The 56,446-nt window shown below is 65.1% G+C and carries 55 protein-coding genes and 4 tRNA genes (2 of these 59 cut by a window edge); 34 read left to right on the top strand and 25 right to left on the bottom strand.

Annotation, left to right across the window (positions count from 1 at the left end):
* On the bottom strand, window positions 1-199 hold the beginning of the coding sequence (locus tag OG921_RS00740) for a dTDP-4-dehydrorhamnose 3,5-epimerase family protein (protein WP_266110434.1). It extends 353 nt beyond the left edge of the window; 199 of the gene's 552 nt are visible here — the first part of the coding sequence; the start codon lies at window positions 197-199; its stop codon lies beyond the left edge, outside the window.
* 43 nt (window positions 200-242) lie between these two features.
* On the opposite strand from OG921_RS00740, the gene OG921_RS00735 reads away from it, so the two are divergent.
* From OG921_RS00735 to OG921_RS00705, 7 genes are all read left to right on the top strand, one after another.
* A complete protein-coding gene (locus tag OG921_RS00735; protein WP_266110433.1) occupies window positions 243-1,322 on the top strand; it encodes a class I SAM-dependent methyltransferase in 1,080 nt (359 codons plus the stop codon).
* 93 nt (window positions 1,323-1,415) lie between these two features.
* On the top strand, window positions 1,416-2,792 hold the full coding sequence (locus tag OG921_RS00730; RefSeq protein ID WP_266110432.1) for a glutamate-1-semialdehyde 2,1-aminomutase: 1,377 nt from the start codon (window positions 1,416-1,418) through the stop codon (window positions 2,790-2,792).
* A 15-nt stretch (window positions 2,793-2,807) separates the two neighbouring features.
* On the top strand, window positions 2,808-4,256 hold the full coding sequence (locus OG921_RS00725) for a GNAT family protein (RefSeq protein WP_323182631.1): 1,449 nt from the start codon (window positions 2,808-2,810) through the stop codon (window positions 4,254-4,256).
* A gap of 562 nt (window positions 4,257-4,818) precedes the next feature.
* Complete coding sequence (locus tag OG921_RS00720; protein WP_266110430.1) at window positions 4,819-6,042, top strand: FAD-dependent oxidoreductase; 1,224 nt, start codon at window positions 4,819-4,821, stop codon at window positions 6,040-6,042.
* A 95-nt stretch (window positions 6,043-6,137) separates the two neighbouring features.
* Entirely contained in the window at window positions 6,138-8,090 is a 1,953-nt protein-coding gene (locus OG921_RS00715; RefSeq protein ID WP_266110429.1) for a thioesterase domain-containing protein, read from the top strand.
* Window positions 8,091-8,192: 102 nt separating this feature from the next.
* Window positions 8,193-9,098 (top strand): WecB/TagA/CpsF family glycosyltransferase, encoded by a 906-nt coding sequence (locus OG921_RS00710; RefSeq protein ID WP_323182629.1) that lies wholly within the window; start codon window positions 8,193-8,195, stop codon window positions 9,096-9,098.
* Window positions 9,099-9,233: 135 nt separating this feature from the next.
* A complete protein-coding gene (locus OG921_RS00705; protein WP_266110428.1) occupies window positions 9,234-10,757 on the top strand; it encodes a lipopolysaccharide biosynthesis protein in 1,524 nt (507 codons plus the stop codon).
* Between the two features lie 48 nt (window positions 10,758-10,805).
* Here OG921_RS00705 and OG921_RS00700 read toward each other — a convergent pair whose 3' ends face one another.
* Both OG921_RS00700 and OG921_RS00695 read right to left on the bottom strand, forming a co-directional pair.
* Window positions 10,806-12,125 carry a UDP-glucose/GDP-mannose dehydrogenase family protein gene (locus tag OG921_RS00700; protein ID WP_266110427.1) on the bottom strand — a complete coding sequence of 440 codons (1,320 nt, stop codon included), beginning with the start codon at window positions 12,123-12,125 and terminating at the stop codon, window positions 10,806-10,808.
* A gap of 8 nt (window positions 12,126-12,133) precedes the next feature.
* Window positions 12,134-13,312 (bottom strand): hypothetical protein, encoded by a 1,179-nt coding sequence (locus OG921_RS00695; RefSeq protein WP_266110426.1) that lies wholly within the window; start codon window positions 13,310-13,312, stop codon window positions 12,134-12,136.
* 290 nt (window positions 13,313-13,602) lie between these two features.
* On the opposite strand from OG921_RS00695, the gene OG921_RS00690 reads away from it, so the two are divergent.
* From OG921_RS00690 to OG921_RS00675, 4 genes are all read left to right on the top strand, one after another.
* Window positions 13,603-14,589 (top strand): hypothetical protein, encoded by a 987-nt coding sequence (locus tag OG921_RS00690; protein ID WP_266110425.1) that lies wholly within the window; start codon window positions 13,603-13,605, stop codon window positions 14,587-14,589.
* Window positions 14,590-14,626: 37 nt separating this feature from the next.
* On the top strand, window positions 14,627-15,568 hold the full coding sequence (locus tag OG921_RS00685) for a glycosyltransferase family 2 protein (protein ID WP_266110424.1): 942 nt from the start codon (window positions 14,627-14,629) through the stop codon (window positions 15,566-15,568).
* A gap of 162 nt (window positions 15,569-15,730) precedes the next feature.
* The gene (locus OG921_RS00680; protein ID WP_266110423.1) at window positions 15,731-16,624 is read left to right on the top strand and encodes a glycosyltransferase family 2 protein; all 894 of its coding nucleotides are present in this window, start codon (window positions 15,731-15,733) and stop codon (window positions 16,622-16,624) included.
* A 56-nt stretch (window positions 16,625-16,680) separates the two neighbouring features.
* Entirely contained in the window at window positions 16,681-17,229 is a 549-nt protein-coding gene (locus OG921_RS00675) for a YdcF family protein (RefSeq protein ID WP_266110422.1), read from the top strand.
* A gap of 6 nt (window positions 17,230-17,235) precedes the next feature.
* Here the strand turns inward: OG921_RS00675 and OG921_RS00670 are convergent, their stop codons facing one another.
* Window positions 17,236-18,420 (bottom strand): hypothetical protein, encoded by a 1,185-nt coding sequence (locus OG921_RS00670; protein WP_266110421.1) that lies wholly within the window; start codon window positions 18,418-18,420, stop codon window positions 17,236-17,238.
* Window positions 18,421-18,796: 376 nt separating this feature from the next.
* On the opposite strand from OG921_RS00670, the gene OG921_RS00665 reads away from it, so the two are divergent.
* Window positions 18,797-19,471, top strand: a complete 675-nt coding sequence (locus tag OG921_RS00665) for an FkbM family methyltransferase (protein ID WP_266110420.1) — start codon at window positions 18,797-18,799, stop codon at window positions 19,469-19,471.
* Between the two features lie 19 nt (window positions 19,472-19,490).
* On the opposite strand, the gene OG921_RS00660 is transcribed toward OG921_RS00665, so the two are convergent.
* From OG921_RS00660 to OG921_RS00625, 8 genes are read right to left on the bottom strand one after another with little or no spacing between them, the layout of a single operon-like run.
* A complete protein-coding gene (locus OG921_RS00660; protein ID WP_266110419.1) occupies window positions 19,491-20,870 on the bottom strand; it encodes an O-antigen ligase in 1,380 nt (459 codons plus the stop codon).
* Window positions 20,867-21,601 (bottom strand): hypothetical protein, encoded by a 735-nt coding sequence (locus OG921_RS00655; RefSeq protein ID WP_266110418.1) that lies wholly within the window; start codon window positions 21,599-21,601, stop codon window positions 20,867-20,869. Before OG921_RS00655 ends, OG921_RS00660 begins: the two co-directional genes overlap by 4 nt.
* A 46-nt stretch (window positions 21,602-21,647) precedes the next feature.
* Window positions 21,648-22,970 (bottom strand): hypothetical protein, encoded by a 1,323-nt coding sequence (locus OG921_RS00650; protein WP_266110417.1) that lies wholly within the window; start codon window positions 22,968-22,970, stop codon window positions 21,648-21,650.
* Window positions 22,970-24,121, bottom strand: a complete 1,152-nt coding sequence (locus tag OG921_RS00645; RefSeq protein WP_266110416.1) for a YveK family protein — start codon at window positions 24,119-24,121, stop codon at window positions 22,970-22,972. Before OG921_RS00645 ends, OG921_RS00650 begins: the two co-directional genes overlap by 1 nt.
* Entirely contained in the window at window positions 24,115-24,885 is a 771-nt protein-coding gene (locus tag OG921_RS00640; RefSeq protein WP_266110415.1) for an SGNH/GDSL hydrolase family protein, read from the bottom strand. The genes OG921_RS00645 and OG921_RS00640 overlap by 7 nt, the downstream gene beginning before the upstream one ends.
* Window positions 24,882-25,541: a GDSL-type esterase/lipase family protein gene (locus tag OG921_RS00635; RefSeq protein WP_266110414.1), complete on the bottom strand. Its 660-nt coding sequence runs from the start codon at window positions 25,539-25,541 to the stop codon at window positions 24,882-24,884. The genes OG921_RS00640 and OG921_RS00635 overlap by 4 nt, the downstream gene beginning before the upstream one ends.
* On the bottom strand, window positions 25,538-26,650 hold the full coding sequence (locus OG921_RS00630; protein ID WP_266110413.1) for a glycosyltransferase: 1,113 nt from the start codon (window positions 26,648-26,650) through the stop codon (window positions 25,538-25,540). Before OG921_RS00630 ends, OG921_RS00635 begins: the two co-directional genes overlap by 4 nt.
* 3 nt (window positions 26,651-26,653) lie before the next feature.
* Window positions 26,654-27,202 carry a DapH/DapD/GlmU-related protein gene (locus OG921_RS00625; protein ID WP_266110412.1) on the bottom strand — a complete coding sequence of 183 codons (549 nt, stop codon included), beginning with the start codon at window positions 27,200-27,202 and terminating at the stop codon, window positions 26,654-26,656.
* 119 nt (window positions 27,203-27,321) lie between these two features.
* Here OG921_RS00625 and OG921_RS00620 point away from each other — a divergent pair, with 119 nt between their 5' ends.
* The 4 genes from OG921_RS00620 to OG921_RS00605 are packed head-to-tail and all read left to right on the top strand — an operon-like array spanning window position 27,322 to window position 31,686.
* Entirely contained in the window at window positions 27,322-28,641 is a 1,320-nt protein-coding gene (locus OG921_RS00620; RefSeq protein WP_266110411.1) for a hypothetical protein, read from the top strand.
* A gap of 8 nt (window positions 28,642-28,649) precedes the next feature.
* Window positions 28,650-29,564, top strand: coding sequence for a glycosyltransferase (locus OG921_RS00615; protein WP_266110410.1), 915 nt, complete (start codon window positions 28,650-28,652; stop codon window positions 29,562-29,564).
* Window positions 29,561-30,349 carry a glycosyltransferase gene (locus tag OG921_RS00610; RefSeq protein ID WP_266110409.1) on the top strand — a complete coding sequence of 263 codons (789 nt, stop codon included), beginning with the start codon at window positions 29,561-29,563 and terminating at the stop codon, window positions 30,347-30,349. The genes OG921_RS00615 and OG921_RS00610 overlap by 4 nt, the downstream gene beginning before the upstream one ends.
* Complete coding sequence (locus OG921_RS00605; RefSeq protein WP_266110408.1) at window positions 30,346-31,686, top strand: lipopolysaccharide biosynthesis protein; 1,341 nt, start codon at window positions 30,346-30,348, stop codon at window positions 31,684-31,686. The genes OG921_RS00610 and OG921_RS00605 overlap by 4 nt, the downstream gene beginning before the upstream one ends.
* Here OG921_RS00605 and OG921_RS00600 read toward each other — a convergent pair.
* Both OG921_RS00600 and OG921_RS00595 read right to left on the bottom strand, forming a co-directional pair.
* A complete protein-coding gene (locus OG921_RS00600; protein WP_266110407.1) occupies window positions 31,662-32,285 on the bottom strand; it encodes a serine acetyltransferase in 624 nt (207 codons plus the stop codon). The two genes, OG921_RS00605 and OG921_RS00600, sit on opposite strands and share 25 nt — an antisense overlap.
* A complete protein-coding gene (locus OG921_RS00595; protein ID WP_266110406.1) occupies window positions 32,275-33,141 on the bottom strand; it encodes a hypothetical protein in 867 nt (288 codons plus the stop codon). The genes OG921_RS00600 and OG921_RS00595 overlap by 11 nt, the downstream gene beginning before the upstream one ends.
* Window positions 33,142-33,200: 59 nt before the next feature.
* Here OG921_RS00595 and OG921_RS00590 point away from each other — a divergent pair, with 59 nt between their 5' ends.
* Entirely contained in the window at window positions 33,201-34,166 is a 966-nt protein-coding gene (locus OG921_RS00590) for a GDP-L-fucose synthase (RefSeq protein WP_266111000.1), read from the top strand.
* Here the strand turns inward: OG921_RS00590 and OG921_RS00585 are convergent.
* From OG921_RS00585 to OG921_RS00550, 8 genes are all read right to left on the bottom strand, one after another.
* Window positions 34,154-34,819: a hypothetical protein gene (locus tag OG921_RS00585; RefSeq protein WP_266110405.1), complete on the bottom strand. Its 666-nt coding sequence runs from the start codon at window positions 34,817-34,819 to the stop codon at window positions 34,154-34,156. The genes OG921_RS00590 and OG921_RS00585 overlap by 13 nt on opposite strands.
* A 17-nt stretch (window positions 34,820-34,836) precedes the next feature.
* Window positions 34,837-35,898 (bottom strand): GDP-mannose 4,6-dehydratase, encoded by a 1,062-nt coding sequence (gene gmd, locus OG921_RS00580; protein WP_266110404.1) that lies wholly within the window; start codon window positions 35,896-35,898, stop codon window positions 34,837-34,839.
* Window positions 35,895-37,268, bottom strand: a complete 1,374-nt coding sequence (locus tag OG921_RS00575) for a glycosyltransferase family 4 protein (protein WP_266110403.1) — start codon at window positions 37,266-37,268, stop codon at window positions 35,895-35,897. Before OG921_RS00575 ends, gmd begins: the two co-directional genes overlap by 4 nt.
* Before the next feature lie 169 nt (window positions 37,269-37,437).
* The gene (locus OG921_RS00570) at window positions 37,438-38,307 is read right to left on the bottom strand and encodes a glycosyltransferase (protein WP_266110402.1); all 870 of its coding nucleotides are present in this window, start codon (window positions 38,305-38,307) and stop codon (window positions 37,438-37,440) included.
* Between the two features lie 23 nt (window positions 38,308-38,330).
* Window positions 38,331-39,113, bottom strand: a complete 783-nt coding sequence (locus OG921_RS00565) for a PHP domain-containing protein (protein ID WP_266110401.1) — start codon at window positions 39,111-39,113, stop codon at window positions 38,331-38,333.
* Window positions 39,110-40,339 carry a hypothetical protein gene (locus tag OG921_RS00560; RefSeq protein ID WP_266110400.1) on the bottom strand — a complete coding sequence of 410 codons (1,230 nt, stop codon included), beginning with the start codon at window positions 40,337-40,339 and terminating at the stop codon, window positions 39,110-39,112. Before OG921_RS00560 ends, OG921_RS00565 begins: the two co-directional genes overlap by 4 nt.
* Entirely contained in the window at window positions 40,285-40,965 is a 681-nt protein-coding gene (locus tag OG921_RS00555; protein ID WP_266110399.1) for a polysaccharide deacetylase family protein, read from the bottom strand. Before OG921_RS00555 ends, OG921_RS00560 begins: the two co-directional genes overlap by 55 nt.
* The gene (locus tag OG921_RS00550; protein ID WP_266110398.1) at window positions 40,965-41,903 is read right to left on the bottom strand and encodes a glycosyltransferase family 2 protein; all 939 of its coding nucleotides are present in this window, start codon (window positions 41,901-41,903) and stop codon (window positions 40,965-40,967) included. The genes OG921_RS00555 and OG921_RS00550 overlap by 1 nt, the downstream gene beginning before the upstream one ends.
* Before the next feature lie 194 nt (window positions 41,904-42,097).
* On the opposite strand from OG921_RS00550, the gene OG921_RS00545 reads away from it, so the two are divergent.
* Window positions 42,098-42,913 (top strand): glycosyltransferase family 2 protein, encoded by an 816-nt coding sequence (locus OG921_RS00545; protein WP_266110397.1) that lies wholly within the window; start codon window positions 42,098-42,100, stop codon window positions 42,911-42,913.
* 4 nt (window positions 42,914-42,917) lie between these two features.
* Here OG921_RS00545 and OG921_RS00540 read toward each other — a convergent pair whose 3' ends face one another.
* Window positions 42,918-44,180 carry a geranylgeranyl reductase family protein gene (locus OG921_RS00540; protein WP_266110396.1) on the bottom strand — a complete coding sequence of 421 codons (1,263 nt, stop codon included), beginning with the start codon at window positions 44,178-44,180 and terminating at the stop codon, window positions 42,918-42,920.
* Window positions 44,181-44,364: 184 nt separating this feature from the next.
* Between OG921_RS00540 and OG921_RS00535 the strand changes: the two genes are divergently transcribed.
* Together OG921_RS00535 and htpX are read left to right on the top strand one after the other, a co-directional pair.
* Window positions 44,365-45,402: a polyprenyl synthetase family protein gene (locus tag OG921_RS00535; RefSeq protein ID WP_266110999.1), complete on the top strand. Its 1,038-nt coding sequence runs from the start codon at window positions 44,365-44,367 to the stop codon at window positions 45,400-45,402.
* Window positions 45,403-45,490: 88 nt separating this feature from the next.
* Complete coding sequence (gene htpX / locus OG921_RS00530) at window positions 45,491-46,369, top strand: zinc metalloprotease HtpX (protein WP_266110395.1); 879 nt, start codon at window positions 45,491-45,493, stop codon at window positions 46,367-46,369.
* On the opposite strand, the gene OG921_RS00525 is transcribed toward htpX, so the two are convergent.
* Window positions 46,360-46,851, bottom strand: a complete 492-nt coding sequence (locus OG921_RS00525; protein WP_266110394.1) for a YajQ family cyclic di-GMP-binding protein — start codon at window positions 46,849-46,851, stop codon at window positions 46,360-46,362. The genes htpX and OG921_RS00525 overlap by 10 nt on opposite strands.
* Window positions 46,852-47,030: 179 nt before the next feature.
* Here OG921_RS00525 and OG921_RS00520 point away from each other — a divergent pair.
* The 10 genes from OG921_RS00520 (at window position 47,031) to rplA (ending at window position 51,930) form a co-directional block, all read left to right on the top strand.
* Window positions 47,031-47,113, top strand: a tRNA-Tyr gene (locus OG921_RS00520).
* A 188-nt stretch (window positions 47,114-47,301) separates the two neighbouring features.
* Window positions 47,302-47,374 (top strand) — tRNA-Thr (locus tag OG921_RS00515).
* 44 nt (window positions 47,375-47,418) lie between these two features.
* A tRNA-Met gene (locus tag OG921_RS00510) sits at window positions 47,419-47,491 on the top strand.
* Window positions 47,492-47,567: 76 nt separating this feature from the next.
* Entirely contained in the window at window positions 47,568-47,735 is a 168-nt protein-coding gene (rpmG, locus tag OG921_RS00505; protein WP_068278012.1) for a 50S ribosomal protein L33, read from the top strand.
* A 76-nt stretch (window positions 47,736-47,811) separates the two neighbouring features.
* Window positions 47,812-48,879 carry a fused (3R)-hydroxyacyl-ACP dehydratase subunits HadA/HadB gene (locus OG921_RS00500; protein WP_323182627.1) on the top strand — a complete coding sequence of 356 codons (1,068 nt, stop codon included), beginning with the start codon at window positions 47,812-47,814 and terminating at the stop codon, window positions 48,877-48,879.
* Between the two features lie 192 nt (window positions 48,880-49,071).
* Window positions 49,072-49,144 (top strand) — tRNA-Trp (locus OG921_RS00495).
* A gap of 30 nt (window positions 49,145-49,174) precedes the next feature.
* Window positions 49,175-49,594 carry a preprotein translocase subunit SecE gene (gene secE / locus OG921_RS00490; protein ID WP_266110393.1) on the top strand — a complete coding sequence of 140 codons (420 nt, stop codon included), beginning with the start codon at window positions 49,175-49,177 and terminating at the stop codon, window positions 49,592-49,594.
* Window positions 49,595-49,688: 94 nt separating this feature from the next.
* Window positions 49,689-50,558: a transcription termination/antitermination protein NusG gene (gene nusG, locus OG921_RS00485; protein WP_266110392.1), complete on the top strand. Its 870-nt coding sequence runs from the start codon at window positions 49,689-49,691 to the stop codon at window positions 50,556-50,558.
* Between the two features lie 102 nt (window positions 50,559-50,660).
* Window positions 50,661-51,095 (top strand): 50S ribosomal protein L11, encoded by a 435-nt coding sequence (gene rplK / locus OG921_RS00480; protein WP_266110391.1) that lies wholly within the window; start codon window positions 50,661-50,663, stop codon window positions 51,093-51,095.
* Between the two features lie 118 nt (window positions 51,096-51,213).
* The gene (gene rplA, locus OG921_RS00475) at window positions 51,214-51,930 is read left to right on the top strand and encodes a 50S ribosomal protein L1 (protein ID WP_266110390.1); all 717 of its coding nucleotides are present in this window, start codon (window positions 51,214-51,216) and stop codon (window positions 51,928-51,930) included.
* A gap of 85 nt (window positions 51,931-52,015) precedes the next feature.
* Here rplA and OG921_RS00470 read toward each other — a convergent pair whose 3' ends face one another.
* On the bottom strand, window positions 52,016-52,927 hold the full coding sequence (locus tag OG921_RS00470; RefSeq protein WP_266110389.1) for an alpha/beta fold hydrolase: 912 nt from the start codon (window positions 52,925-52,927) through the stop codon (window positions 52,016-52,018).
* Window positions 52,928-53,253: 326 nt separating this feature from the next.
* Between OG921_RS00470 and rplJ the strand changes: the two genes are divergently transcribed.
* The 4 genes from rplJ to OG921_RS00450 all read left to right on the top strand — a co-directional run.
* Complete coding sequence (gene rplJ / locus OG921_RS00465) at window positions 53,254-53,817, top strand: 50S ribosomal protein L10 (protein ID WP_266110388.1); 564 nt, start codon at window positions 53,254-53,256, stop codon at window positions 53,815-53,817.
* A gap of 75 nt (window positions 53,818-53,892) precedes the next feature.
* The gene (gene rplL / locus OG921_RS00460; RefSeq protein ID WP_266110387.1) at window positions 53,893-54,279 is read left to right on the top strand and encodes a 50S ribosomal protein L7/L12; all 387 of its coding nucleotides are present in this window, start codon (window positions 53,893-53,895) and stop codon (window positions 54,277-54,279) included.
* 323 nt (window positions 54,280-54,602) lie between these two features.
* The gene (locus OG921_RS00455; RefSeq protein ID WP_266110386.1) at window positions 54,603-55,679 is read left to right on the top strand and encodes an ABC transporter ATP-binding protein; all 1,077 of its coding nucleotides are present in this window, start codon (window positions 54,603-54,605) and stop codon (window positions 55,677-55,679) included.
* 4 nt (window positions 55,680-55,683) lie between these two features.
* On the top strand, window positions 55,684-56,446 hold the 5' portion of the coding sequence (locus OG921_RS00450; RefSeq protein WP_266110385.1) for an ABC transporter permease. It continues 35 nt past the right edge of the window; 763 of the gene's 798 nt are visible here — the first part of the coding sequence; it begins with the start codon at window positions 55,684-55,686; its stop codon lies beyond the right edge, outside the window.

Raw genomic sequence — 56,446 nt, 5'->3', positions numbered from 1 at the left:
GGCCATGCATCCCGCGGATCGTCCCCCGCACCGATCGCGATTGGGAATCCTGAATGAAGGATGCCGCTTCGACGCCGCCGCCCACGGTGGCGTCGAATACTTCGGCGTCCAGCGTTCGCGTGAACAAGCCGCGATCGTCGCGGAACGGCGTCGGGACGAAGACGATCACATCGGCGAGTTCGGTCGATTCGATCTGCACGCGACCATCGTGCCGCACACCGGAACCAGATGCGAGGAACGTCATGCGCGCGTGTAGAGGATGCGGCGGCACGGATCTCCACACCGTGCTCGACGTTGGGGCCGTGCCGGCCGCGGATTACTTCCCGCCCGCGGACGAGCCGGTGCGGGCCGGCGAATCGGCGCATCCGCTCGTCATGGTGTTGTGTGAGACGTGTGCGCTGGCCCAACTCGCCGACGACGATACTGTCACCCAGGAACCGCGCGGCGTTGAACCGCAGGCACTGCGCGACCAGGCCGAGGACGCCGTTTCGAGGGTCTCGGGCGCCGGTTGGTTGCGAGGCGGAAGTGTCCGGGAGTTCGGTAGTCCACATGGCGGAAGCTGGCTGCCGTTGCTACAGGAGCGCGGATTTTCGCTCGCGACTCCCCAAACACCCGCAAGCCTCGTTCTCGACACACTCGGCATCATGCACGAACCCGACCAACGCGCAGCGTTTCGGGAGCGCGCCGAGTCCACCGCGCCGGACGGGGTGCTGTTGCTCCAGTACCACTCACTGGTGAGTATCGTGACTGAGGGTCAGTGGAATGCGCTGCGGCACGGGCATTTTGCGTACTACTCACTGCATGCACTGCTTCGATTGCTCGCCGACGCGGGGATGAGCCCTGCTTCCGCGTGGGAGTTCGATCTGTACGGTGGCACGGTGTTGATCGCGGCGGTGCACGGACAGGTCGCGCCCGACGCCGCGGTTGCCAAGATTCTCGCGGAGGAGAATGAACTCGGAATCTGCGATCATCATGCGGTATCCACACTCCAAGGCGCGCTCGATGAACAGGTGGGCGCGCTTCGTGAATGGTTGTGTGCGGAATCAGCCACCGGGCGAAGGGTTTTCGCCTACAGTGCGGCATCGCGCGCAGTGGCGCTGTTCAGCCTGGCGAATGTAGACCGGCGGCTGGTTCAGGCAGTGGCCGACGCATCACCGACGAAGCAGGGGCGCCGAATGCCAGGTACCGATGTGCCGATCATCAGCCCCGCCGACCTGACGTCGTCCGAGCCGGACAAGGTCTTACTTACCCTTCCCGACTTGCTCCCAGAAATTTCGCAAAGCCTTCCGTCGCTCGCTGGGCGCTGGGTGGTCCGGCCATGATCATCGAGGCAGCTCGCACACCATCGACCACTGCGACGTTCCACGCGGCGCGCTTCGCAGCACGGGTCCGTCTCGAGCGTAAGGATTGTGCGCATGACCGCAGCTGATCGGAACGTCTCCGACTGTTCTCGCTCCTTCGCCCGGTCCAACCGCATGCAGGCCCGGTTGCACGAACTCGTACCCGGCGGTGCGCACACCTATGCCCGTGGTTCCGACCAATACCCCGAGCACATGACGCCGATCCTGACCCGCGGTGAGGGTGCGCGGGTTTGGGATGTCGACGGCAATGAGTACGTCGAGTACGGCATGGGGCTTCGGTCGGTTGTACTGGGCCACGGTTATCGTCCGGTCGTCGACGCCGCGCACGCCGCGATGTGTGACGGGATGAACTTCACCAGGCCAACCGAGCTGGAAGTTCTTGCGGCAGAGGATTTCTTGAGAATAGTCCCCGGCGCGGAAATGGTGAAGTTCGCCAAGAATGGTTCCGATGTCACGACGGCTGCGATCAAATTGGCACGGGCGGCGACCGGCCGCACGAGCATTGCCGTCTGCCGGCTCCCGTTCTTCTCCGTCGACGACTGGTTCATCGGTTTGACCGAGATGGCCGCAGGAATTCCTGTTGCCGCAACCGCAGATGTCGTTCGATTCGACTACAACGATCTCGCGACGTTGGAGGCTCGATTCCAGGCGAATCCCGACGGCATTGCGGCCGTAATCCTCGAGGCGGCGACGGCGACGATGGAGCCCGCCGAGGGATTCCTGGCCGGCGTGCGCGCCCTCTGTGACACATACGGTGCTGTGCTGGTGTTCGACGAGATGATTACCGGGTTTCGGTGGGCGATGCCCGGTGCCCAGACGCTCTATGGGGTGACGCCGGACCTGTCGTGCTGGGGAAAGGCGATGGGTAACGGGTTCCCCATCGCCGCGCTTGCCGGAAAGCGCGAGTTGATGGAACTTGGCGGCTTGAACACCGACCGGAACCGAGTCTTTCTCCTTTCGACCACCCATGGCCCCGAGACTTCCGCGCTGGCAGCGTTCCGCGCGGTGGTTCGAGCCTACGAAACGGTAGATCCGATCGGCCGGATGGAACGCGCCGGACAGCGCCTGGCTGAGGGTGTCAACGCTGCTGCCGCTGAACTCGACGTGGCCGAATATGTTCGGGTGATCGGCCGACCGTCCTGTCTGGTTTTCACCACCTGTGATCAGGACAAGGCGCCTTCTCAGGGATTCCGAACGCTGTTTCTACAGGAACTGCTGAACCGCGGCGTTTTGGGACAGTCGTTCGTTGTCTCCGCAGCGCACACCGACGCGGACATCGATCTGACGATTGATGCGGTGCGGCAGGCGCTCGACCTCTACCGTAAGGCGATTGTTGCAGGAACAGTCGAGGGACTGCTGATTGGTAGACCGGTTGCTCCGGCGATCCGTCGCGGCGCCGCGCCGCGTCGTATCGCTCCAACCGCTATCTGAGTGAGGCACGAAACGATGATCAATGCGATGCGAGTGGCAGAAGCTCCGCGACTGCGTCGCAGCCGCGTGTCGACAATCGTCCGGAAGCAGTCGGAACTCGACGGTCCGGGGAAGATCAGCATGAACAAACAACGTCCGGGAACGGCTATCTCGCGTGTCCGGATCGGGCCCGTCTGGTTCGGCGGAAGGTCGGTGGTCCTGCGACCGCCGCGGTTTGCCGACTTCGCCGATTGGAGCCGCATCCGACTGCGGGACCGCCGGCTCATCGAACCGTTCTGGTTCGCCTCACCGATGAGTTGGGAGGAGCGCCACACCGAATCCCGTTGGATCGATGAGTGCATCAGGTATTGGTCGTGGGCACATTCGGGGAACGGTCTGCCCTTGGCCGTTGAGGTGGACGGTCGGTTCGTCGGTCAGATCAATCTTGTGCTCGTGCCGTACGAAGCGTGCACCGGCGAACTGAGCTTGTGGATCGACTCCGAATTCGCACGTCTCGGCGTAGGTAGCGTCGCAACCGAGATGCTGTTGGAGTACGCGTTCGAGTACCTCGGAGTGTTTCGTGTCACCGCTCCCATCGCGGTCGACAACGCACCGATATTGCAGGGCATGCCGACCTTCGGATTCCTGCGCGAGGCGGTCATGGTCGACTACATGGAGGCAGGCGGGCGGACGAAGGACCACGAATTGTGGTCGATGACAGCCGACCGCTGGAAACAACGCGACAACGCGTCCTCGCTGACCCGCGCGTCGGCGTCCGCCGAAATGCGACCACCGCGGGCCGCCGAATCGCGAGACGTCAGGCCATTCAACACACTGCGACTGGCGCGGATTTTGGCAGGCGGGATCGCACGTTTCGAGTACGTCCGTCTTCGCGCGCTTTTCGCTGGTTTCGCGGCGGTTCGGCGGGTTAACTTGGAATGCTCGGGTTTTGGGCTTCGGGTACGCACCGCGAATCGGTCGGATCGCGCAAGCTTGGCGCGCATCGTCGATCAGTACCGGCCCGACTTGAAATTCTATCTGGGCCCTGCATCACGCCTCGGCACCTCGGCCCCGGAGAGCTACCGGCAGCAAACTCTCTATCGAACGTCGTGCTTGGCACGGCAACACAGCACACGCGCGCTGGCAATAGAGGCCAATGGCCACGTCGTTGGATTTTGCGGCCTGTCCGGCCTGGGCGACGGAAACCGTTCGGCGCGACTCTTCGTGTGCGTCGCTCCCGGGCACGCCAATCGAGGCATAGCCAAGTGCGCGGTTCGCGCCGTGCTGCGCCATGCCTTCGAAGATCTGCAGCTGCGTCGAGTCTCGATCGCACTTGATCCGAGCAACAGCAACGCCGAACGCCTCGCCGAAAATGTTGGGCTGCGACGTGAAGGGACGATGCACTGCTATTCGGCCGCGGACGCGACATTTCGCACGATGGATCTATGGGCGTGCACGCGGGCGACGAACCAACCTACTGAGTAGGTCCAAGTCGGCGCCGGGAAAATCGGATCGCCCGTCATCGAGCGGCATGAGATGCTGATGGTCGCCGTTCGGCCACATCGCTGTCCGCTATACCGAGCGCTGGCGGATTGTCGCCTGGCACGCGATGGAGCAGCATCTCGGTGGCTGGCGTGAATTAGCCCGAATGGTCTTCATGATCGCACTCGCGCGTCACGTCGGACCTGAAGATTTCGGCAATTCGTCGATTTAGCCGATTCTCCGGCCAGGGCGGCAGGGGCGGAGGTTGCGAATACCGCATGGCGCAGAGAGATTCTGTGCCGGAAATGCCGTATATGTCCGCTATCGAGCCGCATCTGGTGCCATTTGGACACCGTTCGGTCGCATCGTCATCCGCATTGCCGGAGGACGTTGAAACGGCGGGGAGTCCACGTTCGAAAACAAGGAGTTGGGACAGTTTGCCAGCTTCGTCGTTCGCGGCGACGTGGACCATGTGGTCGCCCATAAACCGGCCGTAACGCGAAGCGGGTTGGAACCGAAGGTTACCGAAAGATGGCCGTACCTTTACGGTCTAAGGAGTTGCAGGATGACGCAGGTTGCAATCATCGGAGCCGGTCCCTACGGACTATCAATAGCCGCGCACCTGCGCGCGTTCGGTGTCGACCACCGAATATTCGGACCGGCCATGGATACGTGGCGGCACCACGTTCCGGCTGGGATGCTGCTGAAGTCGGATGGTTTTGCGTCGAACCTGTCAGAGCCCTCCGGCGCCGGCACTCTCGCCGCGTACTGCGCCGAACACTCCGTGGCGTACCACCCAACTGAACTCCCGGTGCGGCTCGATGTTTTCAACGAATACGCGACTGATTTTCAGCGGCGGTTCGTACCACAGTTGGAGGACCGGCAAGTCGTCTCCGTCGAGCGCTCCGCCGGTCGCTTCCTGGTCGGATTGGACGACGGCGAAACATTCACCGCAGACACCGTCGTCGCGGCGGTCGGTATTTCCCATTTCGCCGTGCTGCCCGAGGAACTCATGGGTCTCCCAGGCAACTTGGCTTCGCACAGTTCTGCGCACAGCGGTCTGTCCCAGTTCTCCGGCCAACGGATTGCCGTGGTTGGGGCTGGGGCTTCGGCTGTCGACATCGCTACATTGATGGCGGAGGCGGGTGCCGCCGTGTCGCTTGTTACGCGGCGTGACCGGATCAAATTCGCTTCCGCGCCCGCGGTGGGTCCGCGCGGCCGGGGGGAACGACTGAAGGCGCCCGCGACCGGTATTGGGCCGGGGTGGCGATCGTGGGCTTGCCAGAATCTTCCGGGATTGTTCCGCGTTCTTCCGGGTAAGGCGCGGCTAAAGATCGTGAAGCGACACTTGGGGCCGAGTTCCGCGTTCGCAATGAAGGCTCGGTTCGAAGACGCGGTAACGACCTTTCTCGGTGTGCACATCGATTCTGCGTACGAGGAGGACGGCCAAGTCTGCTTGGTACTTCGGTGTGCGGATGGAAGCCGCCGCGAACTCCGGGTCGATCACGTCGTCTCGGCGACAGGCTATCGGCCAGATGTGGCCCGACTGCCCTTCCTGAGCGACGGGTTGAGAAGAGAACTTCGAACGCACGAGAACATGCCGATGGTTTCTCGTTTCTCCGAATCTTCGGTTCCGGGCTTTTACTTCGTTGGCCCTCCGGCGGTGGACAGCTTTGGCCCCCTGATGCGCTTCATGGTCGGCGCTGAATACATTGCCCCGTTGGTTGCTCGCCGGCTGAGGAAGGTCACCAGCGGTCGGGAGCCTGTCCGCGCGGCGACCAACGCGTGACGGGCACGACTGCGGCTTCCGAGTCGGCGGGAGACGGGTCAATCTCGCTGAGTCCGGGTCCAGAGCATGCACACCTGGGTCACGGAGCGGCTCGCGTGTTGCAACTGCGCGAAGGCTCGTCTGGTGACAGGTTGTTTCTCGTTCCCGGACTGGAGGGCGCCGCCGACGAACTGTTACCGCTGGTCAACTCGTTCTCGGGAGGGCAGGAAGTTTTCGCGGTTCTGCCACCGGTGGTGTATTCAGTCCAGCCATCGGACGAGCTACGCCAGATCGCTCGACTGATGGTTTCCGCAACTAGGCAATGCCAACCTCGCGGGCCATATCGCCTCGGCGGCTACTCCTACGGCGGCCTTCTCGCCCTCGAGATGGCGCAGCAATTGCGCGCTGCCGGTGAATCTGTGACCGGTCTCTTCCTCATCGACGCGATATACGACGAGCGCTTCTGGCCACGTAATGTATGGGCGACTTCGATGATTCGACGCACGGCCCGACAACTGGGGCGAATTGCTCGTTTGCCGCTGCGCGAGGCACTCGCCGAGACCCTCCATCGAGGCACCCGGTTGGCGCGACGGCTATCGAAACGCAGGGAGGGGACGAGTGATCTGGCTCCGGTCGACGAGACACCCTCAGCGAAGCAGGCATACGCCGCAATGATCGGATACGAGCCGGCGTTTTACGACGGCGTTATTACACTTATCGCCCCTACTTCCGGTGTGCATTTCGGCGCGGACACTGCGCGGCTGTGGGCATCGAGAGCGCGGCGACTGGATATTGACCGAGTGGCAGGGGATCACCTGACCGTCATGCGCGAGGGCGCGTCGGCGGTGGCTCGCCTGATCGATTACCGGCTCGAGCTCGCTCGCCCGGACTGGCCGGGCCTCTGTCCGCGGCCGGGCTTCGAACGCCCCATGATTGTCACGACCATGAAGTGGTTCTCGGCGGCGAGATTGGCGAGCACGCTCGTCGAGTCCGGCTTTGAAGTCTCTGCCTGCCGGCCGCGATCTCACCCCCTCGATGCGGTCGAGGGTGTGGTGAGCATTCGACCCGTCAGCCGATTCAACCGAATGGGGTCGATCGCGCACGCGATTCGACAAACGCGGCCCGATATTGTCCTTCCTGACGATGAACGCGCGCTCTCTCTGTTGCGCCGGCTTTATTGGCAGGTTTGCGTCTCCGATCCGCCGATGGCCGACGTTCTTGCCCGATCGTTGGGGCTCGTCTCGAGTTGGCCGGTTCTGGAGTCTCGAACCGGGCTAGCGGACGTTGCTAGCGAACTGGCAGTTCCCGTGCCGCCAACAGCGGTTGTCCGAGATCTTGCCGCGTTACGTGCCTGGCTGCACCGGCACGGTTTTCCAGTCGTGCTGAAAACGGACGGTAGCTGGGGTGGCCGCGGGGTCGTCGTCGCGCGGAATGCGAAGGGCATCGCGCGCGCCTGGCGCGCTGCCTCCCGCCCCCCGACGCTGCTGAAGGCGATCAAGCGACTCTTGGTGAACTTCGAAGTTGGCACGCTGATCGATTGCGCCACTCGCAAGCGGCCTGTAGTCAACGCGCAGGTCTTCGCCGCCGGTCGCGACGCAATCGCGACGGTGGCATGCCTCGACGGTCGGATTCTCTCGATCGCCTGTTTGGAGGTCGTTCGAGCGATGCCGGACGCCGGCGCCGCGACGGTCGTCAAACCCATCGAGAATCGGTCCATGGTGGCGTCCGCGGAGCAACTCGTCGCCCGGTTGGGTCTGAGTGGCTTCTGCGGATTCGACTTCGTCTTGACCGGCACCGGTGATGCCGTGCTGCTGGAGCTGAACCCCAGAGTCACGCCGACCGCGTATCTCCTCGTCGAGGGCACCTTTGCGCGGGACACCGCTTTCGCGCTCTTTCCAGCCGCGCTCCCCGCAGACGACCCGTACCACTCGGCTGCCGATGTGCCAGTGCGGTCTCCCGCGTTGATTCGGCGGGGCCAACGAATTGCCGACCGAACTCGAAGTATGCCTGCGCGTATCGAGCGGAGCCTCAGCCGTCGCCTCAGGCGAAGGTCGAGTCCGTCGCACTGAGAATTCCGTACTCGAGTGAACGCTCGCCCCGGTAGCTACCTGAACCTGGCCAACCCCGATACCGATGCGAGTCGGGCCGCGGATTTGCGAGGAGTAACACCGATGTCCCCGAATTCGAAAATATGGGAGTGGCCCGCTCCGCGGAAGGTCCGCACGGGCACGGACCGTCTGGTCCAGGACGGGGTATCGATGCTGAATGACCGGGCGGTTGCGACGATACTGATTGACGCTGTCCAGGTAGCGGCGTGCCGCGAATCGGTCGTGTTCGGATCGATTCGGCGGCAGCTCGAGATCCGGCCGAGGGGTCGGCTCCTTGCGGTGGGCTCGGCAAACTTGGACCATCTGCATCACTTCGCGCGACGCTCACCCACGCGGGAGCCGCATGTGATCGGCGCTGGAGACGTGGACTGGGTGTTGCTCGCTGACGGGGCACCAATAGTGCGACGAGCACGCAAGCTTACTGGTGTGCATTGGCCGCGATTGACCGGCGCCGACCTGCTGGCACCCATCCTGGCTATCGCGGAGCAACAGGGCAGCTCGGTTGGCTTCCTCGGTGGCCGGGCGGATGTGCACGAAGCGTTGGCCGAGCAACTCGGGCAGCGGTTTCCTGGTCTGACCGACGTACGATTCTGGGCGCCCGAGCGTGCGGAATTGGAGGATCCCGAGCGTGCGGCGACCTTGGCGGCGGCCGTGCGGGGCGCGGGGGTCGAGTTGCTGGTAGTCGGGTTGGGCAAACCCCGCCAGGAACTCTGGATCGATCGCTACGGCACAGCATCCGGCGCGCGCGTCGCATTGGCGTTCGGCGCCGCCGCAGACTTCCTTGCCGGTGCCGCATCACGGGCACCGAAGCCGATGCAGGACCTGGGAATCGAGTGGTTGTATCGGCTCGCGATGGAACCGCGGCGGATGGCCAACCGATACCTGGTGCAGGGCCCACCGGCATGGCTCGTCGCACGGCGTGCCAGATTGGCGAGCGAACATTCAGCGTTCGTGTCGGTCGGCTTGTGAACCAGTCGAACGTGACAACTCCCAAACGTAACGGTCGCGGCTGGCACCGCGAATCTCATGCACGGGCGATCGCGTTTTGCAGTTCCGTACAGACCAGTGAGAGAAGTCCCGTGATAGAGCCGGCGTGGAGACCAGGTGGCTGAGCAAGGCCTATCTTCCGGCATGCGGTGGAGCAGCATCTCCGTCGTCGGCCGTGAGGTGGCCCGCACCGTGTTCACGATTCTGCTCGCGCGGATCGTCGGACCCGACGATTTCGGCATCGTCGCCCAAGCGATGGTGTTCGTAGGGATCGTGTCGATCCTGCTCGATCAAGGGTTCTCCAGCGCACTGGTGCAGCGGGAGAAACTCGAGCCGGGCATGCCGGGCGTCGTGGTCACCGTCAATCTCGGCGTCGGCGCGGCGCTGAGTGTGGCCACGATCGCGATCGCGCCCTTGTGGGCGGATTGGATGAACACCCCACAGTTGGCGCTGGTGCTGGTAATGCTTGCGCCGGATCTCCTGCTCCGCGCTGCGACGGTCACACCTCGCGTGTTGCTTGCCCGCGATCTGCAGTTCCGTTTGATCGGTATTGCCGACGTCGTCTCCGCATTGGCAGGCGGCATTCTTGGACTCGCTGTCGCATTCGCCGGGGGTTCGTACTGGGCACTTGTGGTCCAGGTGGTGAGCACGGACGCGGTTCTGCTGGTCGTGCTGCTCATAATGGGTGCCGGATACCGACCCAACATGCAATTCCGATTGCTACGAGAGATTGCGGGCTTCTCGTGGCGGGCCTTCGCGGCCGGCCTGTTAATCAACTCGTTCTCGCGAAACATCGACAACTTGCTCGTGGGCAGATTCCAGGGTCCCCAGGCGCTCGCGTTCTACGGCCTGGCGTATCGGTTGTTGCTCCTGCCGGTGCAACTTGCCTGCACAACCGTCGGTGGCGTGCTGTTTCCCGCATTCGCGCGGATTTCATTCGATATCGATCGGATGCGCAGCGAGATGGTGCGGGCGACTCGTACGCTGGCGATCCTGGCACTTCCCGTGATGGCCTTGGTCGCGGCGGGTGCACCACAGCTGGTTCTTGTTCTGTTCGGCCCGGACTGGGCGCCCGCGATTCCGATCATCCAGGTGCTTGCGCTCGCTGGTGCCGCACAAGCGATTTACCGACCCTCGACGACGCCGATGGTGCTCGGGCTCGGAGACGCCGGGCTCAATCTCCGCTACGCCTGGCTAACCGCAATATTTACCACCATTGGCATCGTGGGGGGGCTACCTTTCGGCCCGTTCGGAGTTGCGGCCGGATACACCGTCGCGACTGCGGCGATCGTGCCGGTCGAATGGCTGATGCGGCGCCGATTGCTTGGGATGAGCCTGGGTAGCCAGGCTGCCGCCTGGCTTCCCGGAATTCACGTCGCAGCCTGGGTCTCGGCCGCATATCTACTTGTCTCGGTGAGTATTCCAGGGCGCGAACTGCTCGTGCTCGTCGTAGGCGGGTTGACGGGCGCCGCGGTGGGAATCGGTGTGCTGTGGCTAGTTCACCGGCGCCAGTTCGAAGAGTTGATCTTCATGGTTCGTCGCATGATAGGCGGACGTCGGAACGAGCCTTCGCTTCGACCCAGCCCTGCAGATCAGGGTCGACACCGGTCGGGTCGGGGTCGACACCGGACGTCGATCTGACCGAAAACTCGCGTTGCGAGCCGGGTTGCGCGATCACCAACGCGGTTCTTACGGCCGTCCCATGCCGCGATATGTCCAGCCGCAGTCGCGCCACACCGTCGGATCGAGGCAATTTCGGCCGTCCACGATGACTCTCTGGCGGACGACACCATCGAGATCCGCTGGGGCCAGCTCGACGAACTCGCGCCATTCGGTCAACACGAGTACGACGTCCGCCCCCGTGCACGCTTCGCGGGCCGAAGCGGCGTAGTCGAGGGTGGGGAACAGCCTTCGCGAATTTTCCATCGCCTGTGGGTCGTAGACACTCACCATCGCACCCTGCAACTGTATTTGGCCGGCCACGTTGAGCGCGGGTGAGTCTCGGACGTCGTCCGAATCCGGCTTGAAGGCCGCTCCCAGCACGGCCACGCGCGTACCCAGGAGGGAGCCGCACACCTGCCGAGTGAGTTCGACCATGCGTGTGCGTCGACGCATATTGATCGCGTCGATTTCGCGCAGAAACGTCAGTGCTTCCTCGGCGCCGAGTTCGCCCGCACGCGCCATGAATGCGCGGATGTCCTTGGGCAGGCAGCCGCCGCCGAAACCGAGTCCCGCATTGAGGAACCGGCGGCCGATCCTCTTGTCGTGACCGAGGGCGTCCGCGAGGACCGTGACGTCCGCACCGGACGCCTCGCACACTTCCGACATGGCGTTGATGAATGAGATCTTCGTGGCCAAGAACGCGTTGGCCGCGGTCTTCACGAGTTCCGCGGTAGCGAGATCGGAGACGATAAGCGGAGTCCCCACCTCGAGCGCGTGGGCGTAGATAGTGCGCACCACAGCCTCCGCGCGACTCGGCCGCGCGGGGTCGACGCCAAGCACCATCCGGTCCGGTGACAACGTGTCCTCGACGGCATGGCCCTCACGCAGAAATTCGGGGCTCCAACACAATTCGACTTCGCCACCGGCGGGCGCGAGCGCGCGCAAGTGCACACCGAGCTGTGCCGCCGTACCGACCGGCACCGTGGACTTGCCGATCACCGTGGCCGGGCGGGTCAACAAGGGGGCGAGTGCGTCGACCGCGGACTGCAGATGCGACAGGTCCGCGCCCATTTCGCCGCGGCGTTGCGGCGTGCCGATGCACAGGAAGTGCACATCGGCGAATGCGGCCGCCTCCTCGTAGGAAGACGTGAACGACAGGCGCCCCGAGGCGATTCCACGCTCGAGCAGTTCGGGCAGGCCGGGCTCGTGGAAGGGCAGTTTGCCCGCCGCGAGTCGGGCGACCTTGTCGTGATCCACGTCGACACCGAGCACCTCGTGGCCCAATTCGGCCATGCAGGCCGCATGAGTCGCGCCGAGGTAGCCGGTGCCGATGACTGTAATGCGCATGCTTGCCCTTACTCGGGTGCGGTCGCGGCGTCCACCATGACCTGCATTCGCTGCTGCCAGGAAACGTCGTCGATAAAGCGTTGTCGATGATCCTCGTCGGCCGGGCCCATCCGGATCGCCTCGGCGAGGGTTTCTGCCCAGTTGGCCGAATCGCTGATGCGCACGCGGGTCTCGTCGACACCGCGTACGGGTGGTAGGTCGACAGACAGAACCGGAATCCCGCCCGCGAGGTATTCGTAGAGCTTCAAGGGCGACATTGCGCGGACGCACGGATGATCGACATGGGGAATGAGCCCGACATCGCACGCCTGAACCGTGGCGGCGAGTTCACGCTGGCCCACAGGCTCGAAGACGTGCACGTTGTCTATCGAGCGGAGCCAGTCGACCGTGGGGCGGTCGTTTGCGTACCCGAGCATGATGACCGATCCCACATTCCGCGCGGTCGTTTCGACGAGTTCCCGGTCGAGGCGCTGGTTGAGCGAACCTGTGTAGATCGCGCGTGGGCCGGGCAACTGCGCGATCCGCGCCGGTGCAGGGAGGTGCGGCCGCCAGATGTCGGCGATGACACCGTTGGGCACCACGGTGGTTCGTGCCGACAGTCGTTCGGCGAGTTCCTCGGAGACGGCGAAGATCGTGGCCTTGCGCTCGTCGATACGCCGATAGGCCTCGACATAGATATCCGCCCATTCGGCGACTTCGGCGCCGGTGGCCCAGTCGTCGCGGCCGAAATAGATGATCTTGCTGATCCAGGGCGCGTCGCAGAATGCGGCGATGCAGGGGTGGCACGTGACCAGGACCGCGGATGCGGGGGCGGGTTCGCGTTCGCCGCGCCCGCGGGCGAGGGCCCGGCCCAGCAACTCTCCGTAACGTCGATAGGAGGCCTCGGTCGTAGCGAGGTCGAGTGGATCGCGCCGGCGCACCCGCTGCGGGCGGACGCGGACGGCGGTGCGACCGCCGATCTCGAGCGGTGTGCTGAGCCGCGCCACCCGCCGGCGTTTCAGTGCGCTGACAGAGGACCGCCACGGGTCCGCGACCAGCAGTTCGCCTATCCGGTCGTCCGCGGCGAGCGCGAGCAGCAACTGGTCGGCGGGACGACAAAATTCGCGTTCGACGGCGTCGTCGAACGACTCGAGGCCGAACGTTACGACAACATCGTTTTTCTCTGCCGTCGAGGTATTTTCCCGCACGCCAGAGTGTCGGTGTGGTACGCGGGTTTGTTACTGGTCACCGGGCTCCGGATCCACCTGTTTCCGGCTCCGGGACTGCGTGTCGCAAATGTCCGGTTATCCCTGGTCCTGGCCTTGTTGCTCGTGCAGAATTTCGTGCACCAACCGGTGAAACGAACCCGGATTCGATAACGATGGGGATGTTGTGACGGCAACCCGCGCGCGTTGATGGATCGCGCGCGTCGATCCGCAGGCCGTCGACGGATGTCGAATTTCTCGTTCAGCCAGGACCGATCAGGAGTAGCTCCCATATGACTCAGTCGATTACTCGTTCGTCTCCGCTGGGCCTGCGGGTCGGTGAGCTCGTCGAGGTCAGGAGTGCGGAGGAGATCCTCGCGACACTCGACGAGCGCGGCGAATACGAGAACCTCCCGTTCATGCCCGAGATGCTGCCGTTCTGCGGTCAGCGACTGACAGTCCACAAGGTCGCCCACAAGTTATGCGACACGGTCACCAAGACCGGGTTGCACAAGATGTCCAACGCTGTTCACCTGATGGGTTCGCGCTGCGACGGATCGGCGCATGGTGGCTGCCAGACCGAATGCTCGCTGTATTGGAAGGAAGCGTGGCTCAAACGCGTCGAGCCGGGCACCCCGAGTCCGTCCGGCAGTGGCCGCATCGATCTGCCGCTACTCGAGATCAACACTCGCCGCGCGCCCGGCCCGGACGGCTCGCCGCGCTACTCCTGCCAGGCCACCGAACTGATGCGCGCGGCGCCGACCTGCCTTCCGGTGCGAAACATCGGGCAGTACGTGCGGGACGTGCAGACCGGCAACGTGACCGCGGTGCAGTCGTTCCTCGCGTTCCTGGTGTTGCTGTTCAACCGGTTCCAGGGCCTGAGCCGCAAGTTCCTGCCGAAACGAATGTGGTTCCGCGACGGTCTACCGTGGGGCTTCGTTCGGGGCCTTGCGCTCGGCCGGACTCCCGTCGAGGACCTCAATCTTCAGGTGGGTGAACTCGTCCGCGTGAAGAGCAAGGAGCAGATAGAGCTGACGCTCAATGCCGAACGGATGAACCGGGGAATGGGCTTCGAGGAGGAATCGGCCCGGCACTGCGGCAAGGTCGCCCGGGTGAAGGCGAGGGTGACGGTGTGCCTCGATGAGCAGAGCGGCGAGCTGCTCACCATGAAGACACCGTGCATCGTGCTCGAGGACATCGTCTGCGGTGGCGTCTACAACGGAAGTTGCCCCCGCGAGTTCGTGCCGTTCTTCCGTGAAATCTGGCTCGAGCGGGTGTAGTGCCGGCCGGCATCGGGCCGCGCCCGAAGGAGTGTGTATGAGCGTGTCCGCCCCGCTCGTCTCGATCGGGCTGCCGGTCCGCAACGGCGCCGACCGGGTGGAACCGGTGATCAAGTCCATACTCGCGCAGACGTACGAGAACCTCGAGTTGATCATCTGCGACAACGCGTCGACCGATGGCACCGAGGACCTCTGCCGGACCTTGGCTGCGCAGGACGAGCGGGTCGTGTATCACCGCCATCCGGTGAACATCGGGCTGAATCCGAACTTCGATGCCGCGCTGCGACTCGCCACCGGTACCTACTTCCGTTATGTCGGCGATGACGACTGGCTCGATCCCGCCTGTATCGGTATGGGTGTGGATACCTTCGCGGCAGACGAACGACTGGTGCTCGTCACCAACCAGGTGGGCTACACCGGGGTCGATGGCCGCACCGAAACCGCCGAGTATTCGGGGGCGGACCTTGGTTCGGATGATCCGGTCCGCCGATTCGCCGAGATGCTGCGGTTGCTCAACGAGAGCTACCTGCTGATGGATCCCGAATACGGGCTGTTCCGCAGGGAGACGATGCTCGCGATACCGCGGCGCAATATGCTGCGCGACGACGAAGTGTTCGCCGCAAAGATGGCGCTCACCGGACCGTGGGCACACGTGCCCGAGGTTCTGATGCGGCGCAACTGGAAGTTCGAATCACAGTCGGTACTTGCACAGCGATTTGCGGTGCCGCGCTGGCAGGGTCGTATCTCGACCGCACTCGCCGCGCGCGAAATGATTCGGTGGGTCGACCAATCAGGGCTCGACGACCGGCAGCGCCGCAGTGCACGCCGAGCCGTTGTGCGCCATTACTATCTGCGTCGGCACCAGCGTGCCGTCGTTCGCCGCTCGCGGAAATTGGTCGACATGCTGCGAAGCGAACTACCTCCAGGCCGAGCAAAGACAGGTAGAGACAACCCAGAATGCGGTCGAGCAGACCGGTGAGCTGCTCACCATGAAGACCGCGCGCATCGTGCTCGAGGACAGCGTCTGCGGCCGTGTATACAACGTTAGTTGGCCCACGCGAGTTCGTGCCGTTCTTCCGCGAAATCTGGCTCGAGCGGGTGTGATTCCCACCGGCATCGGGCCCCGCCGGGAGGAGCGCGCATGAGCGCGTCGGCCCCGCTTGTCTCGATCGGGCTGCCGGTTCGCAACGGCGCCGACCGGGTCGAACCCGTGATCAAGTCCGCACTGGCGCAAACGCACGAGAACCTCGAGTTGGTCATTTGTGACAATGCGTCGACCGATGGCACCGAGGACCTCTGCCGGACCATGGCCGCGCAGGACGAGCGGATCGTGTACCACCGCCATCCGGCCAACATCGGGCTGAATCAGAATTTCGATTCCGCGCTGCGACTCGCCAAAGGTACCTATTTCCGGTATATCGGCGACGACGACTGGCTCGATCCAACCTGTATCGGTAAGGGCGTGGATGCTTTCGCCGCCGACGAACGACTGGTACTCGTCACGACCCAGGTTGGCTACAGCGGCGTCGACGGCCGCACCGAAACCGCTGCGTATTCGGGTACGGATCTTGGTTCGGAAGATCCGGTCATCCGACTGGCCGAGATGCTGCGGTTGCTCAATGAGAGCTACTTGCTCATGGATCCCTTGTACGGGCTGTTCCACAGGGAAACAATGATTGCGATACCGCGGCGCAATATGCTGCGTGACGACGAAGTATTCGCCACGAAGATGGCGCTCGCCGGGCCGTGGGCGCACGTCCCCGAGGTTCTCATGGGGCGCAACTGGGAATTCGAATCACAGTCGGTCCTCGCGCAGCGGCTCGCGGTGCCCCGCTGGCAGGGTCGTATCTCGACCGCGCTCGCTGCGCGCGAAATGATTCGCTGGGTCGACCAATCCGATCTTGACGATGGGCAGCGCCGTAGTGCACGCCAGTCGGTTGTGCGCCATTACTACCTGCGTCGACACCAGCGGGGCGTTGTCCGCCGCTTACGGAAGTTGGTCGGCATGGCGCGAAGCGAATTACTTCCATGCTGAGCACAGACAGGCGGAGGCAACCCGGAATGCGGTCGAAGCAAAACGAGTGGACTCGGATGAGAAGGCTGCTTCGATGGCTCCTCGTCGCCGTGCTGGCCGCGCTTCTCATTTTCGCGGTGGCCGGAGTACCGCTCTACGTTTCGCCGAAGACGGACGAATTGCACAAGGCCGACGCGATTTTCGTGCTCGGCGGCTCGGGCGACGGGCGCTACACGGCCGCACTCGAGCTGGCGTTGAAGGGTCTCGCGCCACGAGTGGTGATGTCCAACCCTATTGCTTCGACCGAGGGAAACATCTGGCTCGCCGACCTCTGCGAGCACAAGCGATACGACTTCGACGTCATGTGCTTCTTGCCCGACCCGATGACGACCCGCGGGGAGGCACGCGAACTGGGCCGGCTGGCAACCGAGGAGGGCTGGCACAGCGTCATCGTCGTTACGTACACGCCGCAGATCTCGCGAGCGCGCTACATTATCGACCGTTGCTACGACGGTGAGGTGATGATGGCGAATACACAGGAAGACGTGGCGGTCTCCGCCATCGCATGGAACTACATGTACCAGACGGCCGGATTCGCGCGCGCGTTCCTGCAATCGGGCTGCTGAATCGTTCTACGCGAGCGAGATTCGGTAGATGTGGTACTCGGACTCGGTCTCGAAGGTATCGCTGAACCGTCCGTCGGCGGCCGCGAGTGTACGGCCGCTCTCGTCGGTGATGTCGCCGGTCAATCCGGCCGGCAGTGTGAATGTCCGCTCGCCCGTGCTCCCGTCGGTCATCGCGAATATGTATGCGGTGCCGTCCTTCACCTTCAGCATGGTGTCGAGTCGGTCGCCGAACGTCCACTGGTAGGACTGCGTGTTCAGCATGGGCGCGAGTGCCTTGATCTGACTATTCACTTCGCCCATCGCCTCGATTTGTGTATCACCACACCAGTTTTCGTTGGTCTGAGCGCTCCGGATGACGTTCGTCGCGTGGCAGTCGCCGGTGTAGGACTGGTTGAACCAGGAGATACCTCGCGCCTCGTGGATCAGGGAGTTTATGGCGGCACCCTTCAACTCGGCGGGGGTGATGTAGCGAACGTGGTCGCCCATCATGCCGTTCAAGTTCTCGATGATCTGCCAGTGCATGTGCTGCTCACCGTCGGCGGCATCCCGAAGGCGCAGGGCATCGAGTGTCTTCCCGTAGGACGATGCACTGCGGCAGGTCTGCTGGGGGATCGGCATCGCGAAGTCGTTGCCCTCGTATCCATTGGAACCTTTGCCGTCGCAGACCGGAATCGTGTACCAGTACTGGTCGATCGAGTTGATGTCCCCGTAGTCGTTGACGAACTTCTCCTGGTCGGCGACGGGCATATATGGACCCATGACCTGTTGGGTGTAGTTCACCCAGTGAAATCGTCCGGCGGCGTCGGGACTCGTCGCCACCCGCTGGGTGAGGTAGTCGTAGCCCGCGTGGTAGTCCTCGCCATGCGTGCCGTCCGGCTCGTCGTCGATCAGCCACCCCGGCCACAGATTGGGATGCTCGTCGTTGCTGGCGTTGACGCGGTCACCCACCCAATACATCGAACCGTGGTCGCCGTTCGCGGCCAGTAGCCCGAAATCGGTGCCTTCCCATTCGCCACCGTCGTAGAACGTGATGCCATGGTCCCAGTCCCATTTGACTTCTTCGGGACTGGAGAACCCGTCGAACCAGATTCCGATCGGGAAAAAGTTCGGGTTGGTCCAGTCTTGGGCGCGCGGAAATTGCCGGTAAAAATCGGGGCCACCTTCCCACGGAACGCGCGGCAGATCGAGCACCGGGACCGTAGAAGCCTCTACCGAGGGGGGCGAATTAGTCGAAAAGTCCGAATTGGCAACCGAATTCGGTGAATCGCAGGCTGGCAGCAGGGTAACGAACATTGCAACAAATGCTATCGTGTATGTACGCCGCTTCATGCGGGATGCCCTTCCTTGCCGGGAATTGCAGCAGGTCTTTTTTCCGGGCCTGTGTTGCTCTTCGCTCTCCTGCATCGCGGCGTTACCGAGGTGTAGCTTGCCGCGCGGCCAGTGTGGCGAAGCCGATGGTGAGCAGAACCGAACCCGTCAGGATGTGTAAGGCCCAATGGCCACTTCGCGAATCGACTACTCTGGCCGTTTGAAGCACGCGGTTCGCCGCAGTATCCGCCGTTTCGGAATGGATATCGTGCAATACGGACCGTTGAAGCGCCGCAGCACGCTTGCCGAGGCGTTCGAACAGATGAACCGAATAGGCATGCGTCCCGCTACCGTCATCGACGTCGGCGTCGCCATGGGTACCCCGGAGTTGTACACGGCCTTTCCCGAATCGCGCTTTCTGCTCGTGGATCCGTTGCGCGAATGGGAGTCCACCATCACCGAACTCGCATCCTCGATGGGGGCGGCATACGAGCGGGTTGCCGCGAGCGACAGTCCCGGGTCCATGCTGATCCGGGTGCCGGATTCGCCGTCGCACGCGACCTTCTATGCCAAGGACGATTCGGGTGACGACCGGGACTGGACGGAGTACGAGGTAGAGACTGCCAGGCTCGACGATCTCGTCGAGCGCAACGGGTTGTCCGGGCCGTATCTGCTCAAGGTCGACGTCGAGGGCGCCGAACTCGAAGTATTGCGCGGAGCGCCCAGCGTACTTCGCGAAACACTCAGCGTGACACTCGAAGTCACCCTGTTCGACGTGTTCGAGGGCGGCGCCGGATTCGCCGAAGTGGTGGCATTCATGGCCGAACGAGACTTCGTGCTCTACGACGTGGTTGGCGGGTTCTGTCGCGCAGCGGATCGCGCGCTCTACCAGCTCGACCTCGTGTTTCTGCCCCGTGACAGCACCTTTCGCTGAATTCTTACCGGCGCTGGGGTCATCTGGCGCCGGCCGGACGCGCCGGCGCCACGCCAGTTGACGTTGCTGTCGCAGCACTGGAATGCCGAACCGACCACAGCAACGCGAAGAGGATGAAGCACACATAAGTCGCCTGCTGGAACGAGAACAAGTCGAAGGTGAACGCCGAGAACATGATCCCAGCAAACGATGCCCCGAGGGCGTATAGCTGATCGCGTTCGCGCATCGAACGCGCCCGACGCAATCCAGCCGTCATCCCAGCTGCGCCGCCCAGTGCCAACACTGACATCGCGACCACGCCGATCATGCCGCCCTGCACCACCGCCTGCAGCCACTGGTTGTCGAGGAACCGGTAAACACTGGGTGGGTAGCCGCCGAGGCCGAGGCCGAACCACGGATGTTGCTTGAATTGTTCGGCAACCGCCTGATAGTCGTCCGTGCGGGAGATCACGCTGTCGTCGTCCTTTGACCCGGCGAATGTTGCCCAAAGCGCGTTGATCGAGTTCGGTGCTGCGATCTTCATCATGAGCAGCAGGCCCATGCCGATGATGACCACGTTTGCCAGTAGCCGAACCCGCATCGTGAACATGTAGATCAGCATGCACACTGCCAACGCCAGTGCACCGCTGCGCGATACGGCAGAGGGCATCACGACGAATGCCAGCACACACGCGATCGTCGCGAGTTGACGGTGCAACGATTTCTCGGCGTATCTGGCGAGGTGAAATGCCAGCGGTACGGTGATTGCCGCGAGCACGCCGAACTCGATGGCGTGTTCGGAAGTACCGACAACGCGCAAGGCACCGCCGCGGTCGTCGAGCGTCGACGCGTCGATTACCTCGACGAACCCGGGAGGCACGAGCAGCGCGCGGATGTCCAGTGAGGTAAACCCCTGCAAGAGCCCGCTGAAACAGGCAAATGCGAGGCCGGCCACCAGAAAGCCCATCACATAGCTTCGCTGTCGGACTGTGCGCACGGTCTGGCAAACGTAGAGAGCGACCCCCACGTCGGCGACGAGCACGATCAGCGTGCGGGTCTTACTCGAATCGATTACGGCGTTGCCCGGCAATGACAGTCCGGTCGCGTAGGTAAGTAGCTGCAGAAAGAAGTACAGCAGGATGATAAGCACGCCTGGATTGACGTCGCGCAGCCTGGTGCGCGGTTTCCTCGTCGTGAAGTACGCCAGCACAACGAGCGTGAAGCACATAAACGCGATCAGGCGGGCGGGCGACCCGTTGCCGCGCAGCGGCCCGGGGAGAACCTCGTAGGCGGGCAGGGCGGGGACGATGAAGCAGAGCAGCGCCACGAGTCGAGGCTTCGGTTCCACCTCACCGAGATCGGCATCGGTGTTCGCGCGCTTCCACAGCCTCGGCGCGGAAGCCAGCCGCGGCATGGTCATTGTGCGGAGGAAGCGTTGTCGAGCACAGTCGTGGACGGGCCCGAACCGTTCGACGAGGGTATCGGGTCGAGTGCGACCTCGGCCGCTCCGTCGGACTCGGCAGGCGCCTTGCGTCGCCGCCATTTGATCAGAAGTACGTCGACGATCACCGTGAGCACGACGCTGAGGCCGAACCCGGCGACGAAGGTTGCGACTGTGCTTCGGGTCCGACTGGGCATCGCGGGCGCAGGTTCGCCGATCGTCCCGATCGGGTAGGTGCGCATCATCTGGTCGGGTGGCACACCTGCGTTTTCCTGGATCTGGTGCAGTGTCCCGTCGCCCACACCGGTGGCGGCCTGCAGTGTCGACGCCACGATCGCCGGGTCGGGCGCGGTGGCCTCGATAACGACGAGGGGAAGCTGGCCACCGACAACTGAGAACACCTTGGCCGTGTAATCGGACATGCCGCCCTGTGCGACGACCTGCTCTCGGACGCCGGCATCCGACATGCCCATCGCGAGCAGGTTGGACAGCAGCGGCACGCCACCTGCGTTCATCAACGGGTTGGTCGGCGCACCCACACCCGTCGCGGGCGTGATCGCCGGTCCGACCAGGCCGACGGTGGCACTGCTGTAGTACACCGGCTGCACGCCGGAGTACGTGTGGTAGCTGAAGAATGTCACGATTGCGACCAATGGCAGGAAGACCCACCACCGTCGCGCACATGACTTGGCGACGTCGAACAGATCCACAGCTACACCCTCGTCATCCCCGACGTTGCCGATGGCACTTCGTCGATCAATTCGGTTGGCTCGACTCGGCAGGTCGAACCGGCTGTTCTTCTTCCCGAGCGACAGTGTGCGTGCTCGGTTCGTGCGGTTGGTCGCAGACCACGACCACGACCCCGGCGACCGCAACGCCGCCGGTTCGCAACGCGTCGGCAACCCTGGCGAGGTCACGTCGGCGGGTGCTTCCGGCCACGGCGACGATAATCACCGCGTCGACACATCCGCTCACGACCGCGACACCGACAATGTCGGCGGCCGTCGAACTGAGCACGAGATGGGCGTAATCCCCGTGCAGTTCGGCGAGCGCTACCTTCAACGAGCCTGCCGACTCGAGGTCGAGCGAGTCATCTGCACTGGCGCCCGCACGGAGAATATCCAGCAACGGGTCGTCGGTGTTACGCACGGCACTCGCGCGCGACGGGCCATCGTGCAGCAGCGAGCGCAGTCCAGGCGCGGACTCGTCGTCCTCGGCTGCGGTATCGATGAGCAATACGTGCTCGACCCCGCCGGTGAGAAGTCGCGCGAACTCGGTCGCAGGGAAGCTGTCACCCGCCGTCGGAGTCACGCCGACCGCGAGCCACGTGCGCTTGTCGCCGGAGTCGTCGCCGGTCCCAATCAGCCGAGTTCGCAGCAGTCGGTCGCGGTCGAGGCCAGAGCTCGTCGCGGATGATTCGCTGCGGGTCGTCCCGAGCAGCGCAAGTCGGGTCGCGGCGGCAGCGTCACCGCCCGTACGCACGATCGGGTCGGTGCGCGAGCGCAGCCAGACTCCGATCACTCCGAAGATCAATCCGGCGAGCACACCGAGCAGAGCGAACGTCGGCAGGCCGCGATTCTGCCGGGTGGGTTCGGACGCCGAACTCACCACGGTCGTCTGGATTCGCTGGCTGTCCGAGCCGGTCGGCGATTCCATCGCCGTCACGTACGCGACGAAGTGCCGTGCGAGCGAATCCGCCGTCTGCCGTGCCTCGTCGGCGGAGTCGCCGACCACCTCGACGTCGAGCACGGTGGTCTTGGGGACGACCGCGGCATTGATCCGGTTGGCAAGCTCCGCTGCCGAATACGGCAGGTGCAGGTCATCGACCACGCGCTGGTCGACGACCGAACTCTTCAGCAGACTCAGGTAACTCGTCGTCCGGGCGTACTCCATTTCGAGGTTCTGATACGAGGCTGCGGTGGAACTGCCCCGCGCGGTCACCATGAGCTGGACCGAGGACGTGTACCGAGTCGGGATCAATGCACCCGCCACCAGTGCGACGGCAACACACACCACGAACACGACCGCGAACGTGCGCCACCGCAGCCGCAGAATGTCAATGGATTCCTTCAGATTCATCACACGTCCGCGCTTTCCGTGGGGGCGGGTGTTGTCGATTCGGTTGTGCCGCCCGGCCGGACGAGGACCGCGATCCGCTCGACTTCGGGCGGAAGGGCACGGTTCGCTTGCTGCAGCGTGTCCTCGTCGATGCCGCCGAGTGGAACGAGAAGCACGACAACATCGACCGCGCTACCGAGTAGGTCGAGTTCGACGGAGCCGAGCGCGGGCGGACAGGTGACGACGACCCATCGGTGCTGGGAACGCATGTCGTCGAGCCGGCTGCGGGCCGCGGCAAGGTCGCCGGGACCGGCGTGCGGTGACGTCTCGGTGTGGATCGCAGAGCCGGTCAGTTGGTCGAGCGCGGCGGCCAATTCCGGGCCGTATCCAGCCGCCGTCTGCTGCGGTGCAGCGGAGGTGAGGGCGAGGACCCCCGAATCGGACCGGATCGTTCGCAACAGCGCGCGGGCCACGAGCCGTGGCGAGTCGTTGTCGCCAGCGAGTGGTCCGAGCACAGTCAGACCGGTAAGGCGTGCCACGTCGGCCCTATCGCGGACCGTCCGGTCGAAAACAGAGCGCAGTGTCGCGACGCCCGCGCCGAGCAGAGCGCCGATAAGCGCGGCGGCTAGTAGCGCCGCAGGCACCGGTAGCCCCCAGGCGAGGGTGCGGGTGGACCGGCTGGGCGGATCGACGGTCACGAGTTCGGCGCGTGGCACCACCGATCCGGTCACCGATTCCAGTTGCGCGACCTGCCGCGCGAAGACGGTGACGACCATGCCGGCCGTGCGCTGGGTCTGTGCCGCATCGTCGCCATTGACAGTGATGTCGATCAACACTGTGTTGGGCCGATTCGTCGCGCTGATCCGGCTTGCGAGCTGCGTCGGGTCGATGTCCAGTCCCAGGCTGGCCACCACTTGGGCAGCGAGGTCGGGGCTGTCGGCGATGTCGGCATAGGTCGGTGCGCGATGCCTGGCGTAGGTGTCGCCGCCGTCGATTGCCTTGCTGACATCGCCCGGCGTGCGGACGAATACCGTCGCCGTCGAACGGTACAGCGGCGGTGCCACCAGCATCGCCAATATCACGACGGCAAGGCCGAGCGCTGCCGCGACGGCGACCCAACGCCAGCGCAGGCGAAGGGCCCGGCTGTAGTCCGCGAGTGCTTGGGTCACCATTTCGCCGCCGTTGCCGCTGCTGTCAGGGCAGTCACCAGCGCAGCCCCCATCTCGTCGGTGCCTTCTTGGTTCGGATGCCGTCCGTCCGCGCCGACCAGTTGGGATGTATCCGCGCGCTCGAACCGGGGATCGGCGAGCGGGTCGACGAACACCACGCCGCGCGCTGCCGGCTCGGCACCGAGGCGGGCAAAGAAGGCGTCGTCGTAGCCCAGATCATCCGCAGGCCGGACGAGTTCACGCGGCCGCACGAGCACGATTTGCGCGTCGGGCCAAGCTTCTCGAGCACGCGCGAGTGTGTTGACCATCTCGCCGTACACCACCGAGGCGGGCGCGAAGACGTCGTTGCGGCCGCCGTCCAACACGACGTAGTCGGGCCGGTTGGTGGTGGCGAGCTCGGTGATTCGCTCGGAGTAGGAGGTTGTTCGCTGGCCCGTATAGGGGTTCACGACGAAGCGGTTTGCCGAGCCACCACTGAAGTATCCGGTGCCGGGAAGCGCGGCAAGGTCGCATTTCCAGCCCATCTCGGTGGCAGCCATGCATGCGTACGACATCTCGCCGAGGTCCGCGGTCGCGGTGAAACTGTCCCCAATGAACAGTGCGGCGGGTGGTGACGCTGCGACCGGTAACGAGGAGCGCTCAACCTGCGCGTCCGAAACGGGCTCGCGCGGCCAGACCAACAGCGCACTACCGGCGACAATCACCACCGCAAGTACTACCGACGACAACAGGAAGATATGGCGGCGAACGAATCCCCGCGCGCTCATGTGTCGACCTCCGTGTGCAGCCACGCTGCGATCCGGTCGGCCAATACCGCTTGTCCGGCGTCGGTCGGGCCGGTGTCGTCGGACCGCATGAGATCGGGTGTCAACCAGGGCGGGTCGAGTGCATCGCAGAACGACAACCCGGCGGCGTCTGCGCCGTCGCCGATAGCGGTGGCCAGTCGCGCGATCGCGTCGGGCACCGGAGTCTCGTACCAGGTCGGGCCGATCACGAGCGTGCGGACGCCGCTGCGGTCCAGCTTTCCGAGTACTTCGGTGATTCCGTGGTCAACTCGCTCCGGATCGGTGCCGGCGTCGCTACTGCCGCCGACCACAAGCACGATGTCCGGATCGCCTGCGAGTGCGCGGTCTACCTGGTAGGTAAAGGCGTATCCGCCCCGGCCGTCGGCGACATAACCTGCGTCGGGAAGGGCGCTGTTCGAGACGGCCCAACCCGTCTGCTGGGCCAGCAGTGTCGGCCAGACCACGAGGTTCTGCGTGCCGACCGTCTCGTAGCCACCGACGACCGCGATGCGCAGCGGCAGCGGGGGAGCAGCGTCGGCGTCGCCGCGCATGGTCAGCACCGTCGCGGTCACCAGCGCGGTGACGAGCACCAGCGCCAGTGCACCCCATATCGGTGGCGTCCTTACGAGTCGCCTCAAGTCCGATATCCCGCCACTTCTTTGTAGATACGATCCAGAACCTCGGCCACCGCGGACATGGTGAACTCGTCGGAAACGGTTCGCCGGCCTCGTTCACCCATGCGTCGAGCCGCTCCGGGATCGAGCAGGAGTGTGCGCACTGCTGCGGTCATGGCTATGACATCGGCCGAAGCAACGATTCCGCTACCGGTCCGCTCGATCGTTTCGGCGAGACCGCAGTCAGTGGCCACCACGACCGGGATCCCGACCGACATCGCCTCCAATACCGCCATCGGGAACGGCTCGGCCATCGCAGGTAGGACGAAGACGCTCGCCGTGGCCATCCGCGCCGGCACCGCGGCCGGAGCGAGCGGCCCCAGCCATTCGATGCGCGGCTCGCCGGCGATCGCCGTTTGCACGGCCGCGCCTTCGCCCTCGTCGGGGCCGATCAGGCTGAACTGGGCTTGGATACCTTCGGCGAGCAGCGCGTGCGCGATCTCGACGAATGCCGTCGGCCGCTTACGGGCGTGCAGGCGAGCGGCGAAAAGTACCTCCGCTTCACCGGTCTGAGTTGGCCATAGTGGTGGCCGCGGAACACCGTTGCGCAGCGGTACGAGCCGCAGCCTCGGACCGGCGACCACGATGAGCTGGGCCCGTTCGAGCGGTGTCAGATGGAAGACGGCGCGTGCGTCCCGAAGCACCGGCCGGGTGCCGAACATGTCCAGGGGCGCCGCAAGGGGATGGTGCGACGGAATGACCATGCCGTGGGTCTGCACGACGTACGGGACGCGACGTCGCGCGAGGGCCGCAGCGGGGAGTGTCACCAGGTCACGTCCGAGGTGGAAATGCGCGACATCGAAATCGCCGGCGTGCCGACGGAACCAGCGGATCAGCGCCGGTGCGCCGAGCCCGGCGAAACCGGTCCGCGGTAGGAGCGTCCGGGCGGGAAACAACCGCAGCGCGACCCCATCGAGCGCTGTTGGCGCCCGTTGGTACCCGCGCGTTGCGGCAGCGACGGTCACTTCATGGCCGAGAGCGACCAGGGCCTGCGCCTGATTGAGTGCCACCCGCACCGGGCCGCCGTAGGCGCCGTCCGGGCTGACCAGCGTGACGACGTGCAGAATCCGCACCTGTCAGCCTGGCTGCACGACCGGGTCGGGGGTCCGCACGAGAGCCCCCGGCGGGACGTCCCGGCCGATCACGCAGCCTGCACCGATGACGGTGTCGGCGCCGATGGTCACGCCGCGCAGCACCGTCGAGCGCAGACACAACCACGCGCCGTCCTCGACGGTGATCGGCGCGTTGTCGAACTCGAATGTGGGGGACTTCCGGTCGTGACTGCCGGTGCAGAGATAGACCTGTTGGGAAATGCACACATCCGAGCCGATTCGGATGTCGTCGAGGTTGTAGAGCTCCGCACCGACGCCCACCCACGAATTGTCCCCGATCCTGAGTTTCCACGGCCACTGCACGCGAACCTGCTGCTTGATGAGCACGCCGCGGCCGATTTCGGCCCCGAACCAGCGCAGCAGTGCACACCGCAGCCGGCTGGGGCACCACACCCGGATAAATACCAACGTGGACACGGCAACCCAGAGCGACTGTGCGACGATGCCCCGGCCCTTGTCGTACGGCCGGCCACGCCGAGCCGCCAGCGAACGTCTGGCAGACAATCCGGTCATCGGACATCCCTTGCTCGATCCATGCCATGGCTGCACTCGTAACGGTATGCGGTAGGACCCGATTTGTAGCGGAGAGCGTTGGTCGCGCGGTCTCCGCTGGGTCGAAAGGGGGCGGATCAATGACCGTGACAGCTGCTGTGCCCGAAACAGCCTTGCCTCCGTCACCACGGACGTTCGCGCAACGCCAGCAGATCCGCCGCAACGTGCTGGCCCAGGGCGCCGTGTTCGGCGTCGGCGCGCTGTCCTTCGTGCAGATCGCGAACTTCACCGCGACCGGGTTGTCCATCGCCTGTCTGCTCCTGGTCCCCGGCTACCTGTTCGTCGGGCAGCGCGCAGTGGATCTCGTGCCGGTGGTGCTTGCTGCGTTGGGCTGGCTCGGATACCTCGTGGCGTGTGTCGTGAATGGCGCCGATCCGTTCGGCCCGACCGCCCTGGCACCGCTTGCATTCGGGCTGTATGTCATGGGCCTCACCGTGCTGGTCGGCCGCTCGATCCGGTCGATCCTTACCGTGCTGGCCGGAATCGCCGCCGGGACGGTGCTCTATCACGTGATCTGGGGCATCGAACTCACCAACACCGGCAGCTTCCTGGATCTGTGGAAGTACGGGATCGCGGGCGCAGTGACGATTCTGGTGCTGTTCGTGCTGGTCGTACTAGGCGTCCGGCCGGCATTCCACCCGCTGGCGTTGGGGCTCCTGGCTGTGGTGAGCCTCGTATTCAACTATCGTTCGCATGCTCTGATCTGCCTGGTCGCCGCAATGCTGCTGTTCACCGGCAGGGTCATCGCGCCGCGGGTCGGGCGTGGCTGGCAGTACGTCGCAGTGTTCGGTGGCGCCGCCGTCTTCGCCGTCCTGATGCCGATCGTCGCGCGGGCAGGTTTGCTCGGCTCGGCCTTGCAGGCGAAGATCGCGCAGCAAGACGCGAGTCACCTACCGATCTTGTTCGCTGGACGGACCGAGCCTCCGTTGTCCTTTACCGCGATCGCTGCACACCCGTTGGTCGGCTGGGGGAGCGTCGATCGCGTCACGCCAGAGGTGGTCACCGACGCGGTGCATCTGGCTATTCGGCTCGGCTACGCTCCGACACTTCCGTTCGATCTCTACTGGCGAATCCCGCCGGATTACACCGCCCTGCACTCGATCCTGCTCGGTTCCTGGGCCGAGGGTGGGGTGCTCGCGCTGCTGTTGCCGGTGTGGTTGCTCGGCGCCTGTGTCGCGCTGATGTGGAATCACCCGCGCTTCGGAGTCTGGTCGGCCATGGTCGTTACCGTTGCGATCCAAGGAATCTGGGACCTGCTGTACTCGCCGTGGAGCTACAACCTCCTTCCGGTCTACGCATGCATCGCGCTGCTGTTCGTGGCGATGCCGCCTGCCTCGGCGACGACCCCGGCGCCCCGCGTCGGACGCGCGCGTCGTGGTTTCGGATGGCGCCGCGAGTGAACGGATCGATGCCGGCAGTCAGCGTCGTCATTCCCACCGTGGGTAGGCAGACGTTGGGCCGAGCCGTCCGGTCGGTGCTTGCACAAACACTGTCACCGGTCGAAATAGTGGTTGTTGCCGACACACTTGCTCCCGTTCCGCTACCGGCCGATCCGAGATTGTCACTGCTGCGCGCCGGACCGGGCGCCGGTTCCGCTCGCGCGCGCCAGATCGGTATCGACGCGGCGCGCGGTGATGTCGTCGCTTTGCTCGACGACGATGACGAGTGGCATCCGGAGAAACTCGCGCGGCAATTGGAGGCAGTGGCCGATCGCCCGACTGCCGACTGGGTCGTGACTTCGCGCAGTGACGTCATCGGTCCTGGCGTGCGTCGACGGGTCTGGCCGCGTCGGGTTATCGAACCCGGCCAATCCGTTGCCGATTACCTCTACCGCCGGACCGACCTGCGATCGGGTGGAGCAGTGCTGCAGACCTCGACACTGAGCTTTCCCACACGGCTCGCTCGCGTGGTCCGCTGGGACGCGAACCCGGACGCGGCGCACGACGAAGCCACCTGGCTACTCGGACTACAGGAGTCCGTACCGCAGTTGCGAATCGTGCAACTCGAAGAGACGCTTGCGACGTATTACATCGGCGACGCGTCGCTATCCAACTCGCGCCTCGATCGGTCGGCGGAATACATCCAGTGGGGATTGGCGCACCTACGCGACGAGCCGGCCCGGGTACGTGGGGACTACCTGTGCACGAGCCCGGTGAGTGCCGCGGTTTCGGCCGGGTCGATCCGGTCGGTTGGCTCCGCGCTGTATGCATCGGTCCGCTACGGGCGCCCGGGCCCGTACGCGTTGGCCTACGCGGCGGGCAACGCGGCTCGGCTTGTCGCGCAGCGGATCTGGTCGGCGTTCGCACGGTGGAACCGCGGATGAGTCCCGTTCTTCCGAAGGTGTCGGTCGTAACGATCTCCTTCCGGGACATCGCCGGGCTGGAGCGCACGCTGTCCAGCGTGCGCGCCCAGCGTGGCGAATTCGACCTGGAGCATGTCGTGATCGACGGCGGCTCGGGCGACGCGGTGAGCCAGTACCTGCGTGGGAATTCCGCGGCGTTGGCGTACTGGCAGTCACGCCCGGACGGTGGACGTTACGACGCGATGAATCAGGGAAACGCGCACGCCACTGGGGACGTCGTGTGGTTCATGCACTCGGGGGATCGGTTCGCCGATCCGGACGCGATCGCCGCGGCACTGCATGCGCTCGGTCCCGGCCGGCGTGGCCGCTGGGGGTTCGGCCGGGCGAACTTGGTCGACGGTAGCGGAGGCACGTTGCGGGACTGGGGCTATCGACGGTTCCGCTTGCGCCGCTTCGCGCTCGGGGATCGGCCGATTCCGCACCAGGCTGCCTTCTTCGGCGCCGACCTGGTCCGCCGGGTCGGCCCGTACGACGTTCGGTTCGGCCTCGCGGCCGACCAGCTGTACATGCTGCGAACCGCGCTGCACGCCCCGCCGGTGGTGCTCGACAGAGCGGTGTGCGACTTCGACACGACAGGTGCCGGGTCGACACGGTCTGTTCGCGAGCACTACCGCGACGTGCGCCGGGTTCTGGACGAGACCGGCTACTTTCCGTTGGGTGGGCGCAGGACGTCCATGGCGGGGGTCGCAATCGCCGAGGGGGTCGCGGGCGGGAAACTCGCCATCCGCCGGGTGCTCGGGCGATGATCGCGCACGGAACCGGGCGGTTGGCACCGGACGAACATCGCGCGGTGCTGCGCGGCACCGTGTATCGCGTCGTCGGAACTCCACTGATTGCCGCGCTCGGCCTACTCAATACCGCGATTATCGTGCGTGAAACCGGCGCGAACGTGTTCGGGCTCGTGTCGCTGGTTGGGACGTTTACGTTGCTCTTTCCCTTCGTCGACCTCGGCATCGGCATGACGGTCATGAGCGCGGCCGCGAATCTCACCGGCGCACAGCGTGATCCGAACGCGGTCGATGTAATCCGTCGTGGATACCGGGTACTTGGCGCGGTCGCCCTGGCGATCACGGGGATGGCACTCACCGTCATGGCCTTCGACAAGTGGTCTGTGTTCCTCGGTATCTCCACCGGGCCCGCGGATCGGTGGGCGATCACGGCGGCCACAGTGCTATTCGCGGCGACGATTCCCGCCGGGCTCGGCACTCGGATCCTGATCGGCATCGATCGCAATCAATTCGCCACGGTCGCTCTGATGAGCAGTTCCGCCTTTACGCTCGGCGCTACATTAATCTTGGCAGGCATCGGCGTCGACGGAATCTGGTTCGCGATGTCCTCGCTCACCGGAGTTCTCGTCAGCCACCTGATCGCGACCGTGCTCGCCCTGCGTATCTCGGGTCTCGGGTGGTCGGCATTCGGTTCGGTCAGCGTGGCAGGGCGCGGAAAACGGCTGCTGGCGGGGAGCCTGTGGCTGTTCGTCGCCGCGATCGGCGTACCCATCGGGCTGCACGGCGGACGACTCCTGCTTGCACATCTGTCGACTCCAGTGCAGTTGTCGAACTATGCGTTGATGGCCCAGTTATACGGACTGACGTGGTCGGTGATCAGCACTGCGGGAGTGGCATTCTGGCCGATCTTCGTCCGACGGCGCGCGGAGACGGAAGCGACCATCCGCATGTGGTGGCAGGTCACGGCAGCGTTCAGTGCGATGGGCGTTGTCGGCGGGTGCGCACTCGCCGCGTTCGGCCCGTGGACCGGGACGTGGTTGTCGGGCGGCGCCATCGAGATCTCCGTTCCTCTTGCGCTTGCCTTCGGTGCGCTCCTGGTGCTGCAGAGTGCGCACCTACCTGCGGGGGTCTTGCTGACGCGGCCCGCCGAGGCGCGCTGGCAAGCGGGTTGCATCGCCGTGATGGCATTGCTTGGTCTCGGTCTTGGCGCGGTGCTCGCAGGGCCGATCGGCGCCGCCGGAGTGGTGGGAGCGGCGCTGATCGGTGTGCTGGTGGGACAGGTGATTCCCGATCTGACCTGGGTGCCGAGGCTGGTGCGTCGCAGGACGGATCAGCTCGTCGACGCGCGACCTTGATCGTCGGTCGACGTAGGCAGGATGAGGGGTCGCGCCAGTGGAGCGACGACAGTCTGTCCAGCAGGGACGTCGTGGACCACCGTCGCATTTGCGCCGACCGTGGCGCCATCGTGCACCGTGATGTTTCCGACGACGACCGCCCCCGCGCCGATCCGGACATGGTCGCCGATCGTCGGCCGCCCGCGTCTGTCGTAGCCGACGGTGACCTGTTGGTTGATCCAACAGTCGCGCCCAATCTGTTCGGCACTGACGACGGTCGCCAATCCGTGCTGTACGAAGAGTCCCTGGCCGATGAACTTGGCGTCGAGCAGGAGGCTGGGCGCAGGTCGGTACACGGCGCGAAGGACAAGCCGCACGGCCGACGGCGATCCGCGGAGGCGGTAATGCAGCAGCGTGCGGAACTCGGGCAAGGCGGCGGCCAGGTAGGCGAACCGTGCATAGGGCTGTAATCGGCGCAGCCCGTCATCGCCGATGCATTCGATCCAGCGGTCCACCTCGTAAGCGACGATTTCGCCAGCGGCAGATCGGGTAACCGCTCGCCACAGGGGATAGGTCCACAGGCGAGCTGCGGCGATTCGCAACGCACGGTCAGTCGGCATGCACGCGATCCTCACGCACGGAGGTCCACAATTCATCCTCGGGACCGGCCCCGTCCGGTACCGCGTAATAGCTGATATGCCCCGAACGCATGTTTCGCAGCGACACAACGAGTCGGCTCAGGTCCGTCCAGGACCAATCACTGTCCAGATCCAAATGGGTCGACAGAATGTCGAGGAACCGGTAGAGGTCGCGCGGGTCCCGGCGCATCTCCTGGTGCAGCGTCGCGCGCAGCACCTCTTTCATCATCAACTGCTGCTTGCGGATCCGCGCCTGTTCTTCGTGCCCCGCCGAGACCGGCGCTCCGATGTAGGCGGTGACATCGGCAGCAGGGATCGTGACGTAGGTGTTCGGGTACGGCTGAAACGCAGCTCCATCGAGCGCGATCTCCACATCGCCAGCGACGTGGTCTAGGTCGGCGATCGCCTGCCAGTCCAGCACTGCCAGATGGTCGAGATATACGCCGCTTCGATTCTCCAGATCTTGTGCGAGCGCCGTCAGATCGGCGCTGTGCCATGTCGGCGCGTCCGGCCCACACACCGCCGAATCGGGAACCGAGATGAAGGACGCCGCGTTACGGTCGGCATCGATATGGAAGATCATGAGCGACACGCACCGGTCGGCGACTGTGCCGAGCACCGCGATGTTCACAGTGCCGCCCGCCTCGGCAGATTTCGCCGGCCGGTCGGTAAGGCTATCGAGATCGACGTCGACCTCGCCGATCTGCCGGTACAACGAGATCGGCAGGACCGTCGCAGCCACGACGAGCGCACCTAGGACTGCGAGCGCGACGAGTGCCCAGCGCAGCCGTCGCGAACGCCGGTGCGTGCTGGGGGTGGTCTCAGGATCCGCTGTCATGTCGAGGTATCCGGGCTCCGGTGGCGGCGATGCCGAGGTGGCTGGGACGGGCTGGAACAATGGACGGCGTGGTCGCTCAACACTTGACGCAGGACACCCGGATCTTCATCGCGGGGCACCGCGGGCTGGTTGGCGCCGCATTGTGGCGGCATTTCGCGGCGCGCGGCTACGACGCGTTGATCGGTGCGGGATCGCGTGAGGTGGACCTGCGGGACCCGGGAGCCACCCGCGACTTTCTCGAGCGGACCCGTCCGCAGGTGGTCATCGACGCCGCCGCCCGCACGGGTGGCATCGCGGCGAACATGACGCGCCCGGTCGACTTCCTCTCCGACAACCTCCGGATCCAGTTGAACCTGCTCGACAGCGCGGTTTCTGTCGGCGTGGATCGGCTGCTGTTCCTTGGCTCGAGCTGCATCTATCCCAAGTTCGCCGATCAGCCCATCTCTGAGGACGCGCTGCTCACCGGGCCGCTGGAGCCGACGAACGAGGCGTACGCGATGGCCAAGATCGCCGGCATAATGCACGTGAGATCGATTCGCCGCCAATACGGACTGCGCTACATCTCCGCGATGCCCACCAACGTGTACGGGCCGGGGGACAACTTCAATCCGCACGATAGCCACGTGCTGCCTGCGATGATCCGCCGGTTCTATGACGCCGCGCGAGGCGGGGCCGAAAGCGTGACGTGCTGGGGTAGCGGCACACCGCGGCGCGAGTTCCTGCACGCCGACGACCTCGCCGCCGCGTGCCATCACCTGCTCGACCATTACGACGACGAGCGTCCGATCAATATCGGCACCGGAACCGACTGCAGCATTGCCGAATTGGCGAGCATGGTGGCCGATGCCGCGGGATTCGAGGGCGTCATTCGTTGGGACGACAGCAGGCCGGACGGCACGCCGCGCAAACTCATCGACATCGTCCGGCTCACCGAACTCGGCTGGACGGCGAAAATAGGTCTGGCCGACGGCCTGAAAAGTACCTACGAATGGTTCGTCGATCATCAGGACGACTACCGAACCTGATCGAGATTGCGGTCGAACCATCGACCTTGCATTGGCTTCACGAAGCGCGCCGGAGTACCCGCCCACAGCCCTTGCGGTGTGTCGGACGTGTCGTCGAGGCGTGTCAGTGTCGAGCCCGCGGCGAGCATCGAGCGGGAAGGGAGACGCGAGTCGCGCAACAGAATGCAGCCGGTTGCGACGAATCCCCGGTCGCCGACCTCGATTCGGCCTACCGTCTCGCAGTTGGCCACAAGGTCGAGCTCGTGGGTCTGAAATGTGCTGCGCTGTCCGCCGATTGCGCTGAGCTCGCCGATAGTAACCACACCGGAACAGTCGAAGTAATGCCGGGACGTGACGAAACTGTCGCGGCCGATCTCGAACGTGCCGTTGCCGGGGGAATCATTGCGGTACCGCGGATGCGCACTGAACCAGTTCCACGAACCGATGCGGGCGTTGTCGTGGGCCACGACCGCGACCATGTCACGGAACACATTGAACGAGGCAATTTGGACGCCGTCGTCGAGCACGAACCGGCCGCACCCGACGACGAGTGTGGGTGCGAGCGTGACGCCGCTCCCGATGGCGTGTCCGAACCGCCTCAGCAGTGCGTTCTTCCAGCGCCCGGACGGGCACAGCCACACGATTGCGTGCAGTGCCATCAGCACTTTCGCCAATTGCGCTCTCCGTTCGATCAGATCGGACGTCGGTCCGGATCGGGAACGCCCCGCCAGCCGGTCAGACTGGGCCGGTCGATCCAGGGACGCTCCGAGTTGCCGGAGAGCAATTCGACGTCCGCATCGACCATGATGCGGACCAGTTCGGGCAACTGCACGCGCGGCTGCCAGTCCAGCGCGGTCCGGGCCTTGGTGGCGTCGCCAATGATCGAATCCACTTCGGCGGGCCGCAGATACCGCTCGTCGAAGAGCACATGCTGGGTCCAGTCGAGGCGGGCGTGATCGAAGGCCAGCTCGAGAAACTCGCGCACAGTGTGGCCACGTCCCGTTGCCAGTACGTAGTCATCTGGTTTGTCGCACTGCAGCATGCGCCACATTCCCTCGACGTACTCGGGCGCGTAACCCCAGTCCCGTACGGCGTCGAGATTCCCGAGATACAGGTGCTCGTCGAGACCCGCCTGGATGCGCGCAACGGCACGGCTGATCTTGCGCGTCACGAAGGTCGGCCCTCGGCGGGGCGATTCGTGATTGAAAAGAATGCCGTTGACGGTGTACATCCCGTATGCCTCACGATAGTTCCGAGTTGCCCAGTACGCGAAGACCTTCGAGACGCCGTACGGCGAGCGCGGGTGCATTGGTGCATCCTCGTTCTGCGGCGGCGGCGTGCTGCCGAACATTTCCGAGCTCGACGCCTGATAGAACCGGCACGGTAGGTCGAGCTGGCGGATCGCCTCCAGCAGTCGAAGCGAGCCCAGCCCGGTCGTCTCAGCGGTGTACTCCGGTTCGTCGAAGCTCACCCGGACATGTGGCTGCGCCGCGAGGTGGTACACCTCGTCGGGCCGGATTCGGGTCAGCAGAGTCATCATCCGGGTGGCGTCGAGCAGATCGCCGTAGTGCAAGAACATCCGCGCGTCGGGGGTGTGCGGGTCGACGTACAGATGGTCGATCCGGGTGGTGTTGAACGTCGAGCTCCGCCGGATGATGCCATGCACTTCGTAGCCCTTGTCGAGGAGGAACTCGGCGAGGTACGAACCGTCCTGTCCGGTGATCCCGGTGATCAGCGCGCGTCGAACCGTCAAGTGTCCCCCTGGACCACGGCCTGCCGGTGGCGGTTCGCAGCGAGGTCGCGAATCCAGGTCTCGTACCGGTCGAGCGCCGCAACCGCAGACAGGTTGGCTTCACTGTAACGGCGACCGGCCGCGCCGAGCCGGTACATCAGCTGCCGATCGGAGCCGAGTCGAACAGCTTCGTTCAACAACAGGTCCGGCCGACCGGCCGGTACGTGAATACCTGCGCCGGACGCGGCAATCTCGCGGGCCGTGAATCCGTGGTCGTCGGCGGCGGCGAGAATCGGTTTTCCTACGACGAAATACGAGGTCAGCTTGCTCGGCATCGCCATCTGCGCGACCCCGGGCAACTCGTTGACGAGCAACACGTCGGCGGCGCCGAGTGCGGCGGGGAACCGCGCGTCGGAGACCGGCGCAATGAACTGCAACTCGGGCACGTCGGCGGCAATGTCGTGCAGGTGCCGCCGTTGATGGCCGTCGCCGAGCAGGACGAACTTGACCCGGGCGCCGCGGGACGCGCCGAGCCGTGCTGCCGCAATCACGTTTTCGAGCCCCTGCTTGCTGCCCATGTTTCCTGCGTGCAGCACCACGAGTTCGTCGTCGCGCCACCCCTGTTCGCGGCGAAACGCGGCGCTCTCCCGTGGCGTCGGAGCCGTCACATGCGACCAATTGCGGATCTCGCGGACTCGATCGTGAGCGACGCCGAACTTGGTGATCAGGTCATCCGCGAAACCCTCATGAATCACGGCAACGCCGTCCGCCGCGCGGGTCACGAATGATTCGACCGCGCCCACTGCGCGGGTTGGACTGGATGCTTGAGCGCCCATCTCGACCAGGGCGCGGCTGTAAACGTCGTGGACAAGCACGCCAACGGCGGGACCACGAGCCGAGAGTCGGGACCTCGCCGCGCACAAAGCGGAGGCGAGCAGCGGCGGGCTGATACAGACCACGACGTCGGGCCGGCGCCAGCCGGCGGTGACCACCTGCAAGCCGAATGTCAGTTCCATCAACGCGCGGGACTTCGCGGACTGTCGGCGGGGCACGAAATGACGGAAGCGTCGCAGCCGGACGCCTGCGGCGTCTTCCGTCGAACGCAAGTGTGCGTATCCACTGAGGCGCTCCCATTGCGGGTAGTGCGGTTGGCCGGTGAACACCTGGACGTTGTGACCGCGGGCGGCGAGCCCGGCGGCGAGACCGGTCGTGTACGGGGCGATACCAGTGGTCTCGGGCGCGTAGTTGATTCCGACGATGGCCACGGACAAGGTCTTCTGCGCCGCCGAGTTGAGCGCTGCCGCGGATGGCGACTCGCTGGCCTTGCCGAGCGGCATGGCATGCAGTGCAGAGTCACGAAACGGGGACGATGCGCCGACGACGGTGGGCATGAGGTTCAAGTCCGGCCCCGGCTTTCTTCGGTGGGTGGCGATTGCTTTCGCAAGGCCGTTGGACCGCTATGCCTCGCTACATCGTTGCGCTGGGCGGCGCATCGACCGGATGCTATCGACGATCCATCACCAAATTGTCGGGCGTTCATCGATCGTTGTTACAAGCCAGCTAATTACCGGCGACCTCGCGCGCCGCCGGCGCCCGGCGGCCGCGCTGCGCGACAAAGGTCTTCAGCCGGTCCAGGCCGTTCTTGCCGCCGATCGACATCGCCGCGCGCTTGGCGGCGGAGCGTCCGGACTCGCGCACGAGGCGGCGCGGACGATCGACCAGCAGATCGCGCATCCGGGCTGTGGACGTCGGCTCGGCGACGTCGTCGAGCACGCCCGGAAACCGGTCACGATGCGGTGCGGGGGAGACCAGCCTGCCGCGGACGCGATTGCTGACGTTGGCCCCGTGGATCACCTGCAGCCACGCTGGGGCGCCGCCGATCTCGAGAGTGGGCATCGTGGTGCCGAGCAGATTGTGCCAATCGGCCCAACAAGTCCGCGGCGCCGACCAGTTCTCGCGAACCGAGCAGAACGCATTGTGTGGATCGTTGCGGAAGTAGACGGCGGACGGGCTCTTGATCAAGCCGTTCGCCAGATATACCGCAGCCCGCTCATGATGGGTCGATATCCGTTGCAGCCGATCGGTGAAGTCGACGGCCAGCCCGTCGTCGTTGTCGAGGTTTGTCGTGATGAGCACGTCGCCCGGCGCGGTAATCAGGTTGCGAAGGTCGGCCACCAGATCTGCCGGCTCGACCTTTGTGCGGTACAGCGGGACATACCCGCCCGCATCGGTATGGGCAGTGATGCGCTCGTGCAACCACTGTGGGCTCTCCGGGTCGAAGTAGACGATCCACCGGAAATTCTGGTTGCGTTGAGCTCGAACCGACGGCAGGCAGTAGCGCTCGAACAAATCCACCCGGCTGCGCAGCCAACCCTCCTTCGCGCGGATCAGGCTTTCCGCTCCTGCAGAGGGAAGGTTGAACCGAGTCACGAGGATATGGTCTGCGGCGGCGTTCATCGGCAATCCCCGGTCGGTGCGGTAGCGGCGGGCCTTCGGCGAATCTTGCTCTCCAACTGACGAATTCGTGGCGCCATCGCGCGGCGAGCGCGTTCGGCGCGACGCAAGCCGGCACCCACCGGACCGTCGGCCACCGACATGGCCGACGTGCCGAGCGCGGTCGCGCGATAGCTCCCGGCGTGCAGCGCGTCGATGACCGCGGTCCAGTCGTCGGTGCGGTCCGATTCGACCGTGACAGACAGTGGAAACAACTGGCGGGGACCGTGGAAGTCGAGCCCGACGAACGGTCCGAGCCCAAACTGTTTGGCGGTGCGGGCCGCCCACTCATTCGGTGCCACGCCGTCGTACTTCCGGTTCCACACTTCGATGCCGGTCAGGTGCGGGACCCAGCGTTCGTCGAACCGGGCGTGTGCGTGCGCGCGCGCAGGGTGGGCGAACACGGTCACCGCACCGGCCGAATGCCCCTCCTTGAGGATGTCCAGCACGGGCAGGCTGCGCCCGAGGAATGGCACGTCACCGAAGACCGGGATGTGCACCACGTGGTCTGGGTCCTGGTATTCGATACCGGGAACCATCAGAAATCCGCCGGCACCGACCGCGGCGCATTCCTCGACGAGTCGTCGCCGACGATCCTCGGTCATCGTGCGATCGTGATCGCAGATCAGCGCGCCGTCGAAGCCGACTCGGCGAAGTGTGCGTGCGAGCTTCGGTAGCGGCCAGTCGCAGTCGTCCGACCAGGACGAATGAATGTGCGACGCGAGTCGCAGGTGTCGGGTCATATCGAATTCCTCCGCAGCGACTGCAGTTGGTCCGCCAGGGTGCGCCACGTGTCGGCCACGGCCACCTTCGGTTGGCGGCGATTCCAGTTGTAGACGCGGTCGCCGCGCCGAATACGCAACAAATCCCGGACGGTGCGGCCACGGCGCGGCCAATCGGCGACTCCTGCCGACTGTGGACCACGCACAACGAAGGCGAGATGGACGGCTTCGCGCCCGAGGTGGCGGGCGCGGATGTGCGGCGGCGCCGATGGTGCCGACGGTGAACGCGGTAGCGCCAGCGCATCCTGGACGGCCCAGGCCGGATACTCGAAGCCCCGCCCGGTGGCCAGGGCCAAACTGCCCCAAGCCCGACCGTTGAGTTCCATGAACCACGCCCGGCCCGCGGCGTCGCGGAGGAACTCCGCCATGAACAGACCGCGCCAGCCGAGCCCGTCGAGCATGTCGGCAACACCTGCCCGCAATGCGGAATCCACCTCGACCGATTCGCACGCCGAGGATGCCGAACCGGCCGGGTTGACCATTCGGATCCGGCGATGCGCGCTCCACGGGGTGTCGCCGCTCGGCCCGACGGTGCCGAACAGGCCCTCACCGCGGCCGCGGATCACCGGTTGGACGAGCAATGGTCCCGAGGAGAGTTGTGTCCGCGCCTGCGCGAGTTCGGCGGCGCTCGCGCAGATGCGGCCGGTCGGACGGACCAGCCCTGTGCCCTGGATACGAATTGCGTCGGCGGGTTTGATAATGATCGGCTCGGTTGGCGGCTCGATCTCCGCAACGGTGGCCACCACGTTGGTGTCGGGTACGAGTAGCCCGGCGGCTGCGGCAGCCTTCAGTTGGGCCGCCTTGTCCAGTGCGACGTCGATGCCGAGGGACGATGGCCCAGCGACGATGCACTCGGTCGGACCGAGTTCGCGGGTGAGCCACAGTGCCGCGTCGTCGAGCGGCAGAAACGCGTCCGGACGATATTTGCGGATCACCTCGCGGACCTCGGCCAGGCATCCCGCGACGTCGGCTTCGGGTGCGGGCACCCGATGGAGTTCGACGCCGTCGGCGAACCTTAGCGGTGGTCTGGTGCCGTGTCGGGCGAATGCGATCACGCGCATGCCCGACCGTTGCAGCGACCAGGTCGCCTCGATTGCTGCGAAGGACTCGGCAAAGCCGACGAGGACGGTGGTCATCGCCAACGCTTCACGGTTTGCGCCGCGCCCCGGCGCATCCGATCTGGCCATGGCCCATCCGGATCGTCGAGTCGTCGGCGGATGGATTCCGCTGTGTCGGAATGGATTACCGAGTACCGGCTGCGTACCCAGGAGCCCGCTCGTGAGGTGCCCTCATCGACGCTATACACCCGGTGGTAGCCGTGGCGTCGAAGCAGATTCAGCACACGACGATCGTATGACCCGCGCGGGCATGCTGCATTCACCGGACGAATCCCGGTCTCGCGCTCGATGATTCGCGCCGATTCGCCGACCTCCTCCTCGAGCTCGTCGAGCGTGGGGACCTCGCGCCAGGGCAGGTGGCGCAGACCGTGATTGCCGATCACCATGCCGGCGTCACGAAGTTCACGGACTTCGTCGGGGGACAGTGACCCGGGCTGTCCGAGTCGCCCGCCGATCACGAAGAACTCCGCGCGCATATTCCGGCGCAGTAATCCGGGTAGACCGTAGACGAAATCGGAGGCGTTCGCGTCGTCGAAGGTGAGATCCACTGGGCGCGGATGAGCGGCGATCACGTCGAGGATCTCCTCATACATTGCCGGCTCTATCCAGAACCGCTCCTCGCCCGGCTCGAGCTCGCGTTCGGGCGTGCCGATTCCGTGGAAGCAGATGGTCGCAATCCGGTTCGTCGCAAGCATCACGCGCTCCGGCCGGATGTGTCGATGCGCGTCTCCGCCGTCGGCAGTTCGCTCCACCTGCGCCGATTCGCGACGATGCCGAGGGCGTACCGGTGGCCCGACACCGATGACGCTCGAAGCATATGACCGAGCACGACTGCGGCACGAAAGCACGCCGTTCGCACAGGACCGTTGTACCGCTCGAAGTATCGGACGCGGTTCACGGAGAGCAGCGCAAGTAGCGCAGCCGAGGTCCCCGAGCCGCCGCCATGGTGCATGGCATATGCGTCCGAGTCGTAGCGGACAGTGAATCCGAGGCCGCGCGCCCGACGGGCATAGTCGGTCTCCTCGGAGTACAGGAAGAAGGTCTCGTCGTCCCACCGCCCCACGCGGTCATTGCACTCGGCGGAGACCACCCACGCGGCACCGCCCGCCCACGCGACTTCGCGAGGCTCGTCGTAGTCCGATGGCCGACGCAGGTCGTCGGTGAGCCAGCGCGGGCGCATCGGCCAGTGGTCACCGAACACGGCGTCCCCCAACGCGCCATGCACCGATGATTCCCGACGCAGATCCCGAAACACCTCGCCGTCGGGTGCGGTCAGTTTCGGCACGCTGATTCCGACGGTGCCCCGCAATCCGTGTACGAGGACCTCGAGGCACTTGGGTCCCAGGGTGAGGTCCGGGTTGAGGATTGCGAGGTTCGTGTGGCCAAAGTGGTCACGCGCGACGTTGATCGCCCCCGAATAACCGAGGTTCGCACCAGTCTGGATCACCTGTACTCCCGGATACCGGCGGGCCACCGCGACGGAGTCGTCACTTGACGCGTTGTCGACGACGAGCACCGATAGGGTCAGCGATCCGGCGGCGGCGGGCAGCGAATCCAACAGCGCCTCGAGATGGTCCGCGCTGTTGTAGGTGACGACGGCGACGGCCAGGCTGTCCGGGATATTTCGATTCATGTTCTCGCTACCGTCCGCGGCGGGCCAGCATCGAGCGCAGCGCTCGACGACGATTGGGGTGTCATGCAGCCAAGTCGGGACGAATAGGGGCGACGTTACAGACCCAGCCACTTTGCCGCTATCCCGCGCGGGCGCCGATCCGACCCGGCCGCCGCTCGGTGGACGGATTTCGCCCGCGCGGAGATGATTTCTGCATGCAGCAGATGTCCGGCTCGGTGATCGTGCCCGCCCACAACGAGTCCGCCGTCATTGCGCAGACTCTCGCGCCGTTGAGCGACACCGCCCGGACGGGGCTCTTGGAGGTGCTGGTGGTGTGCAACGGGTGCACCGACGACACCGCCGCGGTTGCCCGCTCCGTCCCGGGGATCGAGGTGCTCGAGATCGCGGAGGCGTCGAAGGTCGCTGCACTCAACGCCGGCGACGATGTGGCGACGCGCTGGCCCCGGCTGTACCTCGACGCGGACATCCGGATCACCCCGCAGGCAGTCGCCGAGGTGTTCGACGTCCTACGGTCGGGTGAGGTGCTTGCTGCACGGCCGGCCTCCAGGTACGACACAACCGGGGCCAGTCGACCGGTGCGCAGCTACTACCGCGCACGCGCCCGCATTCCGCAGTTCGGTGACGCCTTGTGGGGAGCAGGAGCCTACGGCCTCAACGAAGCCGGGCACGTGCGAATCGGACGGTTCCCGGCCGTCACCGGAGACGACCTCTGGGTAGACCAACAATTCAACCGCACCGAGAAAGCGGTTGTCCCCACCGAGCCAACCCTTGTCGCGACTCCACGGGACAGCCGCAGTCTGATCAGAACGCTGCGACGCGTCTATCAAGGAACCAACGATCAGCCAGGCGGTTCGTCGTCGGGGCGAAGCTTGAAGACCGTCCTGACCAGTGTCCGCGGCCCGCGCTCCGCGATCGACACGTCGGTATATGTCGCGTTTGCACTCGCCGGCCGACGTCGCGGACGCACGCAAGTTCGCTGGGAACGCGACGAGAGCAGCCGCTCCGGCTGAGTCGCTACGCGAACAACGCCCGCCGGTCCGTCCGCATCGACAATCCCCCCGACCCCCGCCACATCCGCGCGACGAGATCGGTGTCCTCATCGGTCACCAGGTTGCCCATCACCCGGACCGCAACACCCATCACCCGGCCCGAGCGCAGTGCACGTGGACCCGCCGTGGGCAGGACGCGGGGGAGTGTGGTGAGCGCGGCGAGCCGCCGCGCCACCGAGAACGCGCGCCCGTAGTGTGCCCGCAGCGTCGCCGGCCACAGCGCAGTGAGATCGGGTGCGTCGAGGAGGTCGGCGAGCATCCGCCCGCCTTCCAGTCCGTAGTCGATGCCCTCACCGTTGAGCGGGTTGACGCACGCCGCGGCGTCACCCACCAGAGCCCAGTTGGGCCCGGCGACCCCGGAGACCGCACCACCCATCGGCAGTAGCGCCGACGACACCGCACGCAGCGGACCTTCGAATTCCCACTCCGCGCTGCGTAGCGTCGCGTACTGCTCGAGCAGTGGGCGCAGCGCGACGTCCGCCGGTCGGCGTGCCGTCGCCAGCGATCCGACGCCGATGTTCACCTCGCCATTGGCCAGTGGGAACACCCAGCCGTAGCCGGGCTGCAGCTTGCCGGACGGATCGCGAAGTTCCAGGTCGGAGCTGATCCACTCCTCGGTACTGCGTTCGGTCTTCGCGTATGCGCGCGCGGCGACGCCGTACGCACTGTCTCGGTGCCAGGTACGGCCGAGCAGCTTGCCGATCGGGGAGCGCACGCCGTCGGCGACGACAAGCGTCCGGCACGCGACGGTGTGCACACCTTCGGGTGTCTGCAGCGTCACCGCGGCGACCCGGGGGCCATCCCGCTCGATATCCACGGCGCGGGCCTGCACGGCACTGGCTCCGGAATCGACGGCGGCCTCGCGGATGCGCGCGTCCAGTTCGGTGCGGGCCACCGCGCTACCGACACTCGGCAGGGCGCCACCAGGCCAGGCGATGACCTGTTCATGGCCGAAGCCGGCGAGCTTCAGCCCACGATTCGTCGCCCGCGCCCGAACCCAGTCGCCGAGGCCGAGCCGATCGAGCTCGGCTACGGCGCGGGGGGTGAGGCCGTCGCCGCAGGTCTTGTCGCGCGGGAACGCCGCCGCATCGACGAGTAGTACTTCGTATCCCCGCCGGGCCGCCCACGCCGCAGCGGCCGAACCCGCTGGACCCGCGCCGACGACGAGTACCTCGGACGCCGTGGGGATGCGGGCAGACTCGACTGATCGGGGATCGGGGGCTGACACGTATCCATCTTCGCAGTGGCACGGCGCTCATGCTTCGCGGTGGCACGGCGCTCATGCTTCGCAGTGGCACGACGCTCATGCTTCGCGGTGGCACGGCGCTCATGCTTCGCGGTGGCACGACACTCATGGCGACGCGCCGCGCAGCACATCGACCGGCTAGGTTCTTAGGGTGGTTTGGAACGCTATGGCGCGAGAAGAGACGGGCACATCCAGCGTGAGCGACGACAACACGACGGTGGCAGGTATCGACCTCGGCGATCCGGAACTGGCGACAGCCGTTCGGACCGGCCTCGCCGAGGTCGAGAAGTTGATGATCGCCGAACTTTCCGAGGGCGAAGACTTTCTGACCGAGGCGGCGTTGCACCTGGTCAACGCCGGTGGCAAGCGGTTCCGGCCGCTGTTCACCGTGCTCACCGCCCAACTCGGTCCCGCGCCCACCTCCCCCGGCATCGTGACCGCGGCGACGGTTGTCGAACTCGTGCACCTGGCCACGCTCTACCACGACGACGTGATGGACGAGGCGAGCATGCGCCGCGGGGCGCCGAGCGCGAACGCGCGCTGGGGTAACAGCGTCGCCATCCTCGCCGGCGACTATCTGTTCGCCCACGCGTCGCGGCTGGTCTCCACCCTCGGTCCCGAAGCAGTACGCATCATCGCGGACACGTTTGCCCAGCTCGTGACGGGGCAGATGCGCGAGACTCTAGGCGCGAAGCAGGAAACCGATCCGGTCGAGCACTACCTCAAGGTGGTCTGGGAGAAGACCGGCTCGCTGATCGCCGCCTCCGGCCGGTTCGGCGCCACCTTCTCAGGTGCTAACCCGGAACACGTCGCGTTGCTCGAGGAACTCGGCAGCATCGTCGGCACCGCATTCCAGGTCTCCGACGACATCATCGACATTTCGTCGGTGTCCGCGCAGTCCGGCAAGACACCGGGCACCGACTTGCGTGAAGGCGTGCACACGCTGCCCGTCCTGTACGCGCTGCGGGAAGACGGTCCCGACGGTGACCGGCTGCGCGATCTGCTCGACGGACCGGTCACCTCGGATGAGGACCTGGCCGAAGCGCTCGCGCTGTTGGGCGAGTCGCAGGGCATGGTGCGCGCCAAGGAACGGCTGGAAGGTTTCGCCGATCGTGCACTCGAGACGCTGGCGAAGCTGCCCGCCGGTCCCGCGAACGATGCGCTGGCCAAGCTGGTGCGCTACACGATCGAGCGCGTCGGCTGACACATCGATCGCTTGGGAACCGGTCCGACCGGCGCAGTCGTTGACACACTGACGGGTACGGATCGGTATCCGGGAGCCAGGAGACGAGATGCACAGTCACGGGTACGCGAACGGGTTCAAGACGTTCGGACTGTTGGTGGGAATGTCGGCGCTGATCGTCTTCATCGGCGCGCTGTTCCAGAACCCCACGATCTTGTTCCTCTCGATCCTGCTCGCGGTCGGGATGAACGCGTACGCCTATTTCAACAGCGACAAGCTCGCGCTGCGTGCGATGCATGCCCAGCCGGTGAGCGAACTCGAGGCGCCGGTGATCTACCGGATCGTGCGGGAGCTGGCCACCACCGCGCGCCAGCCGATGCCGCGGCTTTATGTCAGCCCCACCAACGCGCCGAACGCGTTCGCGACCGGCCGTAGTCCACGCCACGCGGCAGTGTGTTGCACCAGTGGCATCCTGCAGATTCTCGACGAACGCGAGCTGCGTGCGGTGCTCGGCCACGAACTCTCGCACGTCTACAACCGCGACATCCTGATCTCGTCGGTCGCGGGCGCACTCGCCGCGGTCATCTCTGGGCTGGCGAACTTCGCGTTCTACGCCTCGATGTTCGGCGGCAATCGCGAGGGCGGCAACCCGTTCGCCATCTTGCTGGTCTCGCTGCTCGGCCCGATCGCGGCGACGCTGATCAAGCTGGCGGTTTCGCGGTCGCGCGAGTACCAGGCCGACCAGTCCGGCGCCGAACTCACCGGCGATCCGCTCGCGCTCGCGTCCGCGCTGCGCAAGCTCGAGCGCGGCACCCAGGCCGCGCCGCTGCCGCCGGAGCCCAAGATCGCCGCGCAGTCGCACATGATGATCGCGAACCCGTTCCGGGCCGGCGACAAGATGAGCCGGATGTTTTCCACGCACCCGCCGATGGCGGAGCGGATCGAGCGGCTCGAGCGGATGGCCGGCGGGCCGCGCAACTACCGGTAGTTCACGAACTGCAGCGCGATCCCGAAATCCTCGTTCTTCAGCAGCGCGATCACGGCCTGCAGATCGTCGCGCTTCTTGCTGCTGACCCGCAGCTCCTCGCCCTGGATCTGCGCCTTCACGCCCTTGGGGCCGTCGTCGCGGATCTTCTTGGAGATCTTCTTCGCGTTCTCCGAGGTGATGCCCTGGACCAGGGTGCCGGTGACCTTGAACACCTTCCCGGACGCGGCGGGCTCGCCGGCATCGAACGCCTTCAGCGAAATGTCGCGGCGGATCAGCTTCTCCTTGAACACGTCGACGGCGGCCTTGACGCGCTCCTCGGAGTCGGCGGTGATGACTATCGCCTCTTCGCCCGACCAGTCGATTCCAGCGCCGGTGCCACGGAAGTCGTAGCGCTGGGTCAATTCCTTGGCGGCCTGGTTGAGGGCGTTGTCGACCTCCTGGCGGTCGACCTTGCTCACCACATCGAACGACGAATCGGCCACAACAGCTCCTCATACTTGCGTTGATCGGGAGCGCCGAAACCGGCGCACGGGGACGTTTCACGACGCTAGCAAGCGGTGAGTCATGGTTCGACCACCCGGTTTGCATCGCGGGTGTGGGTTCGTTGTATTCTGCTCTGCGCGTCGGGAACGACCGGGAAACCGGTGAAATCCACGCGAACGGCAGATTGCCCGAGCGGCCAATGGGAGCGGACTGTAAATCCGTCGGCTTATGCCTACGTAGGTTCGAATCCTACATCTGCCACTCGAAGGCCCCGGTTGTCGATGACACCCGGGGTCTTCGCTTTCCAGCGGTGAACCCGGCCGGGAGGCGAGATTGAAAAGGGCGCTGACCTCGCGGTTTGGCGCGCAGGCTCCAGTCTGTGTAACCTCTTGAAGGCTTCGAACGCACCCTGGAACGGGTTGAACCGAATCAGGTGCGAGCGAAGCCATGCCCCCTTAGCTCAGTCGGTAGAGCGTTTCCATGGTAAGGAAAAGGTCAACGGTTCGATTCCGTTAGGGGGCTCGCTGGATTGCGGTGCCGGGTCAACTCGGTGCCGAAAAGGGCAAGGCGGTGTAGCTCAGTCGGTAGAGCAAACGACTCATAATCGTTGTGTCGCCGGTTCAAGTCCGGCCATCGCTACAAGAGACTAACGAATCGATCGCCCACGGCACCGAAAGTTCCGGGGCCGATCAGTAGAGGCGAAAGAAGGCGTGTCGTGGCTTCCTCCACCGATGTGCGGCCCAAGATCACCTTGGCCTGCGAGGTGTGCAAGCACCGCAATTACATCACCAAAAAGAACCGTCGTAATGACCCGGATCGGCTCGAACTGAAGAAGTTCTGCCCGAACTGCGGCACTCACCGGGCGCATCGCGAATCTCGCTGAGCCCAACCCGACGGCCCCCTGGCGAGAACCCGGTATCTCTCTCCCTCGCCGGGGTAGATAAGGGGATCCATCAAACGTGAACAGCGTCTCAGAGAACTCTGTGCAGACTCGGGCCGCCGACGTCCCGGGTGACCCGGCGGCACACGCGTTGAGCATGGTTGGTCATCACTACCGCGTCGAGGACCACTACGAAGTGGGCCGCGAGAAGGTGCGCGAGTACGCGCGGGCCGTCCAGGATTATCACCCGCTGCACTGGGATGAGAACGCTGCGCTCGAGCATGGTTACAACGGACTGCTCGCTCCGCTGACCTTCATCTCCCTGGTCGGCATCCTCGCCCAGCGCAAGCTGTTCGAAAACGTCGTCACCGGCTACGACCTGAGCCAGATCATGCAGACCGATCAGGTGCTCGAGTTCCACAAGCCGATCGAGGCGGGCGACAAACTCACCTGCGACGTCTATCTCGACTCGTTCCGGCAGTCCTCCGGCGCCGACATCATCGTGACGAAGAACGTCGTCACCGATCAGCATGACAACCTGGTGCAGACCACCTACACGACGTTGGTCGGGCGCACCGGGACCGAGGTCGACGAAAACATCGCCGCCAGCGTGCACGACGTGGTCATGCACGGCGTCGGTGCAGAGGCGCCGGAAACCGTGCCGGTCGGCGGTCCGAAACCCGTCGCCGAGCCGAAGCGGGCGCCCGCGAAGAAGCCGAGTGCGTTGGTGCGCGCGTTCGATTCGGTCGCGCAGGGCGACGAACTGCCGCCGCGGATCGTGCGGCTCACCCGCGGCGATCTGGTGAACTACGGCGGTGTCTCGGGTGATGCCAACCCGATCCATTGGAGCGACGAGATCGCGAAGTTGGCCGGTCTGGACAACGTCGTTGCCCACGGCATGCTGACCATGGGTCTCGGTGCCGGCTTCGTCACGTCCTGGGCAGGCGATCCCGGCGTGGTGAAGGACTACAGCGTTCGGTTCACCAGTCCGGTGAAAGTGGATCCGCGCCAGGCCGCCGAGGTCGAATTCACCGGCCGGATCAAGTCGGTCGATCCCGAATCCCGGACCGCCGTGATTGCGATCGTTGCGAAGTCCGCCGGACGGAAAATCTTCGGTCGGGCCACTGCCACGGTTCAGCTGGCATGATCGAGTATGTGACCACCGCGATTTCGGCCGGGCGCGGACGGTAACGTACACTAAAGCTTCTGGGGACACTCAGCGCTGCGCGCTGCCCGACCGACCTGTTCCGGGTCGAGGGGTGGCGCGTGTGTTGTGTGATCGCAGAGTGGCCGGAACAGGCCGTCGTCCGGACGCGATCCGACGGCACGGTCCGGCCGAAGGGGCGTAGCTCAACTGGCAGAGCAGCGGTCTCCAAAACCGCAGGTTGCAGGTTCAAGTCCTGTCGCCCCTGCCCTTGGTGTCAGCGACTGAGAGGATCGAAGTGAGCGACGAGCGAGACACGCTCGACGGTGGTTCGGACGGCAAACGCCGGTCCGCCGCCGACGCAAACGGAAATTCCGAATCCTCGGTCAATCGGCCGAGTGGGAAACGCGCCGCCCGTCGGACCCAAGAAGAGGGTTCGGTAGCGGTCGCTTCAGCCACCCCGAAGTCGAAGGCGTCGACTGCCGCTGCCGACAAGAAGCCGAAGAAGGTCAAGACCGAAGGTCGGGGCAACCCCTTCAAGCGGTTGCGAAAGTTCCTGCGCGAGGTCGTGGCCGAACTACGCAAGGTGATCTGGCCGAATCGCAAGCAGATGATCACCTACACGAGCGTGGTGCTGGTGTTCGTGGTCTTCATGGTCGCGTTCATCAGCGGATTGGATTTGGCGTTCATCAAGGGCGTCAGTTGGTTGTTCGGCTAGCCGGCGGTGATCCCGCAGGACAGGCAGGAACATGACGCGGTGCGCGCCCGGCGCGCCCGAGATGCACGTTGACGACACGAGGAGCGAGTGCCAAGTGAGCACCCCGGAGAACGGCGAACTGAACGAGGCCGTGGCGGACGACGCCACGGCCATCGAGGGGTTTGTCGACGAGAACCTGGCAGCTGACGGGGCGCAGGCCGAACAGGCGGACGCGTCCGACACCACCGACGCCGACACCGCTGACGCCGGCACCGAGGTGTCCGAGGACGCCGCCGAGGCCACCGAGGTCGCAGCAGCGCCGGTCGACGAGCCGGTGGACGAGGTTGCCGCGTTCAAGGCGGAGATGCGACTGAAGCCAGGCGACTGGTACGTCATCCACTCGTACGCCGGATACGAGAACAAGGTGAAGTCCAACCTCGAGAACCGCGTGCAGAACCTCGACGTCGGTGACTACATCTTCCAGATCGAGGTGCCGACGGAACAGGTCACCGAGATCAAGAACGGCCAGCGCAAGCAGGTCAAGCGCAAGGTGTTGCCGGGCTACATCCTCGTTCGTATGGAACTGAACAACGAGTCGTGGGCGGCGGTTCGCAACACTCCCGGCGTGACCGGGTTCGTTGGCGCGACGGCCAGCACGCAGGCCTCCGGTGGCCTGACCCAGCGTCCGACTTCGCTGTCGATCAACGAAGTGATCAAGTTCCTGCTGCCGGAGTCCGCGCAGAAGAAGCCGGCAGCCGCCTCGGGCGGCACCGGCGAGGCCGGTGGCGAGACCGCGGCCAAGCCCGCGATCGAGGTCGATTTCGAGGTCGGCGAGTCCGTCACCGTGATGGACGGACCGTTCGCGACGCTGCCCGCCAGCATCAGCGAGGTCAACGCCGAGCAGCAGAAGCTCAAGGTGCTGGTGTCGATCTTCGGCCGCGAAACGCCGGTCGAGCTCGCCTTCACCCAGGTCGCCAAGATCTAACCCACGGGGGCTCCGCCCCCGTGCACCCCCAACCCCTCGGAGGCTCCGCCCCCCTGGACCGAAGACTTGCAAAACGCAAGACCCCAACCAAGGAAACGAAAGATGCCCCCCAAGAAGAAGAAGCTCGCCGGGATCATCAAGCTTCAGATCCAGGCCGGCCAGGCGAACCCTGCCCCTCCGGTGGGTCCCGCGCTCGGTCAGCACGGCGTAAACATCATGGAGTTCTGCAAGGCCTACAACGCCGCGACCGAGTCGCAGCGTGGCAACGTGATCCCGGTCGAGATCTCGGTCTACGAAGACCGCACGTTCGACTTCAAGCTCAAGACCCCGCCGGCCGCGAAGCTGCTGCTGAAGGCCGCCGGTGTCCCCAAGGGCTCGGGTGAACCGCACAAGACCAAGGTTGCGAAGGTGACCATGGACCAGGTGCGCGAGATCGCCAAGACCAAGCAGGAAGACCTCAACGCGAACGACATCGAGCAGGCCGCGAAGATCATCGCCGGCACCGCGCGCTCGATGGGGATCACCGTCGAGGGATAACTCCGCGCTCGTGCACAGTCGACGAGTCATCGAACTCCCGATCGCGCACGGCTGCACCTGTGGGAGGGCCGGCCAGGCCCGAAACCACAACCGAACGAACGAGAACGGATAGCAAGACATGGCAAAGCAAAGCAAGGCCTACCGCGCCGCGGCAGAGAAGATCGACGACACCAAGCTCTACAGCCCGCTCGATGCAGCGAAGCTGGCCAAGGAAACCGGGTCGACCAAGATGGACGCGACCGTCGAGGTCGCGGTTCGGCTCGGCGTCGACCCCCGCAAGGCCGACCAGATGGTGCGCGGCACCGTCAACCTGCCGCACGGCACCGGCAAGACCGCTCGCGTGATCGTGTTCGCGGCCGGCGAGAAGGCCGCCGAGGCCGAGGCTGCCGGCGCGGACGCCGTCGGCGCCGAGGATCTGATCGAGCGGATCCAGGGCGGCTGGCTCGACTTCGACGCCGCGATCGCCACCCCGGACCAGATGGCCAAGGTCGGCCGCATCGCGCGTGTCCTCGGCCCGCGCGGCCTGATGCCGAACCCGAAGACCGGCACGGTCACCGTCGATGTGACCAAGGCGGTCAACGACATCAAGGGCGGCAAGATCAACTTCCGCGTCGACAAGCACTCCAACCTGCACTTCGTGATCGGCAAGGCGTCCTTCGACGCCACGAAGCTGGTGGAGAACTACGGCGCCGCGCTGGACGAGATCCTGCGTGCGAAGCCGTCTACCGCCAAGGGCCGCTACGTCAAGAAGATCACCGTTTCGACTACCACCGGACCGGGCATCCCGGTGGACCCGAACCGGACTCGCAATCTTCTCGAGGACGGCGCCGAGTAGGCAACCGCATCAACAGCGGTACCGAATCAACGGCGAGGGCCGGCACGGATCACTCCGTGCCGGCCCTCGCCGTTTGTGTCGGTCCTCAGCCGCGCGTGAAGTTCTTCAGCAGCTCGCCCGAGATCTCCGGCAGCAAGGGAGCCGGCAGGTCATGGCCCATGCCTTTGATGACATGCAGTCGCGCGCCCTCGACCGCTCGCGCCACCGCACGCCCGCCGGCCGGGCGGATGAGCGGATCGGCGCTGCCATGAATAACGACGGTGGGTGCATCGATCCGGCGGCTGTAGCCGAGCAGGCTGCCCGAACCGGTGACGGCGGCGAACTGCCGCACGACTCCGGCCGGGTAGTAGCTGCGGTCGTAGTCGCGTGCGGCGCGCTCCGCGAGGACCTCGGGTGCTTCCGGGAATTGCGGGCTCCCGATGACCTGCCGGGCGCGCACGCTCTGCGCAATCACCTGCTCGCGGGTCGGGTTCGCGCCCGGGCTGGCGAGCAGCGTCCGGATCGCCGCGACGCTCGGCGGTGGCAAGAGAGGTTGGTTGGTGCTGGAGAACACGATGCCCAACGAGCGCACCCGCTCCGGATACTCGGCGGCGAACACCTGGGCGATCATGCCGCCCATCGATGCTCCGACGATGTGCGCGGCCTCGATGTCGAGGTGGTCGAGCAGGCCGACCGTGTCGGCGGCCATATCCGCGACCGTGTAGGGCACGGTGCTGGCGCGGCCGAGCTGGCTAACGCCCATGCGCAGCAACGTCGAGCCACCGACCCGGACGCCGTGCAGTTTGCTGGACAGTCCGATATCGCGGTTGTCGAAGCGGATCACCCGGTACCCGCCGTCGACGAGGGCGGCGCAGAAGTCGTCGGGCCACAACGTCAGCTGCGCGCTGAAACCCATGATCAGCAGGACGGCGGGGCGGTCGGGATCACCCATATCCTCGTAGGCGAGCTCGAGGCCGTTGGCGGCCGCCTTGCCGCGCCGGATATCCGGAATCGTCATGTGCACAGTTCTACACGGCTCGTTTTGGCAGTTCGCCCACCGAGCCGCTATGCTCTACCACGGTGTTCGAGCCATCGAACGCCGACCCAATCACGTTCTACCCAAGACCGTTGGTCACCGTGCTCACGCGCGGTTGAAGGTCCGGAAACATCCGGCGGCCCACGCAGGTGATCGAGGTAGGGATATCGCCCGCCTTGCGCGGGCTGTGTATCTCCTGAGCCCCGGTGCGCCCTGCGCCCGGGGCGTTTGCTTTTTCCGCCTTCCTCCGGTCCGCCCGTAGAGCATCGGTCCCTAGCGGACCAGACCGTCAAGAGAGGAGGCGAAGTATGGCAAAGGCTGAGAAGGTCACCGCGGTTGCGGAGATCGCCGAGCAGTTCAAGGGCTCCACGGCGGCAGTCGTCACGGAATACCGTGGCCTGTCGGTCAGCAAGATCACCGAGCTCCGTCGCGCGCTCGGTGCCGGCGCTACGTACTCCGTCGCCAAGAACACCCTGGTCAAGCGTGCAGCCACCGAGGCTGGCGTCGAAGGCCTCGAGGACTTGTTCGTCGGCCCGACCGCCATTGCGTTCATCGCAGGCGAGCCGGTCGACGCGGCGAAGGCGATCAAGACCTTCGCCAAGGACAACAAGGCTCTCGTCATCAAGGGCGGGTACATGGACGGCCGCGCGCTGTCCGTGGACGAGGTCAACAAGATCGCGGACCTCGAGTCCCGCGAGATCCTGTTGGCCAAGCTCGCCGGCGCGATGAAGGGCAACTTGGCAAAGGCCGCCGGCCTGTTCGCCGCTCCTGCTTCGCAGGTGGCCCGCCTGGCCGCCGCGCTGCAGGAGAAGAAGGCTGCCGAGGCCGAGGGTGCTGCTGCTCCCGCCGCCGAGGCGACCACCGAAAGCTGATCCGCACCAAGCGCATCACGACACCAATCCCGGTCGCGGATCGCCGACAGGGACTTACAAGGAAGGACCGCCACTATGGCGAAGCTCAGCACTGACGAGCTGCTCGACGCGTTCAAGGAACTGACCCTGCTCGAGCTCTCGGAGTTCGTGAAGGCATTCGAGGAGACCTTCGAGGTCACCGCCGCTGCCCCGGTTGCCGTTGCTGCCGCGGGTGCCGCCCCGGCCGCCGCCGAGGCCGCCGAGGAGCAGGACGAGTTCGACGTCATCCTCGAGGGTGCCGGCGACAAGAAGATCCAGGTCATCAAGGTCGTTCGCGAGATCGTCTCCGGCCTGGGCCTGAAGGAGGCCAAGGACCTCGTCGAGAGTGCGCCGAAGGCGATCCTGGAGAAGGTGGCCAAGGACGCCGCCGACGCCGCCAAGGAGAAGCTCGAGGCTGCCGGCGCGAAGATCAGCGTCAAGTAATTGGTGTTCCGGCGCTTTTGCGCCGGAACGTCGCACTGCTGTAAACGGCAGGGTGGCTCCCATATCGGGAGTCGCCCTGCCGTTTTCGTGTCTTCCGGGTTTATCCACATGGTCGCCGGTCCACATTGTCCACGAAGCCTACTGTGCAGTAAGTTATCGGGGACCCGGGACGCACCGTCGCGCATTGATACCGCTGTGCACGAAGTTACTTGTCAGTAGCGCCGAGCGAAACACCGCACGGCCATACGCTAGAGTGACGCGAACCATACCGGGGGTAAGGATTCGTGGGCGGCCGCAATGGCTGAATCGGGCGGAGGAAGAGCGTGGGCGTCGAGGTCAGCACCCATCACGTGACGAAGCGATTCGGTTCGCAGACGATTTGGCAGGACGTGTCGTTGACGTTGCCTTCGGGTGAGGTGTCGGCGTTGCTGGGTCCGTCGGGTACGGGTAAGTCGGTGTTTTTGAAGTCGTTGATCGGTTTGCTGCGCCCGGAAGAGGGCTCGATCATGATCGACGGCACCGATATCACGACGTGTTCGCACAAGGAGCTTTACGAGATCCGCAAGCTGTTCGGTGTGCTGTTTCAGGATGGCGCGTTGTTCGGGTCGATGGATTTGTATGACAACGTGGCGTTCCCGTTGCGTGAGCATACGAAGAAGTCGGAGTCCGATATCCGCAAGGTCGTGATGGAGAAGCTCGAGCTGACGGGTTTGTTGGGGGCGGAGAACAAGCTGCCGGGTGAGATTTCCGGTGGTATGCGTAAGCGGGCGGGGTTGGCGCGGTCGTTGGTGTTGGATCCGCAGATCATTTTGGTCGATGAGCCGGACTCGGGTCTGGATCCGGTGCGGACGGCGTATTTGTCGCAGTTGTTGATCGATATCAATGCCCAGATCGACGCGACGATTCTGATCGTGACGCACAACATCAACTTGGCGCGGACGGTGCCCGACAACATCGGGATGTTGTTTCGTCGGCAGTTGGTGATGTTCGGTCCGCGTGAGGTGTTGTTGACCAGTGCGGAGCCGGTGGTCAAGCAGTTCATCAATGGTCGGCGGTTGGGGCCGATCGGGATGAGCGAGGAGAAGGACGAGTCGCAGATGGCCGAGGAGCAGGCCATGGCGGATGCGGGTCATCATCATGGTGGCGCGGAAGAGGTTACGGGGATCATTCCGCAGATCAAGGCGACGCCGGGGATGCCCGAGCGCAAGGCTGTGGGCCGGCGCCGGGAGCGGGTCCGCCAGATTCTGAACAACCTGCCGCCGGAGGCACAGGCCGCCATCCAGGACAGCCTCGACCACGACGAGGACGATATGTACGACGGCGATTCCGGCGCGGTCACCGCGGCGATTCCAGTCGGGGTCGGCGGGATCGAGTATTCCTCGTCGGGCGCGGGCAGGTAACCGGATGGCGAACGGCGCTCAATCAGGATTCATGCGACCGATCAATGCCGGCCTCGCCCAGGCCGGCAATATCTTTGAGCTCTTCATCGACGTGTTTCGCAAGATTTTCGTGCGGCCATTCCAGTGGCGTGAGTTCATCGAGCAGTCCTGGTTCATTGCGAGCGTGTCGATTCTGCCGACCGCGCTCGTCGCCATTCCGTTCGGCGCCGTGGTCTCGCTGCAGACCGGCTCACTCATCAAGCAACTCGGTGCCGAGTCGTTCACCGGCGCGGTGAGCGTGCTCGCCACCGTGCAGCAGGCGGCCCCGGTCGTGACCGCGCTGTTGATCGCGGGCGCCGCGGGTTCGGCGGTCGCCGCAGACCTCGGTTCGCGAACGATTCGCGAGGAGATCGATGCCATGCAAGTCCTCGGCATCGATCCGATCCAGCGGCTCGTCGTCCCCCGCGTACTCGGGATGGTGCTCGTCGCAGTCTTGCTCAACGGACTGGTGTCCGTGGTCGGCATCGCCGGCGGCTACTTCTTCAACGTCTGGCTGCAGGGCGGAACCCCCGGCGCGTACCTGGCGTCGTTCTCCGCGCTCGCGCAGCTACCCGACCTCTACGTCGGCGAGCTCAAGGCGGCGATCTTCGGCCTGCTCGCCGGCGTTATCGCCTGCTACAAGGGCCTGCACCCGGGTGGCGGGCCGAAGGGCGTCGGTGAAGCGGTGAACCAGTCGGTGGTAATCACCTTCCTGGTGCTGTTTTTTGTGAACCTCGTGCTCACCCTGG

The organism is Aldersonia sp. NBC_00410 (assembly GCF_026342035.1).
Lineage (GTDB): Bacteria > Actinomycetota > Actinomycetes > Mycobacteriales > Mycobacteriaceae > Aldersonia.
Note: the sequence above shows the minus strand (reverse complement) of the source record. Positions and strands in the feature narration are given on the sequence as shown.

What these genes read in the sequence shown, in the direction of transcription:
- OG921_RS00535 (WP_266110999.1), top strand. Translation starts at nt 44,365, where the DNA reads ATGGCGCGAGAAGAGACGGGCACATCCAGCGTGAGCGACGACAACACG.
- OG921_RS00665 (WP_266110420.1), top strand. Translation starts at nt 18,797, where the DNA reads ATGGATATCGTGCAATACGGACCGTTGAAGCGCCGCAGCACGCTTGCC.
- OG921_RS00680 (WP_266110423.1), top strand. Translation starts at nt 15,731, where the DNA reads ATGAGCGCGTCGGCCCCGCTTGTCTCGATCGGGCTGCCGGTTCGCAAC.
- OG921_RS00675 (WP_266110422.1), top strand. Translation starts at nt 16,681, where the DNA reads ATGAGAAGGCTGCTTCGATGGCTCCTCGTCGCCGTGCTGGCCGCGCTT.
- OG921_RS00605 (WP_266110408.1), top strand. Translation starts at nt 30,346, where the DNA reads ATGATCGCGCACGGAACCGGGCGGTTGGCACCGGACGAACATCGCGCG.
- OG921_RS00590 (WP_266111000.1), top strand. Translation starts at nt 33,201, where the DNA reads ATGGACGGCGTGGTCGCTCAACACTTGACGCAGGACACCCGGATCTTC.
- OG921_RS00690 (WP_266110425.1), top strand. Translation starts at nt 13,603, where the DNA reads ATGACTCAGTCGATTACTCGTTCGTCTCCGCTGGGCCTGCGGGTCGGT.
- htpX (WP_266110395.1), top strand. Translation starts at nt 45,491, where the DNA reads ATGCACAGTCACGGGTACGCGAACGGGTTCAAGACGTTCGGACTGTTG.
- rplA (WP_266110390.1), top strand. Translation starts at nt 51,214, where the DNA reads ATGGCAAAGCAAAGCAAGGCCTACCGCGCCGCGGCAGAGAAGATCGAC.
- OG921_RS00625 (WP_266110412.1), bottom strand. Translation starts at nt 27,202, where the DNA reads ATGACCGGATTGTCTGCCAGACGTTCGCTGGCGGCTCGGCGTGGCCGG.
- OG921_RS00575 (WP_266110403.1), bottom strand. Translation starts at nt 37,268, where the DNA reads ATGCCCACCGTCGTCGGCGCATCGTCCCCGTTTCGTGACTCTGCACTG.
- OG921_RS00735 (WP_266110433.1), top strand. Translation starts at nt 243, where the DNA reads ATGCGCGCGTGTAGAGGATGCGGCGGCACGGATCTCCACACCGTGCTC.
- OG921_RS00565 (WP_266110401.1), bottom strand. Translation starts at nt 39,113, where the DNA reads ATGACCCGACACCTGCGACTCGCGTCGCACATTCATTCGTCCTGGTCG.
- OG921_RS00640 (WP_266110415.1), bottom strand. Translation starts at nt 24,885, where the DNA reads ATGAGCGCGCGGGGATTCGTTCGCCGCCATATCTTCCTGTTGTCGTCG.
- OG921_RS00730 (WP_266110432.1), top strand. Translation starts at nt 1,416, where the DNA reads ATGACCGCAGCTGATCGGAACGTCTCCGACTGTTCTCGCTCCTTCGCC.
- OG921_RS00550 (WP_266110398.1), bottom strand. Translation starts at nt 41,903, where the DNA reads ATGAATCGAAATATCCCGGACAGCCTGGCCGTCGCCGTCGTCACCTAC.
- OG921_RS00720 (WP_266110430.1), top strand. Translation starts at nt 4,819, where the DNA reads ATGACGCAGGTTGCAATCATCGGAGCCGGTCCCTACGGACTATCAATA.
- OG921_RS00470 (WP_266110389.1), bottom strand. Translation starts at nt 52,927, where the DNA reads ATGACGATTCCGGATATCCGGCGCGGCAAGGCGGCCGCCAACGGCCTC.
- OG921_RS00660 (WP_266110419.1), bottom strand. Translation starts at nt 20,870, where the DNA reads ATGACCATGCCGCGGCTGGCTTCCGCGCCGAGGCTGTGGAAGCGCGCG.
- OG921_RS00545 (WP_266110397.1), top strand. Translation starts at nt 42,098, where the DNA reads ATGCAGCAGATGTCCGGCTCGGTGATCGTGCCCGCCCACAACGAGTCC.
- rplL (WP_266110387.1), top strand. Translation starts at nt 53,893, where the DNA reads ATGGCGAAGCTCAGCACTGACGAGCTGCTCGACGCGTTCAAGGAACTG.
- OG921_RS00645 (WP_266110416.1), bottom strand. Translation starts at nt 24,121, where the DNA reads ATGGTGACCCAAGCACTCGCGGACTACAGCCGGGCCCTTCGCCTGCGC.
- OG921_RS00615 (WP_266110410.1), top strand. Translation starts at nt 28,650, where the DNA reads ATGCCGGCAGTCAGCGTCGTCATTCCCACCGTGGGTAGGCAGACGTTG.
- rplK (WP_266110391.1), top strand. Translation starts at nt 50,661, where the DNA reads ATGCCCCCCAAGAAGAAGAAGCTCGCCGGGATCATCAAGCTTCAGATC.
- OG921_RS00600 (WP_266110407.1), bottom strand. Translation starts at nt 32,285, where the DNA reads ATGCCGACTGACCGTGCGTTGCGAATCGCCGCAGCTCGCCTGTGGACC.
- OG921_RS00610 (WP_266110409.1), top strand. Translation starts at nt 29,561, where the DNA reads ATGAGTCCCGTTCTTCCGAAGGTGTCGGTCGTAACGATCTCCTTCCGG.
- OG921_RS00710 (WP_323182629.1), top strand. Translation starts at nt 8,193, where the DNA reads ATGTCCCCGAATTCGAAAATATGGGAGTGGCCCGCTCCGCGGAAGGTC.
- OG921_RS00725 (WP_323182631.1), top strand. Translation starts at nt 2,808, where the DNA reads ATGATCAATGCGATGCGAGTGGCAGAAGCTCCGCGACTGCGTCGCAGC.
- OG921_RS00595 (WP_266110406.1), bottom strand. Translation starts at nt 33,141, where the DNA reads ATGACAGCGGATCCTGAGACCACCCCCAGCACGCACCGGCGTTCGCGA.
- OG921_RS00560 (WP_266110400.1), bottom strand. Translation starts at nt 40,339, where the DNA reads ATGGCCAGATCGGATGCGCCGGGGCGCGGCGCAAACCGTGAAGCGTTG.
- rplJ (WP_266110388.1), top strand. Translation starts at nt 53,254, where the DNA reads ATGGCAAAGGCTGAGAAGGTCACCGCGGTTGCGGAGATCGCCGAGCAG.
- OG921_RS00620 (WP_266110411.1), top strand. Translation starts at nt 27,322, where the DNA reads ATGACCGTGACAGCTGCTGTGCCCGAAACAGCCTTGCCTCCGTCACCA.
- OG921_RS00700 (WP_266110427.1), bottom strand. Translation starts at nt 12,125, where the DNA reads ATGCGCATTACAGTCATCGGCACCGGCTACCTCGGCGCGACTCATGCG.
- OG921_RS00555 (WP_266110399.1), bottom strand. Translation starts at nt 40,965, where the DNA reads ATGCTTGCGACGAACCGGATTGCGACCATCTGCTTCCACGGAATCGGC.
- OG921_RS00650 (WP_266110417.1), bottom strand. Translation starts at nt 22,970, where the DNA reads ATGAATCTGAAGGAATCCATTGACATTCTGCGGCTGCGGTGGCGCACG.
- OG921_RS00685 (WP_266110424.1), top strand. Translation starts at nt 14,627, where the DNA reads ATGAGCGTGTCCGCCCCGCTCGTCTCGATCGGGCTGCCGGTCCGCAAC.